The sequence below is a fragment of the Arsukibacterium sp. MJ3 genome, assembly GCF_000987765.1.
GTDB lineage: Bacteria > Pseudomonadota > Gammaproteobacteria > Enterobacterales > Alteromonadaceae > Alishewanella.
Window position 1 is genome coordinate 57,672 of the sequence record NZ_LAHP01000007.1, and the last position, 57,671, is coordinate 115,342.

Annotated in this window: 49 protein-coding genes and 4 tRNA genes (2 of these 53 cut by a window edge); 36 read left to right on the forward strand and 17 right to left on the reverse strand. The window is 44.3% G+C overall.

The genetic code is table 11. The features are described 5' to 3' along the window. The 7 genes from VT06_RS07080 to VT06_RS07110 form a co-directional block, all read left to right on the forward strand. A protein-coding gene (locus tag VT06_RS07080; RefSeq protein WP_046553687.1) for a DUF58 domain-containing protein crosses the window boundary here: on the forward strand, positions 1–134 show its final stretch. 814 nt of this gene lie to the left of the window's left edge; only the last 134 of its 948 coding nucleotides appear in the window; its start codon lies beyond the left edge, outside the window; the stop codon is at positions 132–134. Continuing rightward, positions 124–648: a DUF4381 domain-containing protein gene (locus VT06_RS07085; RefSeq protein WP_046553591.1), complete on the forward strand. Its 525-nt coding sequence runs from the start codon at positions 124–126 to the stop codon at positions 646–648. Before VT06_RS07080 ends, VT06_RS07085 begins: the two co-directional genes overlap by 11 nt. Next, positions 641–1,633 carry a VWA domain-containing protein gene (locus VT06_RS07090; protein WP_046553592.1) on the forward strand — a complete coding sequence of 331 codons (993 nt, stop codon included), beginning with the start codon at positions 641–643 and terminating at the stop codon, positions 1,631–1,633. The genes VT06_RS07085 and VT06_RS07090 overlap by 8 nt, the downstream gene beginning before the upstream one ends. After that, positions 1,617–3,452: a VWA domain-containing protein gene (locus VT06_RS07095; RefSeq protein WP_082122467.1), complete on the forward strand. Its 1,836-nt coding sequence runs from the start codon at positions 1,617–1,619 to the stop codon at positions 3,450–3,452. The genes VT06_RS07090 and VT06_RS07095 overlap by 17 nt, the downstream gene beginning before the upstream one ends. Continuing rightward, complete coding sequence (locus tag VT06_RS07100) at positions 3,446–5,122, forward strand: BatD family protein (RefSeq protein WP_046553593.1); 1,677 nt, start codon at positions 3,446–3,448, stop codon at positions 5,120–5,122. The genes VT06_RS07095 and VT06_RS07100 overlap by 7 nt, the downstream gene beginning before the upstream one ends. A 134-nt stretch (positions 5,123–5,256) precedes the next feature. Continuing rightward, positions 5,257–6,708 carry a sodium/proline symporter PutP gene (putP, locus tag VT06_RS07105; RefSeq protein WP_369796895.1) on the forward strand — a complete coding sequence of 484 codons (1,452 nt, stop codon included), beginning with the start codon at positions 5,257–5,259 and terminating at the stop codon, positions 6,706–6,708. Between the two features lie 110 nt (positions 6,709–6,818). After that, positions 6,819–8,039, forward strand: a complete 1,221-nt coding sequence (locus VT06_RS07110) for an EAL and HDOD domain-containing protein (RefSeq protein ID WP_046553595.1) — start codon at positions 6,819–6,821, stop codon at positions 8,037–8,039. Between the two features lie 33 nt (positions 8,040–8,072). Here the strand turns inward: VT06_RS07110 and VT06_RS07115 are convergent, their stop codons facing one another. Beyond that, the gene (locus tag VT06_RS07115; protein ID WP_046553596.1) at positions 8,073–8,384 is read right to left on the reverse strand and encodes a helix-hairpin-helix domain-containing protein; all 312 of its coding nucleotides are present in this window, start codon (positions 8,382–8,384) and stop codon (positions 8,073–8,075) included. 324 nt (positions 8,385–8,708) lie between these two features. Here VT06_RS07115 and VT06_RS07120 point away from each other — a divergent pair, with 324 nt between their 5' ends. The 5 genes from VT06_RS07120 to VT06_RS07140 all read left to right on the forward strand — a co-directional run bounded on the left by VT06_RS07120 (position 8,709) and on the right by VT06_RS07140 (position 12,359). Further along, a complete protein-coding gene (locus VT06_RS07120) occupies positions 8,709–8,966 on the forward strand; it encodes a PepSY domain-containing protein (protein WP_046553597.1) in 258 nt (85 codons plus the stop codon). Then, positions 8,966–9,643 carry a response regulator transcription factor gene (locus VT06_RS07125; protein WP_046553598.1) on the forward strand — a complete coding sequence of 226 codons (678 nt, stop codon included), beginning with the start codon at positions 8,966–8,968 and terminating at the stop codon, positions 9,641–9,643. The genes VT06_RS07120 and VT06_RS07125 overlap by 1 nt, the downstream gene beginning before the upstream one ends. A 2-nt stretch (positions 9,644–9,645) precedes the next feature. Beyond that, complete coding sequence (locus VT06_RS07130) at positions 9,646–10,956, forward strand: ATP-binding protein (protein ID WP_046553599.1); 1,311 nt, start codon at positions 9,646–9,648, stop codon at positions 10,954–10,956. Positions 10,957–11,046: 90 nt separating this feature from the next. Further along, positions 11,047–11,409, forward strand: coding sequence for a dihydroneopterin triphosphate 2'-epimerase (gene folX, locus VT06_RS07135; RefSeq protein ID WP_046553600.1), 363 nt, complete (start codon positions 11,047–11,049; stop codon positions 11,407–11,409). A gap of 59 nt (positions 11,410–11,468) precedes the next feature. Further along, a complete protein-coding gene (locus VT06_RS07140; protein WP_046553601.1) occupies positions 11,469–12,359 on the forward strand; it encodes a TIGR01777 family oxidoreductase in 891 nt (296 codons plus the stop codon). Positions 12,360–12,430: 71 nt separating this feature from the next. Here the strand turns inward: VT06_RS07140 and VT06_RS07145 are convergent, their stop codons facing one another. Together VT06_RS07145 and VT06_RS07150 are read right to left on the reverse strand one after the other, a co-directional pair. After that, positions 12,431–14,917, reverse strand: a complete 2,487-nt coding sequence (locus VT06_RS07145) for an ABC transporter permease (RefSeq protein ID WP_046553602.1) — start codon at positions 14,915–14,917, stop codon at positions 12,431–12,433. Beyond that, on the reverse strand, positions 14,907–15,623 hold the full coding sequence (locus VT06_RS07150; protein WP_046553603.1) for an ABC transporter ATP-binding protein: 717 nt from the start codon (positions 15,621–15,623) through the stop codon (positions 14,907–14,909). The genes VT06_RS07145 and VT06_RS07150 overlap by 11 nt, the downstream gene beginning before the upstream one ends. Between VT06_RS07150 and VT06_RS07155 the strand changes: the two genes are divergently transcribed. Continuing rightward, positions 15,622–16,212 (forward strand): arylesterase, encoded by a 591-nt coding sequence (locus VT06_RS07155; protein ID WP_046553604.1) that lies wholly within the window; start codon positions 15,622–15,624, stop codon positions 16,210–16,212. The genes VT06_RS07150 and VT06_RS07155 overlap by 2 nt on opposite strands. Before the next feature lie 99 nt (positions 16,213–16,311). Here VT06_RS07155 and VT06_RS07160 read toward each other — a convergent pair. From VT06_RS07160 to VT06_RS07175, 4 genes are all read right to left on the reverse strand, one after another. Next, positions 16,312–16,387, reverse strand: a tRNA-Glu gene (locus tag VT06_RS07160). A gap of 30 nt (positions 16,388–16,417) precedes the next feature. Then, positions 16,418–16,493, reverse strand: a tRNA-Glu gene (locus VT06_RS07165). Positions 16,494–16,523: 30 nt separating this feature from the next. Then, positions 16,524–16,599 (reverse strand) — tRNA-Glu (locus VT06_RS07170). A 13-nt stretch (positions 16,600–16,612) separates the two neighbouring features. Continuing rightward, positions 16,613–16,688 (reverse strand) — tRNA-Ala (locus VT06_RS07175). Positions 16,689–17,079: 391 nt separating this feature from the next. Between VT06_RS07175 and VT06_RS07180 the strand changes: the two genes are divergently transcribed. Continuing rightward, the gene (locus VT06_RS07180) at positions 17,080–18,078 is read left to right on the forward strand and encodes an XrtA/PEP-CTERM system-associated ATPase (protein WP_046553605.1); all 999 of its coding nucleotides are present in this window, start codon (positions 17,080–17,082) and stop codon (positions 18,076–18,078) included. A gap of 34 nt (positions 18,079–18,112) precedes the next feature. On the opposite strand, the gene VT06_RS07185 is transcribed toward VT06_RS07180, so the two are convergent. Genes VT06_RS07185 through VT06_RS07200 form a run of 4 tightly spaced genes read right to left on the reverse strand, consistent with a single transcriptional unit; the run spans position 18,113 to position 22,952 of the window. After that, positions 18,113–19,729, reverse strand: coding sequence for a hypothetical protein (locus VT06_RS07185; protein WP_046553689.1), 1,617 nt, complete (start codon positions 19,727–19,729; stop codon positions 18,113–18,115). Then, complete coding sequence (locus tag VT06_RS07190) at positions 19,704–20,678, reverse strand: XrtA-associated tyrosine autokinase (RefSeq protein ID WP_046553606.1); 975 nt, start codon at positions 20,676–20,678, stop codon at positions 19,704–19,706. The genes VT06_RS07185 and VT06_RS07190 overlap by 26 nt, the downstream gene beginning before the upstream one ends. Continuing rightward, entirely contained in the window at positions 20,675–22,270 is a 1,596-nt protein-coding gene (locus VT06_RS07195; protein WP_046553607.1) for an XrtA system polysaccharide chain length determinant, read from the reverse strand. Before VT06_RS07195 ends, VT06_RS07190 begins: the two co-directional genes overlap by 4 nt. Before the next feature lie 46 nt (positions 22,271–22,316). Further along, complete coding sequence (locus VT06_RS07200; RefSeq protein ID WP_046553608.1) at positions 22,317–22,952, reverse strand: XrtA/PEP-CTERM system exopolysaccharide export protein; 636 nt, start codon at positions 22,950–22,952, stop codon at positions 22,317–22,319. A gap of 182 nt (positions 22,953–23,134) precedes the next feature. Here VT06_RS07200 and VT06_RS07205 point away from each other — a divergent pair, with 182 nt between their 5' ends. From VT06_RS07205 to VT06_RS07285, 17 genes are all read left to right on the forward strand, one after another. After that, complete coding sequence (locus tag VT06_RS07205) at positions 23,135–24,544, forward strand: TIGR03013 family XrtA/PEP-CTERM system glycosyltransferase (protein ID WP_046553609.1); 1,410 nt, start codon at positions 23,135–23,137, stop codon at positions 24,542–24,544. A 5-nt stretch (positions 24,545–24,549) separates the two neighbouring features. Further along, entirely contained in the window at positions 24,550–25,401 is an 852-nt protein-coding gene (locus VT06_RS07210; RefSeq protein WP_046553610.1) for an XrtA system polysaccharide deacetylase, read from the forward strand. 8 nt (positions 25,402–25,409) lie between these two features. Then, positions 25,410–26,438, forward strand: a complete 1,029-nt coding sequence (locus tag VT06_RS07215) for a FemAB family XrtA/PEP-CTERM system-associated protein (RefSeq protein ID WP_046553611.1) — start codon at positions 25,410–25,412, stop codon at positions 26,436–26,438. 5 nt (positions 26,439–26,443) lie between these two features. Then, the gene (gene xrtA, locus VT06_RS07220) at positions 26,444–27,922 is read left to right on the forward strand and encodes an exosortase A (protein ID WP_046553612.1); all 1,479 of its coding nucleotides are present in this window, start codon (positions 26,444–26,446) and stop codon (positions 27,920–27,922) included. After that, positions 27,919–29,061, forward strand: a complete 1,143-nt coding sequence (locus tag VT06_RS07225; protein WP_046553613.1) for a TIGR03088 family PEP-CTERM/XrtA system glycosyltransferase — start codon at positions 27,919–27,921, stop codon at positions 29,059–29,061. The genes xrtA and VT06_RS07225 overlap by 4 nt, the downstream gene beginning before the upstream one ends. Positions 29,062–29,065: 4 nt before the next feature. Next, positions 29,066–30,964: an XrtA/PEP-CTERM system amidotransferase gene (locus tag VT06_RS07230; protein ID WP_046553614.1), complete on the forward strand. Its 1,899-nt coding sequence runs from the start codon at positions 29,066–29,068 to the stop codon at positions 30,962–30,964. 2 nt (positions 30,965–30,966) lie between these two features. Continuing rightward, entirely contained in the window at positions 30,967–32,886 is a 1,920-nt protein-coding gene (gene asnB, locus VT06_RS07235; RefSeq protein WP_046553615.1) for an asparagine synthase (glutamine-hydrolyzing), read from the forward strand. Then, on the forward strand, positions 32,883–34,106 hold the full coding sequence (locus VT06_RS07240; RefSeq protein WP_046553616.1) for a TIGR03087 family PEP-CTERM/XrtA system glycosyltransferase: 1,224 nt from the start codon (positions 32,883–32,885) through the stop codon (positions 34,104–34,106). The genes asnB and VT06_RS07240 overlap by 4 nt, the downstream gene beginning before the upstream one ends. After that, positions 34,107–35,423, forward strand: a complete 1,317-nt coding sequence (locus VT06_RS07245) for a nucleotide sugar dehydrogenase (protein WP_046553617.1) — start codon at positions 34,107–34,109, stop codon at positions 35,421–35,423. Then, positions 35,420–36,406, forward strand: a complete 987-nt coding sequence (locus VT06_RS18440; RefSeq protein WP_200897933.1) for a hypothetical protein — start codon at positions 35,420–35,422, stop codon at positions 36,404–36,406. The genes VT06_RS07245 and VT06_RS18440 overlap by 4 nt, the downstream gene beginning before the upstream one ends. 1 nt (position 36,407) lies before the next feature. Then, the gene (locus VT06_RS07255) at positions 36,408–37,631 is read left to right on the forward strand and encodes a TIGR04063 family PEP-CTERM/XrtA system glycosyltransferase (RefSeq protein WP_046553619.1); all 1,224 of its coding nucleotides are present in this window, start codon (positions 36,408–36,410) and stop codon (positions 37,629–37,631) included. Beyond that, positions 37,618–38,724, forward strand: coding sequence for a glycosyltransferase family 4 protein (locus tag VT06_RS07260; RefSeq protein WP_052750189.1), 1,107 nt, complete (start codon positions 37,618–37,620; stop codon positions 38,722–38,724). Before VT06_RS07255 ends, VT06_RS07260 begins: the two co-directional genes overlap by 14 nt. Continuing rightward, the gene (locus VT06_RS07265; protein WP_046553620.1) at positions 38,717–40,042 is read left to right on the forward strand and encodes a putative O-glycosylation ligase, exosortase A system-associated; all 1,326 of its coding nucleotides are present in this window, start codon (positions 38,717–38,719) and stop codon (positions 40,040–40,042) included. The genes VT06_RS07260 and VT06_RS07265 overlap by 8 nt, the downstream gene beginning before the upstream one ends. After that, positions 40,035–41,387 (forward strand): phenylacetate--CoA ligase family protein, encoded by a 1,353-nt coding sequence (locus VT06_RS07270; protein WP_046553621.1) that lies wholly within the window; start codon positions 40,035–40,037, stop codon positions 41,385–41,387. Before VT06_RS07265 ends, VT06_RS07270 begins: the two co-directional genes overlap by 8 nt. Then, positions 41,362–42,807 (forward strand): polysaccharide lyase, encoded by a 1,446-nt coding sequence (locus tag VT06_RS07275; RefSeq protein ID WP_046553622.1) that lies wholly within the window; start codon positions 41,362–41,364, stop codon positions 42,805–42,807. The genes VT06_RS07270 and VT06_RS07275 overlap by 26 nt, the downstream gene beginning before the upstream one ends. A 188-nt stretch (positions 42,808–42,995) precedes the next feature. After that, positions 42,996–44,438, forward strand: coding sequence for a lipopolysaccharide biosynthesis protein (locus tag VT06_RS07280; RefSeq protein ID WP_161795037.1), 1,443 nt, complete (start codon positions 42,996–42,998; stop codon positions 44,436–44,438). A gap of 29 nt (positions 44,439–44,467) precedes the next feature. After that, positions 44,468–45,490, forward strand: coding sequence for a polysaccharide deacetylase family protein (locus VT06_RS07285; RefSeq protein WP_046553624.1), 1,023 nt, complete (start codon positions 44,468–44,470; stop codon positions 45,488–45,490). Between the two features lie 85 nt (positions 45,491–45,575). On the opposite strand, the gene VT06_RS07290 is transcribed toward VT06_RS07285, so the two are convergent. The 6 genes from VT06_RS07290 to VT06_RS07315 all read right to left on the reverse strand — a co-directional run bounded on the left by VT06_RS07290 (position 45,576) and on the right by VT06_RS07315 (position 51,587). Next, the gene (locus VT06_RS07290; RefSeq protein ID WP_046553625.1) at positions 45,576–46,643 is read right to left on the reverse strand and encodes a sugar-transfer associated ATP-grasp domain-containing protein; all 1,068 of its coding nucleotides are present in this window, start codon (positions 46,641–46,643) and stop codon (positions 45,576–45,578) included. Between the two features lie 21 nt (positions 46,644–46,664). Then, on the reverse strand, positions 46,665–47,864 hold the full coding sequence (locus tag VT06_RS07295; RefSeq protein ID WP_046553626.1) for a hypothetical protein: 1,200 nt from the start codon (positions 47,862–47,864) through the stop codon (positions 46,665–46,667). Further along, positions 47,861–48,532: a hypothetical protein gene (locus tag VT06_RS07300; protein WP_152658991.1), complete on the reverse strand. Its 672-nt coding sequence runs from the start codon at positions 48,530–48,532 to the stop codon at positions 47,861–47,863. Before VT06_RS07300 ends, VT06_RS07295 begins: the two co-directional genes overlap by 4 nt. 50 nt (positions 48,533–48,582) lie before the next feature. Next, the gene (locus VT06_RS07305; protein ID WP_046553628.1) at positions 48,583–49,740 is read right to left on the reverse strand and encodes a sugar-transfer associated ATP-grasp domain-containing protein; all 1,158 of its coding nucleotides are present in this window, start codon (positions 49,738–49,740) and stop codon (positions 48,583–48,585) included. Positions 49,741–49,869: 129 nt separating this feature from the next. Further along, positions 49,870–50,589, reverse strand: coding sequence for a Stf0 family sulfotransferase (locus tag VT06_RS07310; protein WP_052750190.1), 720 nt, complete (start codon positions 50,587–50,589; stop codon positions 49,870–49,872). A gap of 296 nt (positions 50,590–50,885) precedes the next feature. Beyond that, positions 50,886–51,587, reverse strand: a complete 702-nt coding sequence (locus tag VT06_RS07315) for a tetratricopeptide repeat protein (RefSeq protein WP_161795038.1) — start codon at positions 51,585–51,587, stop codon at positions 50,886–50,888. Between the two features lie 111 nt (positions 51,588–51,698). Between VT06_RS07315 and VT06_RS07320 the strand changes: the two genes are divergently transcribed. From VT06_RS07320 to VT06_RS07345, 5 genes are all read left to right on the forward strand, one after another. Continuing rightward, positions 51,699–52,931, forward strand: coding sequence for a glycosyltransferase (locus tag VT06_RS07320; protein ID WP_052750191.1), 1,233 nt, complete (start codon positions 51,699–51,701; stop codon positions 52,929–52,931). Positions 52,932–52,955: 24 nt separating this feature from the next. Beyond that, complete coding sequence (locus VT06_RS07325) at positions 52,956–54,737, forward strand: asparagine synthetase B (protein WP_046553631.1); 1,782 nt, start codon at positions 52,956–52,958, stop codon at positions 54,735–54,737. Beyond that, the gene (locus tag VT06_RS07330; RefSeq protein WP_052750192.1) at positions 54,727–55,680 is read left to right on the forward strand and encodes a polysaccharide deacetylase family protein; all 954 of its coding nucleotides are present in this window, start codon (positions 54,727–54,729) and stop codon (positions 55,678–55,680) included. Before VT06_RS07325 ends, VT06_RS07330 begins: the two co-directional genes overlap by 11 nt. Positions 55,681–55,704: 24 nt before the next feature. Beyond that, positions 55,705–56,406, forward strand: a complete 702-nt coding sequence (locus tag VT06_RS07335) for a hypothetical protein (RefSeq protein ID WP_046553632.1) — start codon at positions 55,705–55,707, stop codon at positions 56,404–56,406. Between the two features lie 266 nt (positions 56,407–56,672). Next, on the forward strand, positions 56,673–57,671 hold the 5' portion of the coding sequence (locus tag VT06_RS07345; RefSeq protein WP_046553634.1) for a GNAT family N-acetyltransferase. Its footprint extends 75 nt past the window's final position; the window shows 999 of its 1,074 coding nt (coding positions 1–999); its start codon is at positions 56,673–56,675; the stop codon falls past the right edge of the window.

Sequence of the window (57,671 nt, forward strand, 5' to 3'; positions counted from 1 at the left end):
GTTATCAGCAACAGCAACTACAACTACAACTGCAGCGACAAACCAGTATGCAACAACTTGGTTGTAAGTGGCTGAACATTAGTGCCGCCGAACCGATTATTAGTCAATTAGAGCGAACGCACCATGAGCGTTGAATCAATAATGCCTACATCTGGCGCCGCTGAATCACCATTATTACAACAACTGGCCGATATTGCCGAGCCTGCTTATTTGTTGTCGTGGCAAATACCCGTTGGGGCCTATATCCTAATGTTGATGGCAATTGTGCTACTGGCGATTATCATAACCAAAATGATAAAACGCTGGTATTTTTTGGCCGCCAAACGCCAGGCTATATCATTGTTAACCCAGCTTGACCCTGCCGCCATTAGCCAGATAAACCAGCTGTTAAAACGCCTGGTGCAGCATTATGCGCCAAAGCACCCGGTATTAAGCAGCAACACCGATAGCTGGCAAACGTTTTTACAACAGCAGCTGCCAAACCAGCGCATTCCGGCGCTAAAAGCACTATTGTATCAACCCGTCACCACGCCCGAACAACAGCAACAGTTTTATCAGTTTGCTCAGTGTTGGCTTAAGCAGTGTCACCCAGCTGCCATAGCTAATTGGTTAACGCCACAGCTAAAACCGGAGGTTGCCGATGTTTGAACTGAGTTATCCCTGGTTGCTGTTATTAGCTGGCTTGCCGTTGTTATTTAAAAAACGCCAACAAGACAACGGTAGTGCGCTGAAACTGACCGCATTGGCAAATATTGCGGCCAAGCAGCAAAAACCGCGGCAAAGCTGGAAACGGCATATTGCCGCCTTACCACATACCGTTATTTGGCTATTACTGGTGTTGGCAGCTTGCCAACCCCGTTGGCTGGGCGAGCCTATCACCTTGCCACAAGAAGGCCGGGATCTGATGTTGGCGATTGATTTATCCGGTTCAATGGATATTAACGATATGCTGTTAGATAACCAGAGTATGAACCGGCTAACCGCAGTTAAACGGGTGGTAGGCGACTTTATTCTGCAACGAAAAGGTGACCGGCTGGGCCTTATATTGTTTGCCGATGCCGCCTATCAGCAAACTTCGTTAACCTATGATTTAGCCACAGTTCAAACCTTTTTAGATGACAGTCAGTTAAAACTGGTGGGCCAACGCACCGCTATTGGCGAGGCTATTGGCCTGGCAGTAAAACGCCTTAACACCTATGAAACCAGTAATAAAGTGCTTATTTTATTAAGCGACGGTGCTAATAACGCCGGCAATATTCAGCCATTGGAAGCCTTAGCGCTGGCCAAAGCCGCCGGGGTTAAAATTTACACCGTCGGGGTTGGTGCAGAGCAAATGGTGCAACAAACGGTATTTGGCCGGCGCACCATCAACCCGTCACAAGATTTAGACGAGCAGCTGCTACGCGATATCGCCCGCCAAACCGGTGGTGAATATTTTCGTGCCCGCAGCCTGCCTGAACTGGCGCAAATATACCGTCAGCTTGATCAACTTGAACCGATAGCCCGCGATAGCCTCACATTCCGGCCACAGCGCAGTTTACTGCACTGGCCACTGGCTTTGGCGTTGTTGCTATCATTTTATTTGGCGATACGTCGCATTAACTGGCGGAAACTCTATGAACCTGCTGGCTGACTTTCATTTACTGCGCCCCTGGTGGTTACTAGCACTTTTCCCGGCATTACTACTGTGGCTGTTATTACGACAGTATCGGCAACAAAGCGGGGCCTGGCAGCGTATTATTGCTCCGCACTTGCAACATTTGATGTTAAGTGGGCAATTATTGCTACAACGTAATCCGATAGCGCTACCGGTATTGCTGCTGTGCTGGTTGCTAAGCGTAGCGGCATTGGCCGGGCCCAGTTGGCAAAAACAGCCACAGCCGGCGTTTACCTCAAATAAAGCGACCGTTTTGCTGGTCGATATGTCGATATCGATGCGGGCAACCGATATGGCACCCGACAGGTTTAGCCAGCAACGCTTTAAGGTGTTAGATTTTATTAATGAATTAACTGAGGGCGAACTGGCGTTAATCAGTTTTGCCGGTGATGCCTTTGTTATCTCGCCACTTACGCCCGACTTTAATAACGTCAGGTTGTTGTTTAACGAATTAACACCTGAGCTTATGCCAGTGCAGGGCTCAAATATTGATGCGGCCTTGCAACAAGCCGACAATTTATTGCAGCAAGCCGGTCAAAGCCGGGGTAACGTGGTGCTGTTTACCGACGGTTTTGCTGCTGCAGATTACAACAACATTATGCAACGGCTAGACAACTGGCCACATCGTTTATCAATATTAAGTTTGGGCACCGAACAAGGTGCACCAGTGCAACTGATCAGCGGCGAGTTACTAAAAGATCAGCGCGGCGCCGTGGTTATCCCCAAGGTGCCGGTGTCACAACTCGCCGCCCTGGCACGCAAAGGTCGCGGCAGTTTTGCCAGCGCCACAACAGACAATAAAGATATCTCCCGGCTGCTCACAGATATAAACAGCCCATTTCAACAGCAAAATCAGCAAACCGAACAGTTCGCCGGTGATTTATGGCAAGACAATGCTATTTACCTAGTCTGGTTGCTATTACCACTGGCGCTTTACTTGGCAAAACGGGCACCGGTGCTGGTGTTATTGCCGCTGTGCTATATACCGGTTACAGAAGCCAGTGTTTGGCGCGATCTGTGGCAAACCCCTAAACAGCAAGCCATTGTTGATTATCAACAACAAGATTATCAGGGCGCACAGCAGAAATTCGCCGATCCGTTATGGCAGGGTAATGCTGCTTACCGGCTGCAGGATTATGCCCAAGCCGAACAGGCTTTTCGTCAGGCCGCTGAACAGCAACCCTCTGCTGACAGCTACGCGAATTTGGGTAACAGTTTAGCCATGCAACAACAATATGATGCAGCATTAGCCAGTTTTAACAACGCCTTAGCGCTTAACCCGCAACATAGCCAGGCGAAAAAAAATGCCGCGCTAATGGCGCAATTAAAGCAGCAGCAAGAGCAACAACAACAACAAGACAACGAGCAGCAAGCGGGTGAACAGCAAGACAGTACAGAACCGTCAGACAGTGAAAACGCATCGCAAAATGACGACGCTGAAAATGCTGAGAGCGGTGAAAGCGCTGAAAACAGTTCTGAGCAAAATTCCGACAGCAACTCACAAAAAGATGCTGAACAGCAAGCAGCAGAGCAACAGGCGCAGCAGCACGCTGAACAACAGGCCGCAGAAGCCGCAGAGGCAGAGCAGCAAACCGAGCCCGGCGCGGAAGAACCTCAACAACAGGCTATTCGCGAAGCCTGGCCCAATGCCAGTCAGGAAGAGCAACAACAATTAGATAATTTATTGCGCAAGGTGCAAGACGACCCGGGATTATTGCTGCGCAACAGAATGAATCTTGAATATCAAAAGCGCCGCCAATACGCTTTACCCAAAGGAGCAGCACAAGAATGGTAATTCGTAGTTTATTCTGGCTATGCTTATGGCTTAGCCTACCCGCTCTGGCCATTAGCCAGCTAGATGCGCGGCTGGATAAAAACCCGATAATGCTCGGTGAAAGCATTGTATTAGCAGTTAGCGCCGATAGCCGGCTGCCAGCCAATAGTCTTAATTTCAGAATATTGGATAATGATTTTACGGTAATGGTGCCGTCGGTTAACCAGAGTACCCGGGTGATCAATGGTGATGCCAGCCACAATACCAGCTGGACCGTCACCTTATTACCCAAAGCCAGCGGTACCTTTCGCATCCCGGCTTTTACCATTAATGGCGTTAGCAGTGCACCATTAACCCTTGAGGTATTGCCCGTGCAACAAGGCAGCACTGCGCTGCGCGATTTGTTTTTAGACAGTAATATCAGTACCGAACAAATGATGGTACAGCAAATGGTGTACTACAACGTTATCATCTATTTTAGTGGTGATATTCAGCGCGGTAGCTTGTCTGAACCGCAACTGGACGATGCGCTAATTCAACAGGTAGGCCAGGATCAGGAAGGCAGCGAACTTATTGACGGCGAGCGTTACCGCTCTATTACCCGCCGCTATGCCATTACGCCTCAGCGCAGCGGTAATTTCACCATTATCCCGCCCACGTTTAGTGGCGATATTATTGACCGTGACAATGCCCGGCAAAGTTACTTTGCTCGCAGCCGCGCCGTGGTACGTGAGGCGCCAGCAATAACAATAGACGTTACAGCCCAACCTACTGATTTTACCGGTAACTGGCTAGTAGCCGGTTTGGTTGCTTTAAATGAAGAATGGCAACCAGAGCTAGCAGAACTGCTGCAGGGCGAACCCATAACCCGGATTATTACCTTGTCTGCGGTAGATGTTGCCGCCAATCAGCTGCCTGATCTTGCCGTTACCGTGCCTGACGGCTTTAGAGTGTATCAAGAGCAACCGCAACGCCAGGGCGCCGAGCGCGCAGGCCGGCTGGTTGCGCAAAAAGTGATCACCAGTGCCATCATTGCCAACAGCGCTGGCGAATATCAATTACCTGAAATTAGTGTCCCCTGGTGGAATAGTCAAACCAATCGGTTGGAATATGCCGTGCTAGCAGGGCGTACTCTTAACATTAAAGCGGATCCTAACCGAAGGGCAGCCAGTCAGGCGTTAACTGAGCCGGCAATTACTTCATTGCCTGCGGCAGCACCCGCCCGGTTAGTATCTAGCTGGGCGTGGAGCCATACCAGCACCGCATTACTCAGTGGCTGGATGCTCACTCTGCTATTATTACTCTGGCAGTGGCAGCAACGTCGCCACGCTACTGTTAAGCACGCTTATAGCAACGATAATGCGAAGCACGCTACTACCGGCAGCGCCAATTTTGATAGCCGGGCGTTACGCACTGCCTGTCGGCAACATGATAAAACAGCCGCCCGCCGGCAATTGCTGTTATGGGCGCGGCAGCAGCAACAGCTAAACCATGGCTCACTCGACGCCCTTAGCCAGCACATTACTGCCGGACCACTGCGTGAGCAGTTGACGTTACTTAATGCCGCCTTATACAGTGATAGTGCGGTTAAATGGCAAGGTGATGCCCTGCTACAGGCCTGGTTAGCGTATCAGGCTAGTAGCAAAGCACCGGCGAACAACACTGCCCTGCCGCCACTTTACCCGCATTAAGATAGTTAAGCGCTTTACCGATACCATAAAGCGCTGGTAAGCCTGGGTTCATCTTGTTAGCATAAAAACAAATAATAAGGAGCTAGCTTTTGGAAATTGCAACTATTTTTGCCCTGGGTATTTATTTCGCCGCCATGATTGGTATAGGTTTGTATGCTTATCGCAACACTGATGAAAGCGTATCGGGATACATGTTAGGTGGCCGCAAATTAGGGCCAGGCGTTACCGCCCTATCTGCCGGTGCCTCTGATATGAGTGGCTGGATGTTAATGGGGTTGCCGGGTGCCATGTACCTCACCGGATTAAGCAGTGCCTGGATTGCCGTAGGGTTGTTAATTGGTGCTTATCTTAACTATATCGTGGTGGCCCCCAGATTGCGGGTGTATACCGAAGTTGCTAACGACGCCATCACCATTCCTGATTACTTTGAAAAACGCTTTGAAGACAACAGCCGGCTATTACGCGTGGTATCTTCAGTTGTTATTGTTATTTTCTTTACCCTTTATACCTCATCTGGTGTGGTAGGTGGCGGCAAACTGTTTGAAAGCTCGTTTAACCTAAGCTACGAACTGGGTCTTTATGTTACTGCCGGCGTGGTGGTTATCTACACCTTAATTGGTGGCTTTATGGCAGTCAGCATGACCGACTTCGTGCAGGGCTGTATTATGTTTGTCTCGTTAATACTGGTGCCGGTGGTGGCCCTGGACCACCTTGGTGGCTTTGGCGAAGTAAAACAGGTAGTGTCCAGCATTGACCCGCAATTAATTAACTGGGTTGGCGCCTCGTCATTTATCGCTATTGTCTCTGCCTTATCCTGGGGCCTGGGGTATTTCGGCCAACCGCATATTATTGTGCGGTTTATGGCTATTCGTTCAGTAAAAGACATTAAAGCCGCACGGCGTATTGGTATGAGCTGGATGCTGGTTACCATAGTGGGTGCACTAATGACGGGTTTTGTCGGCATTGCCTATGTTGCACAAACTAAAATGACCTTAGCCGATCCGGAAACTATCTTTATCGTGTTCTCGCAGTTTTTATTTCACCCCTTTATTGCCGGCTTTTTATTGGCGGCTATTTTAGCGGCAATTATGAGCACTATTTCATCACAATTGCTGGTTACCTCCAGCTCGCTGACTGAAGATTTTTATAAAACCTTCGTTAAACGCAATGCCAGCCAACGCGAGCTGGTATTAGTAGGCAGAATTTCGGTGTTAGCCGTAGCATTGGTCGCCATTGCGCTGGCATATGATCGCGACAGTTCAGTGTTGCAGCTGGTAAGTAACGCCTGGGCTGGTTTTGGTGCGGCTTTTGGTCCTCTTATTATTCTAAGCCTGTATTGGCCCCGCATGACCTTTGCCGGTGCTCTTAGCGGAATTGTTATTGGCGCTACTACCGTCTTAATCTGGATTTATGCGCCAATAACCATAAATGGTGCCAGCCTCAGCAGCACCGTTTATGAAATTATCCCGGGCTTTGTGCTTAGCACGCTAGCCATTGTTATTGTCAGTAAGTTTAGTAAGGACCCGGCACCCAGTGTGCTGGCCATGTTTAAAAAGATGCAACAGCAACTTAAAGCACAAAGTTAGCCGCCAGTACCTGGTTGGCCATAATCGCCCCGCAGCGCAATAAAATACTTTCGCGTTGCGGGGAAAGTTTGCTAAATTACCCTCAATAGTCCAAGTGAGATATCTGCATTATGTATTTCTACGCTGCTAGGCAACCCATCCTTGACCGGAATAAAGCGTTATATGGCTACGAGCTACTGTTTCGGGACGGTTTAAGTAATGTATTTCCGGAAATTGACGGCGATGAAGCCACCTCCAGAATGATTGAAGGTAGTCAGTTCAGCTTTGGTTTAGAAGATTTTCTTGGTGACAAGCCTGGTTTTATTAACTTTACGCTTGAAACCTTACTAAAAAAATACCCCAGTATGCTGCCAAAAGAGCAAGTGGTTATTGAGATCTTAGAAACAGTGCAGCCGGGTAAACGCTTATTAGCAGAATGTCAGCATTTAAAAGAGCAAGGCTACACTCTGGCACTGGACGACTATATTCATCAACCGGTCTGGCGCCACTTTTATCCGTTCATCGATATTATTAAAATTGATTTTCGTTCCACCGATATTGCCACCATCAAACTAGTGCAGCAGGCTATTGCCGACTTTCCTCATATAAAAATGTTAGCAGAAAAGGTTGAAACCAACGAAGAGTTCCAGCAAGCATTAGACATGGGTTTCTTTTACTTTCAGGGGTTCTTCTTCTCACAACCTGAACTGATGCAAACTAAAGCCTTGTCGCCAGCACAAATGACCTTAGCAGAACTGCTGTACGAAACGTCAAAAGCAGAGTTAGATTTGGTTAAAATCACTAATATTTTCCAACGTGACGTCAATTTATCTTACAAATTATTGCGTTACAGTAACTCTTCTGTTTTTAAGCGCCGCGCTGAAATAGAAACCATCAAACAAGCATTGGTGGTGTTAGGCCAGGTTGAATTAAAGAAATTTTTATCACTGTTATTTACCGCTCAAATTAGCAGTGACAAACCGGCTGAATTAATGCGCATGTCGATGACCCGTGCCCGCTTTGCCGAAGGCCTCGCCACTATTCACGGCAAAGTCGATACCGGCAAAGCTTTTCTTACCGGCTTAATGTCATTAATGGATGCTATTTTAGATGAATCTATTGCCAGTGTGATGGAAAAGCTGCCATTGGCAAAAGAAATTAAAGATGCACTGGTTGATCACACCGGCATTCTGGCCGACTATTTAACCTTAATAAAATATTACGAAACCGCACAATGGCAACAGGCTAATCAGGCAATTGAAAGCCTGGGTATCGACACCGATAAGGTACCCGACGCTTACCATAACGCCGTGCAATGGGCTAACGAGCAAATGAAAGCCTTAGGGGATTAATCCAAAGGCCTCACCTTTAACAGTGCCTGCCTGCTACTCAAATGTCAGGTACTGGGCAACTTTAGCAGCAAGTTTATCGCCAATGCCTTTTACCTCGGTCAATTGTTGCTGGCTTTTTATCGGGCCGTTAGTTTGTACATAACTCACAATGGCCTCTGCTTTGGCTTTGCCAATACCGGGTACGGCTTCCAGTTGTTCGGCACTGGCTTTATTAATATTTAATTTTTGTTGCTGCCGCGCGTTTACCGTTGCTTTATCTAGCGTTGCACCGGGTTTAGCCGCAAACGTCTGGTTAGCCGCTAAGGTTAGGCCGGTTAACAATATTGCTATCATCAAATTTTTCATAGTTTATTCCTTAAAGTAAATTAAGGTTGCCTCCCTGCAAAGTGAGTATTTGGTAAGCTTTAACCACTACTGCTGTTTAGATTGGCAAATTAACCAGTGGCCTGGCGCAAACTCCAGAGATGCAACATTTTTATACCAATCAACTTTAAAATAGATTAATTATTTACTTTTGCAATAATTATTTAACGTAATTGAAAATTTATTGCTCATTAAGGTTCAGCGACAATTAAGGCTATGCAGCCTAGTCTATGCCTCAGTGCTGCAACAAGTTGATTGCTGCAAAGAATAGAGTTCGGTAACATACTGAAAAACGTGGAGAGATGCATGCTTCGATTAATGCGAATGTTTTTGCTGTTGTTTGCGATGATGCTTGCGCCCAATGCCGTAGCGTTAACTAACCAACAACCTGAAGTCAGTAAAGAACAAGCCACCGAGCTGGCACAACAACGCTTTCCAGGCAAAATATTAAAAGTACAGGCTGAAAGCAGCCAATATCGCGTTCGGTTGATGCAAGAAAATGGCAGAGTCGTTACTGTGCTGGTCAACAATCGCACTGGCCAGGTTAAAAGGGATAACAAGTAATGCGAGTATTAGTGGTTGAAGATGAAACATTGTTAGCCGAGCAGATTAAACAACAGTTACTGCAGCAACAATTTAGTGTTGATATTGCGCATGACGGCGACGATGGCTGGTTTAAATTAGCAGAATACCCTTACGATCTGGCGCTGATTGATCTGGGCCTGCCGAAAATGGACGGCTTAACCCTGATCCGTAAAGCCAGACAGCAAGACATTAAAACGCCGATTATTATTTTAACTGCCCGCGGTAGCTGGCAGGAAAAAGTAGAAGGCCTTGATGCCGGAGCCGATGATTACTTAACTAAACCTTTTCATGGTGAAGAGTTACTGGCTCGTTGTAATGCCTTAATACGCCGCGCTGCTGGCCAACCCGACCCTACCCTCAGTGCTGGCCCGGTATCGTTGAATAGCCGAACCCAGCAAGTCTGGCTTAATGACACTGAAGTTAGCCTTACCGCTTACGAATATAAAGTACTCGAGTACTTTATGATGAACCCCTGCAAGGTAATTTCTAAAACTGAGCTTACTGAGCACATTTACGATCAAGACTTTGATTTAGACAGCAACGTCATCGAAGTATTTGTATTACGCCTGCGTAAAAAACTCGATCCCGACGGTGATTTAAAACCCATTGAAACACTGCGTGGCCGGGGTTATCGCTTTAACCTGACTATCAGCTAGCAATGATGCTATCACTAAAGGTTCGACAAGGCCTGGTTAGCATAATGTTATTATTGCTGTTGCTGCCCAGCTCGTTTGTAGCTATTGATCAGGCATTTTTTACTCAGCTATTAACCAGTGCCGAGCAAAAGCTTGAAGTACATATGTACGCTATTTTGTCTGATTTAAAAATTAATGATGAAAAAGTAGAATTAAATAACAATACGTTATCGCCAGATTTTTTTCGGCCAGACTCTGGTTTAAGTGCTTATATTACCAAAACAGATGCGGTGATGTGGCAATCAGATTCGTCTATAAGCCAGTACTTTACCCCGCCTGGCACCAACTTGGTACCCGGCCAGCATGCGTTTTATGAATACAACGATGGCAACCAGCAATATTGGTTATTAAGCATTGCCTTGTTGTTTGATTCTGGCGAACAAATCCGCCCGCTTACCATTCATATTGTGCAAACCAATGCGATGTTAACAGCGCCTTATCTAACGTTTCGTAACACCTTACTGCGTTGGTTTATCTGGATTGGCGCCGGCCTGGTGCTTTTTAGCATCTTGGCGTACTACTGGACGACCAAGCCACTAAGTAAGTTAGATCAGGAAATTCGCAAACTCGAAGGCGGTGAGCAAGATCACCTCAGTGGTAATTACCCTGCTGAGCTAACCAACATTAAAGAAGACTTAAATTTACTGCTGGCGCAACAAAACCGTCAAAAGCAACGCTACCGTAATCATTTAAGTGATCTGGCGCATGCCCTGAAAACCCCGGTTGCCGTGCTAAATACCTCAGCGCTTAGCCAACAACCTGAATTAAAAGAGCAACTGGATCGCATAAGCGCCATGATCGACCATCAGCTGAAAAGAGCCAGCAGTTCGGGTCAGGATATCTGGAAAAAACAATTTGAAATTCTGCCGCATGTCGAAAAACTCTCTAATGCGCTGCAGAAAATTTACCGCAACAAAGATTTAATTATTCAGGTAGATTGCGCTACTAATGCCATGTTCCGCGGCGATGAAACCGATTTAATGGAAATACTGGGTAATTTACTCGATAACGCCTGTAAAGCATGTCAGCATCAGGTTAAGCTTACCGTAACGCAATACCCGCTAAATATCATTGTTGACGATGACGGCCCCGGTATTGCCATAGACGCCCGTAAAAAATTATTTAAGCGCGGCACCCGGCTCGACACCTATAAAGACGGTCATGGCGTGGGGTTGTCGATAGTAGCCGAGCTGGTCACATCCTATTCAGGCGGTTTACAAATAACCGACAGTCCGTTAGGCGGTGCCAGATTTGAACTGTTATTTCCAGAATAACCACCTAAAACGTAAGCAATACCCGATAACAACTGATCGTCCCGCCTTGCACCGACGTAATTCCAGCAAATACTACGAGGAACCTCCACAATGGAACTAAACCTGGCGACAATAAAAATCAAAAACCTGCGCTTACGCACCTTTATCGGCATTAAAGATGATGAAGTGAATAATAAGCAGGATGTCATTATCAACGCTCGAATTCAATACAGCGCCAATAATGCCGCCAACAGTGATGACATGAATAACGCACTAAATTACCGCACTATCACCAAACAAATTATCGAATTGGTAGAAATGAACCGCTTTAGCTTATTAGAAAAACTTACCGCCGATGTATTGGCCTTAGCCAGTGCGCATCCTGCGGTTAAATTTGCTGAAGTAGAAATTGATAAGCCATATGCACTGCGGTTTGCTGACTCGGTATCGCTAACCTTATCGGTAAATAAATAATAAAGCAGCCGTTAAGCGCTATACTTAACAACGTTATTTCATTTTAAAAGAGGCAAGCCATGCGTATTTTAGTCACCGGCGGTACCGGCTTAATTGGTTCTGCACTGCTTAAATATTGGCATGGCCAGCACCAAATAACGGTGTTAACCCGCGCTGCAGTAGCAAAGTTACCGAAAAAGTCTGATATTACCTATGTAAACAGTTTAAAACAGGTCGATTTTAACCAGCTCGATGCCGTAATTAACCTGGCAGGCGAGCCCATTGCCAACAAGCGTTGGACCGACGCGCAAAAACAACGTATTTGTAATAGCCGCTGGCATATTACTGAACAACTTAGTGAACACATACAGGCAGCCAGTACGCCGCCAGCCTGCCTGATAAGCGGCTCTGCAGTCGGTTTTTATGGCCGGCAAGGTGCAGAATTTATTACGGAAGAATACCGTGCATTTTATCCTGAATTTAGTCATGACATTTGCGCCCGCTGGGAAAACCTTGCCATGCGCGCTGACAGCGAAAAAACCCGGGTTTGTCTGCTGCGTACCGGCATAGTGTTATCTGCCAAGGGCGGCGCATTAGCTAAAATGTTGCCGGCATTTCGTTTTGGTTTAGGCGGCCCATTGGGCAATGGCGAGCAATATATGTCATGGATCCATATTAATGACATGGTAAAGCTCATCGACTTTTTATTACAGTCACCCACTCTGCAAGGGCCTTTCAATGCCGTAGCACCAAAGGCCGTTACCAATCAGCAGTTCAGTCAGGATTTAGCAAAACGTTTAAAACGGCCAGCTAAATTTACTATGCCGGCGTTTATGCTACGGCTGTTATTTGGTGAAATGGCAGATTTACTGCTATATGGCCAACGTGTTGTGCCACAACAAGCAGTAGACGCCGGCTTTAAATTTCAGTTTGCTAATCTGCCAGCGGCGCTGGCAGATTTAGAATTATAAACCATTACCCTATTTTTATCCGCTAATACGGTTAACCTGAAACAGCGTTAACCGGTAATGGCTGCAAGCTGTTAACTCTGGATAACGCGCCTTATTAATACTGCGCCGGGTATTTGCAGCAGGCGTCGTAATTGCCACCAGCCCAGCAAACTTACCAGTACTATGCCAATAAACGGCCCCAGCCACCAAAGCGCAACGTTAAACTGAAACGGCATATCAAATACCCGCTGTTGCAGCACCATTAGCAATATCTCTGCCAAAACAGTCGCAAACAGCCCGGCTAACGCGCCTAAAAACGCGAATTCAAGCAACAGCGCATTGCGTAAAAATGCATATTTGGCCCCCAGCGTTCGCAATATCGCTAGCTCCTGCTCACGCTGCTCTAATGTAGCCTGCACCTGAGCGACCAACACCAATGCTGCCGCCAGCGCGATAATTAACAAGATAAAACTCAATGCTACCGTCACCTGCGCAATAATATCGTCTATTTGCTTAATTATCGCATCAACGCTTATCACGGTAACCGTTGGCATTTGCCGAGCCAATTGGTTTATCAGGTTGCCACTGCCGGCTTCCAGATAAAATGCCGTAATATAGGTAGCCGGAAACGTAGCCAACACATCCGGACTAAGGATCATATAAAAGTTTGGCTGCAAGCTATTCCAGTCTACCGTGCGAATACTGCTAATGGTGGCGTTAAGTTGTTGGCCGCCAATAGAAAAATCTAAGGTATCACCCAGGCTTAACTGTAAACGCTCGGCAATTTCCTGCTCTACCGACACTTCAGCCAGCGTGTTTTCGCTAAACCAGGCACCACTGATTATTTTATTATTAGCCGGCAAGCTGGCTAACCAGGTTAAGTTAAGCTCGCGCCCTACCCCAACCCGCTGATCGCTACGATCTTCTTTTGAGGCTTCAAGTTGCAGTTGCTCATTATTAATCGACACTAAGCGGCCCCGAACTACCGGATAAAAGGGTTCAGGTTGTAAGTTATTCTCAGTGGTAAAAGCACTGACCTTAGCGCGCTGCTCAGCACTTACATTCACTAAAAAGTGGTTTGGCGCGCCATCAGGTATTTGTTGTTGCCACTGGCCAATCAGTTCGGCACGTAAAAAATATAATAATAGGGTTAGAAAAATAGCCAGGCTAAAGGTAATAAGCTGAAAGCTGTTAGCCCACAGCCGGCGGCGTAAATTGGCAAGTGCCAACCGGCCAGCACTGCTTTGGCCGGCTGCAACCGGTTTAGCCAGCTTAACCATCGCGGCGGCAAAACCAAGTAATATTGCCGCAAATACCGCACAAAGCAAAAACAACCCTACGCTAATCAGTAACTCGCCGCTAAATAACCACATTAAGCCCCAAATAGCCACCGCGCCAAATAGCACCTGTAACTTATCCAGTGTCATTATCGCAGCCGGTTGTTTCAGTACTTCTATTGCCGGCGTTTTAGCCAGTTGCCATAATGGCCGGGCAGCAAATAACAATGCACAAATAAAACAGGTTAAGGTGCCCAACAGCAGTGGCCTGACACTAAAAGCGGTGCGGTAATCACTAATATAATGGCTTATGCCCTGTTCCGCGGCAAAAATAGCTAACTGCCCCCCCATTAATCCCAGCAGCAAACTAAACACCACTACCAGCATTAAATGACTACAGTATATCAACCTGGCCCTTGCTGTAGTGGCGCCTAAGGCCTTAATAATCGCTACCGCCTGAGTATGACGCTGACTATAACGGCTGGCTGCCACCGCAGCTGCACAAGCCGCTAATACAATACCCAATAAGCCTGCCAGTAATAAAAAACGCTCTGCCCGCTCCAGCGCACCGCCAATAGCCGACTCGCGGTCAAGGTTACGCCAGCGCTGATGCACACTTAACATCGGTTCAAGCTGCTGGGTCAACAAATCCAGCGCTGTAACGCTGCCCGCAAATAAATAACGGTAACTTATTCTGCTACCCGGTTGCACAATATTAGTTGCCGGAACGTCGGCCAAATGCATAATCACTCGTGGTGAGCCACCAAACACGCTTAGTGGCGCATCAGGCTCGTTCACAATAACCCCTGCTACCACTAACCGTGCAGTGCCCAGCTCAATGCTATCACCCGGTTTTACTTGTAATAAATCTAGTAATCTGGCTTCAAACCATACCTTGCCGGGTGTTAACTGTCCGGCAGGGCCGCTGGTAATGCTGGCAGAGCGGTGTAATACCAACTCGCCCCGCAGCGGATAGCTATCGCTTACCGCTTTTATGGTCGCAAGCTGCATTTGCTCGCCAGCGAACAACATAGAGTCAAATTGCATTTGCTTGGCAGTAGCCACACCATTGCTTGCCGCCAGTGTCAAAATGTCTTCGGCAAATGGTTGGCTAGACCCTAGCACCCGATCAGCCGCAATAAACTGCGCACTGCGTTGTTGTAAGGCACTTTTCACACTTTGCGTAATGCCACTTAAACTTACCACTGAGCCCACCGCTAAAAACAACGCAAAGGCAATAACCCATAACTCACCGCGTTTTAATTCACGCCAAAACAGGCGCCATGCAATACTAGCCCACATTAGCAGGCTCCTCAGTTACTGCCGGGCTTTCAATAAAAGATCCAGAACGCATTTGATACTGGCGTTGACAACGCGCCGCTAATTCAGGGCTGTGGGTAACCAACACCAGGGTGGTACCCTGGCGATCGTTTAGCTCGAATAATAAATCTTCAACTATTTTACCGGTTACCGCATCCAGGTTAGCAGAAGGTTCGTCTGCAAACAGAATAGCCGGATCGGTTATAAAGGCTCTGGCTATAGCTACCCGCTGCTGCTCGCCACCAGATAACTGTGACGGATAAAAATCGGCGCGGGCACTTAGCCCAACCTGCTCTAATAATGCTAAGCCACGTTGTCTGGCTTTACGATCACCGGCCAGCTCGGCCGGTAACGTAACATTTTCCAGCGCGGTTAAGCTGGGAAGTAATAAAAATGACTGAAACACAAAACCTACGTCGTTGGCCCGAATACCAGCCCGCTCGTCCTCCGACATCTTATGCAGCGGCTGACCGTCCATAAACACCTCACCGTCGCTGGGGGTATCTAAGCCTGCCAGCAAGCTCAGCAAGGTTGACTTACCAGAACCCGAGGCACCAACAATCGCTATTGTCTCTGCCCGATTGATTGTCAGGTTAATATCATGCAGGATAGTCAGTGATCCCTCCGGAACCTTGACACGTTTGCTAAGGTTTGTGGCTTTAATATGTAATGTAGGTACTGTATTCATGCGCATCATCTTATTGTTATTAATCGGTTTAATCAGCCACGTGAGTTACGCTGAAAAATTACTTATCTTAGGTGATAGCTTAAGTGCCGCTTACGGTATGCAACAGCAGCAAGGATGGCCAGCTTTATTGCAACAAAAAACCGAGTGGCAGCTTATCAATGCCAGTATTAGCGGTGAAACAACAGCCGGTGGCCTGGCCAGATTGCCTGCCTTATTAACCGAGCATAAACCCGATATAGTCATGATTGAACTGGGCGGCAACGACGGCTTGCGCGGCTTTTCAGTTGAGCTTATCCAATCAAACTTAGGTAAAATTATTACCCTGGTGCAGCAGCATAAGTCGCAGCCAATATTAATGCAAATACGGATCCCGCCAAATTATGGACCACGTTACGTTAGGCAATTTACCGCAGTATATCCTGAGCTGGCAGAAAAACACGATATAACCCTGTGGCCATTTTTTATGGACAGCATTGCAATTAATAATGATTTAATGATGGCAGACGGAATTCATCCAAATGTGGCAGCGCAACCGGTGATCACCGAGTTTATGGCAGAGTTATTATTGCAACTGGAGAAAAACAAATAAAAGATGGGGTTACCGCCGTGCAAATGATTAGGCGCGGTGTCTCGGCACCGCCATCACGGCGATTTAACAATAAAATATTTTAGAAATTCTTAATAAGGATGGCGTCCCCTAGGGGATTCGAACCCCTGTTACCGCCGTGAAAGGGCGGTGTCCTAGGCCTCTAGACGAAGGGGACATAACAGTACAACTAAAACAGATACTAAAGTGGCGTCCCCTAGGGGATTCGAACCCCTGTTACCGCCGTGAAAGGGCGGTGTCCTAGGCCTCTAGACGAAGGGGACGCAATATTTAGCAAATTGTGCAGATTTAAATGGCGTCCCCTAGGGGATTCGAACCCCTGTTACCGCCGTGAAAGGGCGGTGTCCTAGGCCTCTAGACGAAGGGGACGCACTGGAAATCTTGGTGGAGCTAAGCGGGATCGAACCGCTGACCTCTTGCATGCCATGCAAGCGCTCTCCCAGCTGAGCTATAGCCCCACACTTTCAAACTCTTCATACTCTTCATACTCTTCATACTCAACAATATCGTCTTAACGTTATCGCTGAACACGGGGCGCATTCTAGGGTGACACCGTAAATGTGTCAACAGTTTTTTATAGCCAACTTTTCGTTCGACTATTTTTTAAACTACCAAACCAAAATTCCTGCCAAAGCAACGCCACAGTACTGATTTTCATGCCACTTTCGCTGTTTAAATAACCAGGAAATATTAACTTAAACCGCATGGCTAATTGCCAAAAACCAGGCATGGTTATCGTCTTTAAGCACGAAGTTGTATACAATGCAGGCAAGGTACATCAGCGTTACCGTAATTAGGGTGTAAGCCTACGGCATAAAACCTAATTAACGAATTAATAAGGACATTACCATGTACGAATCCTATTATGGTTTAAAAGAACGACCGTTTCAGCTTACCCCTAACCCCAATTGGTTTTTTGCCAGCAAGCTGCACAAGCGGGCCCTCGCCTATCTACAATATGGCTTAACCCAGGGCGAAGGCTTTATTGTTATTACCGGTGATGTCGGTACCGGTAAAACCACCATCGCCAATCAGCTGTTAAATCAGTTAAACCAAGATGAAATTATCGCCAAGCAAATTGTTACCTCCAAGCTAGAACCTGACGATCTGATTAGAATGATCGCCTCATCTTTTAATCTGGTCGTTACTGAACATAACAAGGCCAGTTATCTAGAAGCAATATACAGCTATTTAAAGCGTCTGCATGCACAGCACCGGCGGGCACTGCTGTTAGTAGACGAAGCACAAAACTTACCACTAGAGTCGATTGAAGAGCTTAGAATGCTGTCTAATTTTCAAATTAACGGCAAGCCGCTACTGCAAAGCTTCTTACTTGGCCAAAACGAGCTAAACCCCATTATTCAGGCACCGAATATGGAACAGTTTCGGCAGCGCATTATCGCCTCATCGCATTTAACCGCGCTGCAAACGGACGAAACCCGGGCCTATATCGAATTTCGGCTAAACCAGGCGGGTGCAAAAGCCAATTTAATTAGCGAGCCATGCTACGCCCATATTCAACAATTTAGCCGCGGTATTCCGCGTAAAATAAACTTGCTGATGGACAGAGTCATGTTGTTTGGCTATCTGGAAGACCTAACCATTATTGAAGAGCATAACGTACAAGCAGTAATTGCTGAATTATCGCAAGAAGTGGCTAACCAACCCCTGGTGCAAGCTACTGCGCCTACTCAACAACAAACCGCGACAGAACAGCCTGCCATGTTAAATGCGTTAAACACTATGCTAGACAGTTCATTAGAGCAGAAAGTGAAACTGGCCAGAGAACTCGACCAGTTAATTAAAAAACAAAAACAATTACTGGATGCACAGCATAAAAACGACTAACTCACACCACTAAAGCAATAGGCTCGGCTAACCATTAAAAGTTATACACATAGGTTAGCCAAACCCGGTTTTCGCTGCCGCTAAAACTATCAATACTAGAGTTGCGCTCAGTGCGGCGCAACGATACCGACATAACCGCCTGCTCTGACAAAGTAGTATTGTAACCAACCGTCAGCAATATATTGTCATCTTTACGATCAGCTACCGAATAGTCAATTTGATAATAGCGCAAAGTAGTGTTAATACTGCTGCGTTCAGACAAACGCCACCCAAGCAGCGTACTAACACTGTTCGCTGTTTGTTGATCGTTGCGTTCTACATATTCGGTGTCAGTAGTATTTAGCACTACATTAAGGTTAAAACGGCGTTTCGAATAGCCTATGGCTAAACTGGCTGAGCGTCGCAATACCAGTTCCTGATCAAGTTCTACTCCCACATCAAAAACCTGCTGATAAGACTCACCTGGTAAAGGCGTATAGCTGGCATTAGGTGGTCGGTAACAATCAGAAAATTCAACCGCGGGCTCAGGACAAACAAAAATACCTAAATCAATCAATTCACGGTCTAAAGTGGTTTGCGTTTCTACAGAATCAGTGGCAGATAAGCGCATGGTAACGGCGCGCACATTATACTGCCCGGCTACATTAGCCGTACGGCCAAAATAACGGCGATCATAAGAGCCCTCCAGTAACGTTCGCCGGCTAGGTGCTAAATAAAATTCAGTGGCCCAATAGGTATTTTCTTCATCTTCTTCATCTAAACGTTCGGTGGTAGAACTGTTATATGACACGTTAATCCGCGATACCCGGCCTAATTTAAGTTCAATACCCGCACCATAGGCATAAAAGGTATTTTTATAAAAGCTGTTGTTGTCGGTATACTCGTAAATACCCCGGCCTATTAACGACAGGCGCGAAGATAACGGCATACCCAATAACAGTCTGGCGGCGTTGCTTTCATAGTCATTAAAAGTTTGCCGTTTGTTTTTATTATAAACGCCCTCTAATCGCCAAAAAGTGGTGCTAGAGCGATCGCGGCTAGCCAGCAATACATTCGCTTGGTAATTATCATTATCAAATGCTGGCAAACCATCATCAATATCAGGGCGGTCAAATTCACTATGGTTATACTGCAACCGCATTGCGGTAATAATATCGCTATTTAACGCGTTGTTAAAACTCAAAAAACTGCCATAAGAGGTCGATTCGCTCAGTTCACCGCCGGCGGTAATTTTATCGTTAAAAATACCGCTTCGCGTATTGCGTACCTGATAACTGTTTCGGGCATTCACGCCCCACTTTACCCGCTCATCAAATAATTTCAGCACATTGATAAAATTAAATTCATCATAGCTTCTGGCTTTACGTTGGCTATCTTTGTAAAAAAGCGATTCATGCTGCCAACTAAAGCGAGTTTGCAACGTTTTTGACAGTAATGAAAAATCAATTGAAGGCGATATAGCAATAGCCAGGCCGTCATCGGTGCCTGGGCGATTAAATTCTTTAATCTGATACGCGTAGCTGCTAGTGGTTAACTGTGGTGTTACCCGGGTTTCAGCCGCCAGCGCTGGTAGCGCCAGAAGCACCGTTAATAGCAGTCCCGTGCGTGGTACCTGATAGCGCAGCTTAACTTGCGCCATAGTAGTAGCCATAACCATAGCCTTTGCCTTGGTTGCGATGCGCTTTATTAATTAAAAAGCCTATTGCCATGTCTTTTGGCAATAATGAGACAGATTGTTCTATTTCGGCCAAACGGGTGCGGTTCTCTTCAACCACTACTACCGCCTGGCCACACATTGCCGCCATAACCGCCGTTTCATTAACGCCTAGCAACGGTGGCGCATCAAAAATAACAATCCGATCTGAGTAACGGGTAGCAAATTCATTAACCAGCTGCATCATGCGCTCACTGGCTAGCAGCTCAGTCGACAAATGATGCGGAGAGCCAGCCGTAATAATCTTCAATCGTTCAACGTTGGTGCTTAATAAGATATCCCGCACGGTAACATTTGAAGACTGTAAATAATCGGTCAAGCCAAGGCTATGGCTAATATTAAGGGTTTTACTAACGTTAGGTCTTAACACATCAGCATCAACCAGCAACACAGTCTTGTCTTGCTCCAGCGCAATACTTAGTGCCAAATTAATAGCAGAAAACGTTTTACCTTCACCAGGCCTAGAGCTACTAACCAGAATCAAATTAGGGTGGTTCAGCGTTTTACTTAACGGACCAAAGGCATTATTAATCAGCTTACGCTTAATTACCCGGTACTCTTCATTAATCAGCCGGCGCTCACTTGATAAAGCAACAAAATTCTTTTTTTCCAACAGCGCTAAATCCAGATGCACCGTATGGTTGGAAGCATCGTTATTGGTTGTCTCATAATCCGGCTGCTCTTTTCGCTGTCTGGCGTTATGCCGCACAATGCTATCATTAGCATTAACCGGCGCCCCAGCGCTGTCAGTGTGTTCTGATGCAAGCACAGACTCTTCATCAAGGGCACTATTTGTTTTACGATCATCGGCTACTCTAGCGGTATTGTCTGTTTTAGAACCGCTATCACGACTTAGCTTACTAACTGCTTTTTCAATAGTACTCATCGGATTATCCTCAACAACAACTCTGCTGATCGGCCAAACAGCATCTCATTACTCAGCAAAGCCAGATAACACAACAATAGCGCCCCACTTAACGCGGTAAAATACACGAAATGAAGCCTTACCTGCTTTAATATTGCCGCCTTTTCGGTATGCGATACCACACCAAACACCGGAAAGTCGGAAATGCTCTGTAGCTGTGACGCTCGGGATAACACCGGTGAAATTAAGCTGCGTAAAAATGCCATCCCAATACCTGCTGCTACCCCAACCAACAATACCAGGGTATATAACATGCCACGCTGAGGACCAGACGGCGTTAATGGTACACGCGGCGGCTCAATAATATTAAATTGTACATCTTGCTCGGTCGCTTCAGCCCGGCGTGACAATTCGGCCTGTTCCCGTTTTCCCAGCAAGGCTTCATATTTAGATTGCGTGATCTCGTAATCACGGTTCAGTCCGGTAAACTCGGCTTCAATTTCAGGAATTAAATTTAGCTTACTTTCCAGTTCAATTACCTTATTGTCAAAAGCCTGAACCCGCACCCGTGTTGACGCCACCTCAGTTTCAAGCCGGGCTACGTTAATTCTTAACTCCTGATATACCGGGCTCTGATTATAATTGCCACCTGTGCGGCCCTCAGGTGCGCTGTTGGCCACCAACTGCAACTCTTCGTCGCGCTGACTGTTTAAACGATCCAGTAAACGTTGGGTTTCCATCACATCAGGATGATTATCAGTAAAGCGAATAAGTAAACTATCTAACTGGGCGGAAAGGCCGCGGATCCGTTCATCATATTGCGTTGCCACACCACCACTGCCACCACCGGCAAATGGCATTACACCAAATACCGGCTCTTCACCTGCCAGCTGGCCTCGGGCGCTAGCCAAACGAGTTTCCTGCTCAAGCAGCTCCAAGCGGGCCGCTTCAAGTTTTTGCTTTTCCAGCCTTAGCTGACCATAAAAATCGTTTTCGTTACCCTGCAATGTGGCCATGCGGTTTTTCTTAAAATCAGATAAGCGTAATTCCGACTGAATTAACCTGTTTTCAAACTCGGTAATTTCGCGATTAAGAAATACCTCTGCCGCTTGCGAGTCTGCCCGGCTAGAGCCTAAACGGTTTTCAACAAAGGTATTCAGTGTTTCCTGCACCACTCTTAACGCCCGCTGTGGCACCGGATTACTGTAGGCAATAACATAAATATTTTCTCTGCCCGAAGCCGAAATTTTAATATCACGTTGCAAAGAGTCGATAAGCTTTTCAAACTGTTTATCATCTTTTGCCTGAATATCTAAATCGGTTGCCCGGGCAATTTTTTCCAGATTCGGCCGGCTTAATAACGTTCTGGCCATTAATTTAATTTCTTCATCGGTATTGCTTCTAAGCGCAAGCCCGCGCAATAACGGCTCTAAAAAGGTGCGGGTTTCAACAAAAAGCTTGGCTTCAGCTTCATAAGTGGGAGGCAAACTATACACATAAAACCAACCGGCCGGACACAGCAGCCAGGCAGAAATAACAATATAACGTCTGCGCAGCCAAATGCCCTGTAAGTAGGTATGAACTAACTCTATCGCCTGATGCAACTCTTTCATCTATCCTCCGTGAACAACATATCCATTACGGCCTGTTTAATAAAGGTTAAAACCAGGCTTCTGGTATAATCACGATATCCCCTGGCAACATATCAACATTTGCACTGATAATGCCTTCGCGGATTAAATCGTCCAATCGCAAACTGTAAGTCACCTGCCCGCCACTACTGGTTCTCACCAGTTTTGCAGCGTTACCATCAGCAAATTCAGTTAAACCACCCACGGCTATCATCAGGTCAAGTACGGTCATGTACTCGCGATAACTAATTGCCTGAGGGTTAGTTGCTTCACCAATTACCCTAACTTGCTCGCTGTAAGGGCCAACAAAATTAGTAACCGATACTGTAACCACCGGATCACGAATATATTTGCCCAATATTTGTTCCATATCACGGGCAACCTGCGTAGGTGTTTTGCCACTAACCGGCACATCTTCAACCAAAGAGGTTGAAATTTTACCATCCGGTCTAACAATAAAGCTGCCTGACAACTCGGGGTTACGCCAGACAAAAATACTTAAGCTGTCATTTGGACCAACCAAATATTGATAGTTAGAGACCGAAGTCGTCAAAGATTGTTGTACGGTGGCACTAGGAAGTTGGCGGGTATAGGAACATGCCGTTAAAGTACTTAGTGAAAATAATAACACTACCAGTACCGCTAAGAGTCGGTTTGCAATCATAAAAACGCGTCCTTTTGTTTGCTGCGAGCATAATATAACGCAAAATTTTACTATTGTACGGGTTTTTTTGAAAATTAAATTTATACATTATTCTAGAATTAACAAGCTATATAAGCTAAATTAGTGTTCTGCGTGTAACTTTTGGAAGCGTTGCACAGTAACAAACGCACAAGGAAGTCGTAATGGCTAACTATCGCCGACACGGAAAAAGCACCATCGCTGACAAGCTGTTTCTAATAAGCGAAGTTTCGTTACTCTGTTTGTCCAGCCTGCTCGCCAGTCATATTTACAATAATTTCCATCCTCATATATCGTTAGACTACCGGATTATCAACGCTATAGTGTTTGCTGCAGCGGTTATGCTGTGCGCGCTTTCAGTTGGTCTGTACGATCAAAAACTGCGCGAAAAACAGGGTGGTATTATTAAGCGTGTGGTTATTACCCTGTTGTTTAGTGCCATTTTGTTAGAAGCAGTTATTTTTAATCTGTTTCCGTTTTTACACATTAGCAGCCATTATTTACTTGGCACCTCACTTATTGCGCTATTAAGTTTATCTAGCTTCAGAACGCTGTTTCATTACTACGATATTACCAAGCTCAGCAGACGGCGGGTGTTAATTCTTGGTGCTGGCGAGCGCGCTTTAATTATTGAGCGCAGAATGCGCCGCAATGTCGACAAGCGGTTTATCGAGTTAGTTGGTTTTGCTTATATTGACGGCGACAAGCCGTCCAACATTCCGACAGATAAAATTGTCAATTTTGATTACAAACAAAACCTGTTTCAATATGTAGTCGATAACAGCATTGACCAGTTAGTTATCGCCTGTGACGAGCGACGTAACATGTTACCGGTAGACCATTTATTTAAATGCAAAAGCAGTGGCATAGAAGTTATTGAAATACTTGATTTTATTGAACAAGAAACCGGGCAAATCGCTGTTAATCTTATTTATCCCAGTTGGGTAATTTATGGCAATGGTTTTCATATAAACCGCCGCTTTAAAACCAGCCTTGATTACAAACTAAACTTAGTGCTTGCCGTATTAATGTTGCTGGTAACCTGGCCAATAATGCTGGTTACTGCCTTGCTTATTTACCTTGAAGATGGCCGTAAAACCGGCGCACCCATATTTTATGGTCAGGTACGGGTTGGTATTGACGGGAAATTGTTTACTATTTTAAAGTTTCGCAGCATGGGACAAAATGCCGAAGCAAACGGGGCACAATACGCCACAATAGACGACCAGCGGGTTACTAAAATTGGTAAATACCTGCGTAAATACCGCATTGATGAATTACCCCAGCTGTTAAATGTTATGAAAGGCGAAATGGGCTTTGTTGGGCCACGGCCAGAGCGGCCGGAATTTGTTTGTGAGCTGGAAAAAGATATTCCGTATTACAGCCAACGCCATAACGTTAGACCAGGCTTAACCGGCTGGGCGCAATTAAAATATCCCTATGGCGCCACAGCAGAAGATTCGTTAGAAAAACTGAAGTTTGATCTTTACTACATCAAGCACCGCAGCTTATTGCTGGATTTAGTTATTTTAGTCCGCACAGTTGAAATTGTGTTATTTGGTAAAGGACGCTAATAAAAATGAACAAACGTAGTGCTGTATTCAGCGCCCTAACAGTAGATGTTGAAGATTACTTTCATGTTGCCGCATTTGAACGCAATATTGCACCAAAAGAGTGGGATAACATTCCGGCTCGGGTTGAAAACAATACGGTGCAGTTACTGGATTTATTCGATAAGCACCAAGCCAAGGCCACATTTTTTATGTTGGGTTGGGTAGCCGAGCGCTTTCCTGGTTTGGTTAGAGAAATTCATCAGCGCGGCCATGAAGTGGCCAGCCACGGTTATAACCATAGCAAAGCAACCAGCCAAAGCCCTGAAGAGTTTTTTCAGGATGTCAGCCGGGCCAAAAGCCTGCTGGAAGATTTAACCGGCGTTGCCGTAAACGGTTATCGCGCGCCCAGTTTCTCCATTGGCAAACAAAATGAATGGGCTTTTTCAGCTTTGAAAAAAGCGGGTTATCATTACAGCTCTAGCACTTACCCGGTTAAGCACGATTTATACGGCACACCCGATTGGCCACAGCAACCCTACTTTCGAAGTGAAGGTATCTGGGAATGCCCCATGCCGGTGCTTACCATGCTGGGCCGGCAATTGCCTATTGCTGGCGGCGGCTATTTTAGGTTACTACCCTACTGGTTAACCCGTCGGCTTATTTCCCGCTATGTCAGTGAAAAAGACATTCCTTATATGTTCTACTGTCATCCGTGGGAAATTGATCCGCTGCAACCGCGTATAGCCGATGCGCCTTTAAAGTCACGGTTTCGACATTATGTTAATTTAAGCAAAATGGAAGCAAAAATTGGTAGTTTACTGCAGGATTTTAATTGGCGTTCAGTAAACGAAGTGTACCAGCCTTATTTTAGCCGCTAAGGATTAGCATGTATCAGGTATTAAGCTTAGCGCTGGCTGATCAGCGCAGTGCAGACTGGGATCAATTTGTTAAAAATAGCCCCGACGCCAGTTTTTTTCATTTAGCTGGCTGGCAACAGGTGTTGGCCGACTTAGGCCACCAAGGGCATTATCTTTACGCTACACTACACCAGCAAATTGTTGGCGTATTGCCTTTAGCCAGAGTAAAAAGCCGCCTGTTTGGTGACGCTCTGGTGTCTACTCCATTTTGTGTATACGGTGGCGCTTTAGGCTCTGACGACGTTAAACGACACCTAGAACAACATGCAATTACCCTAGCAACTGAATTAGCGGTCGACTATCTGGAACTGCGCTATCGGCTGCCACAACATAATCAGCTTACTACCCGCATTCAGCATGCTACTTTCCACTGGCCGTTAGCTGAAGATGATGCGGCTATTTTAGCCAGCATTAAAAAGAAACAACGCGCGGTGATCAGGCAGTCTCTAGCCCAGCCGCTACGTTATACGCTTGACACTTCGCTGACAGATTTTTATCACACTTACTCTGAAAGCGTTCGCAATCTTGGCACGCCAGTGTTTAGTAAAGCTTTTTTCCAATCAATATTAAAAGTGTTTGCCGCCAATACCGACATTCTTACCGTGCATAACAATAATAAAGCCGTATCCAGCGTACTGAGTTTTTACTTTAACAATCAGGTTTTACCCTATTACGGCGGCGGTATCAGCGAAGCGCGTGAGTTAAAAAGTAATGACTATATGTACTATCAGCTTATGTGCCATGCCAGTAGCAATAAAGCCTGCAATAGCTTCGATTTTGGCCGCAGCAAACTAGACTCCGGCGCGTATCATTACAAAAAACACTGGGGCATGCAGCCAGAAGAGTTGCACTATCAATATCAGTTAATTACGGCTAAAGCGTTACCAAACTTAAGCCCTAATAATCCTAAATATCAGTTATTTATAAAGCTTTGGCAAAAACTGCCTTTGGGCGTTAGCCAATGGCTGGGGCCTAAAATTTCACGGTATTTGGGGTAACTAATATGGCTAATGTAAAATCTTATCTGCTGGCCATTAGCGCCTTATTACTGTTCTGGCTGCTAAGCTTTGCCGATACTATCTGGTCAATGATCGCCATCTGGCTAAGGTCTGATACCTACGCCCACGGCATTTTAATCTTTCCAATCAGCCTGTATTTAATCTGGCGTAAACGCCAGCACATTGCCGCTACAACATTAACACCTGGCTATGCAGCATTGCCGCTGTTGTTTGGCTTGGTGCTGGCGTGGTATTTTGCCAATGCCGTAGCGGTAAATGTGGTAAGCCAACTTGCTGTGGTACTTATGCTACCGGTTTTAGTGTGGTTAAGCTGCGGCTGGTCAATGCTAAAATTATTACGTTTTCCGTTAGCTTACCTGCTTTTTGCGGTGCCCATGGGTGAGAACCTGGTACCGTTACTGCAAAATATTACCGCAGATATTACCGTTATCGCCTTGCAATTTACTCAAATACCGGTTTATCGCGATGGCTTATATTTGGCCACCCCCACCGGGCTATTTTTAGTAGCCGAGGCCTGCTCTGGTATCCGCTATTTAATTGCCTCAGTTGCGCTTGGCACCTTGTATGCTTACCTAACTTATACCAGTCGCCTAAAACAACTTATTTTTTGTCTTGCCGCCATCATTATCCCTGTTATAGCCAATGGTATTCGTGCTTACGGCATAGTGTTAATAGCATCATTAACCGATATGAAACACGCTGTCGGGGTTGACCATTTAATTTATGGCTGGTTATTCTTTGGCTTTATTATTTTTATTATGTTTTATATTGGTGGTTTTTTTGCAGACAAGCCAACCGCACCAGCCGCAGCCGGCAGTGCAGTAATAACACGGCAATCGGCCCCAGCCTTAGTGCTCGGCATTAGCATAATGCTGCTGCCTCTACTGGTTAATCTGCTGCTACCGCCATTAGCCCAGCAACCGCTTTACAATGTTAATCAACTTAAGCAAAGCCTTACCCCGGTTACCGAATCTGTTTCCCTGCCGCAATTTACCGACAGCTCTGTGCAGCTGGCCGGCGTTTGGCAACGTCAGCAACAAAACATCTGGTTCTATGCCGCCTTTTATCAGCATACTAATGACAAAAAACTGGTTAGCTGGCATAACCAGCCTTATCAAACAGCGCACTGGACCACCGCCAATAACCAACGGCAAACTTTGCAGTTTACTAATCGCGCTTTAACCATACAAGAAGTTGACTTGCGGGCGGCTAACGGGCAAAAAAGATTACTGTGGTACTGGTACGGCAGTGGCGATTTTTTATCAGCCGATCCTTACCTGATCACGGCTATGCAGGCACTGGGCAAAGTATTACATTTTAGCCAGCATGGCAGTTTTTATGCCATAAGCGTTTATTACGATGATGATCTGCCCGAAGCGCGGCGTTTATTACAAGCCGAACTACAGCAGCGTTGGCCACTTATTGTTGGCGCAAATTCTGCTGGTGTGGTGCAAAGCCCATGACCGTGCATATTTGTCATCTGCTCTGGAGCTTTCGCACAGGCGGCCTGGAAAATGGCGTGGTTAACCTGATTAATCAACTTGATGCTGACCAGTTTCGCCACAGTATTATTTGCCTGACAGATTACGACGCCGCTTTTTTTGCCCGCATACAATGCCCCGGCGTGAAAATTTATAGCCTGAATAAACGCCCGGGTCATGACATAAGCTCGTTTTGGCGCTGTCTGCGCTTATTACGCCAATTACAACCCAACATTTGCCACAGCCGTAATATAGCCGCAATGGAGTACCAGCTAGCAGCACTACTGGCACGGGTACCACAGCGGGTTCATGGTGAGCATGGCTGGGATTTAACCGATCTGGCCGGTCAAAATAAAAAATACGTTCTGTTAAAACGTCTGTTAAAACCGTTTATTCATCGCTATATTGCCTTATCAAAAGAAGCCGGTAATTATTTACAGCATAGTGTTGGCGTGCCCGCAGCAAAACTCAGCTTAATTTGTAATGGGGTGAATACCGAACGTTTTACACCAGGCAAACGGATAGACAGCGCCTTGCCGAGCCACCTGACAAACAGCAATAACATTATTTTTGGTAGTGTTGGCAGAATAGCTGACGTTAAAAACCAGCAATTGCTGGTAACCGCTTATATCGAGTTATGTCAGCAGCAGCCGGCGTTTCGGGATAACAGCGCCCTGGTAATTATTGGCGACGGCAGTAGCCGCGAAAAGTTACAGCAACAATTAACGGCAGCCAAGCTGGCTGAACAATGCTGGTTACCTGGCGATCGCAGCGATATTGCCACCATATTACCGGGGTTATCGGTATTTGTGCTGCCCTCACTGGCTGAAGGTATTTCCAATACTATTCTCGAAGCCATGGCCTGTGGCCTGCCGGTTATTGCCAGCAATGTCGGTGGTAACCCAGAACTGGTCAGCGTTGGTCATACCGGCTGGCTGTTTAGCAGTAATGATAAAACAGCATTAATGCAGCTTATGCTGCAATGTCAGCAAGCTCCGCAGCAGTTACAGCAAATGGGTAGCAATGCCAGAGCAGCAGCAGAGCAACAATTTAGTCTGGATACCATGATTACTGCCTATCGGCATCTGTATCTTGACGTAAATAAACAACAGGAAGGTTGAACAAATGTGCGGTATCGCCGGAATTTTACAGCTAAACAACACAAGCCAGGTTAATCAAAGCGTATTAAAAATGATGAACACGTTGCAGTCCCACCGTGGTCCGGACGATGACGGCTATCATTTTGAAGCGGGTATTGGTCTGGCACATAGACGACTGTCTATCATTGATATTGCTGGTAGTCATCAGCCATTATTTAATGAAACGGGTGATGTCGCTGTGGTTTTTAACGGTGAAATTTACAATTTTGCAGAGTTAACAACAGAGCTCAAAGCACGGGGTCATATCTTTTCTACGCACGGTGATACCGAAACCATCGTCCACGCCTGGGAAGAATGGGGAGTAGACTGTGTTCAGCATTTCCGCGGCATGTTTGCGTTTGCTATCTGGGATAGAAACAAACAACAACTGTTTTTGGCCCGTGACAGAATGGGCATTAAGCCATTATTTTATAGCCTGCTTCCGAGCGGCGAATTGCTATTTGGTTCAGAATTAAAAGTACTTACTGCCCACCCTGAGTTTGATAAAAGCTTGTATTACCAAGGTATTGAAGATTACTTCACCTTTGGATATATTCCAGAACCTCGCAGCATTTATGCCAATACATACAAGCTAAATCCTGGTCACTATTTGTTAATAGATAAAACTCAACCAGCCAACTTGCAGCAAACACAGTATTGGGATATTGATTTTAGTCAGGCCGTATTGACTGAACAACAGGTAAAAGCTGAGTTACTGGAACGTTTAAAAGAAGCGGTCGATATTAGAATGATTGCAGAAGTACCGCTCGGCGCTTTTTTATCCGGTGGTGTGGATTCCAGTGCCATAGTCGCTCTGATGGCGCAATTACAGCAAGACAAAGCAGTAAACACCTGCTCCATTGGTTTTGACGACCAACAATTTGATGAAAGTGACTATGCCAGTCAGGTTGCCAATCAATACCAAACTAATCATCACAGCGGTATGGTTGATCGTAACGATTTTAGTCTGATTGATAAATTAGCAGCTTTATACGATGAGCCTTATGCCGATAGTTCCGCAATGCCGACCTATCGGGTATGCCAATTAGCCAGAAAGCATGTCACCGTTGCCTTGTCAGGTGATGGTGGTGATGAGCTATTTGGCGGCTATCGTCGCTATCGTTATCAGTTACATGAAGACAAAATGCGCGGTTTTATGCCACAGGCAATACGACAGCCGTTATTTGGAACCCTCGGTAAAGTTTATCCAAAATTAGACTGGGCCCCCCGTTTTTTAAGGGCAAAAACCACCTTCCAATCATTAGCAATGAATGCCGTTTCTGGCTACTGTAACACCATGTCTATTATGCGGGCCGATGCCAGAGCCGCGTTATTTTCGCCAAAACTTAAACAACAGCTGGCAGGTTATCAATCAGTAGAAGTATTTAAACGACATGCAGACAATGCCAATACTGATGATCCACTAAAACTGGTGCAATATCTGGATATGAAAACCTATTTGGTCGGTGATATTTTAACCAAAGTAGACAGAGCTAGTATGGCGCATTCATTAGAAGTAAGAGTGCCGCTGCTCGACCACAAATATGTGGAATGGGCTAGCCGGATCCCAAGTAGCATGAACATTAGCGCCAATGAAGGTAAAGCGGCTTTTAAGCAGTCACTGGAGTCACACTTACCACATGATATTTTATACCGTAAAAAAATGGGCTTTGCCGTGCCGCTGGCCAGCTGGTTTCGTGGCCCGTTAAAGCAAACACTGCAGCAGGCATTAAACTCAGAAGCGCTGGCCGATTCAGGATTATTTAACCAGCATTACATTCAACAATTGTATCAGCAACATATTAGCGGTAAGCGTGACCATAGTTCTGCACTATGGACTTTACTGATGTTTTCTCAGTTTTATCGTCAGCAGTTGGGTCAATAATTATGTGTGGCATACATGGTGTTGTGGCACTGCAACGTCCAAAACAATTTCCTGAGCAGTGGCTTGATTTAATGGGCGATGTCACCGCGCATCGTGGCCCGGATGATAGTGGCACTTACCTTGCTGATAACATTGCCCTTGGCATGCGCAGGCTGTCAGTAATTGATATAGCGGGTGGACAACAACCCATTAGTAATGAGGATGGCAGCCTGGTATTGGTATGCAACGGTGAGATCTATAATTACCGTGAGCTACGCGCCCAACTAGCAGATAACTATAACTTTAAAACTCAATCAGATGTTGAAGTTATTCTGGCATTATATCAGCAGTATGGTGTTGACTGCCTTAGTCATTTAAACGGTATGTTTGCTTTTGCACTGTGGGATAAAAACCGCCAGCAATTATTAATTGCACGCGATAGACTTGGTATTAAACCATTATATCTATGTCAGCATGATGGTTTCCTGGCTTTTTCTACAGAGAGTAAAGCTATTTTGGCACTACCGGGTATTAATGCTGAAGTTTGCCCTGAAGCATTAGAGCAATATCTGCAGTTAGGCTATGTACCAGCACCCTATTCTATGTTCAAAGGCATTCAAAAACTGGAAGTTGCCAGCTATTTACTGATTAACGACAAAGGTATCCAGCAGCAGCAATACTGGCAACCTGACTTTACCCAGGCCGAACAGCTTAGCGAGCAGAATTGGACAAGACAAATACGCACTCAGCTTGAGAGCTCCGTCGCTATGCAAATGGTCAGCGACGTGCCGATTGGTGCTTTTTTATCTGGTGGTGTTGACTCCAGCGCCATAGTGGCCTTAATGTCAAAACACAGCAAAGGGCCAGTACAAACCTATGCCATTGGTTTTGATACCGGCGATGCCGGCAACTTTTATAATGAGCTACCCTATGCCCGTGCCGTTGCAGAGCAATTTGGCACTGAGCACCGGGAAATACTGGTTAAACCCGATGTGGTTAGCCTGTTACCTAAATTACTCTGGCATATGGACGAACCAATTGCCGATAGTGCCTTTATTACCACTTATTTGGTGTCAGAATTCGCCCATAAAGAGGTAACCGTCATTTTATCCGGTGTTGGCGGTGATGAACTATTCGGTGGCTATCGCCGTTACCTTGGTGAGCACTACTTACAAAAATACCGGCGTCTACCAACCTGGTTACGGCAGAAATTATTAGTGCCCCTGGCGGGCAAACTGCCCAGTGATCGTCATTCTCGCTTGCTCAACACGCTAAGGTTAACCAAAGCTTTTATTCAATCAGCAGAACTTGATGATGCCGAACGCTACCAGCGCTATATGCAGGTATTCAGCCAGCAACAAACCGGGCAATTACTTTATAGCAACATATCACAGAACATCATAAAACAGCGTTACCAAAACAGTCACGCCAGCGAAGGCTTATGGCGTATGTTTGACACCGATCGGCAAAGCCAACTGCCCGATGATCTTTTACTGCTCACTGACAAAATGACCATGGCTACTTCGCTGGAATGTCGGGTACCGTTTTTGGATCACAAACTGGTTGAACTGGCAGTAAAAATCCCACAAAGTCTCACCATGAAGAACGGCCGATTAAAACATCTGCTAAAAGAGTCTCTTAGCGATATTCTGCCCGCCAGCATCCTCGACCGACCGAAACGGGGCTTTGGTGCACCACTGGGTGCCTGGTTAAAGCAGGAATTAGCGGCAATGTTGCGGTTATTTGTTAATCGCGAAACCGTTGAGCAACGTGGTTTACTGAACTGGGCAATTATTGAACAAACGCTTAGTCAGCATTTTAGCCAACAGGAAGATCATACCGATCACTTGTTAGCACTAATGAACCTGGAGATCTGGTGTCGCCTGTATTTAGATAAACAGAGCGCCGAACACATTTCAGAGACAATCAGGACGTCGTTATGAAAATATTATATGTTTGTCACCGTTTTCCCTTTCCGCCTAAACGTGGCGGGAAAATCCGCCCGTTTAATATGATTCGTCATTTCAACCAGCAAGGTCACCAGGTTTATGTGGCATCGTTAGCCCGCAATCCGGCAGAAGCAGCAGAAGGTGAAGGAATTAAAGAGCATTGTCATCACTATTATGCGGCAGTAGTGAAAGAACCGGTGCAATTTGCCCGCATGATCTTGCGCCTGCCATTAATTACGCCATCATCAATGGGCTATTTCTATAGCCAGGATCTTCACAATCACATTCAAAGCCTGCTAGCAGAGCATAAATTTGATCTGATTTTTGTGCATTGCTCTTCAGTAGCGCAGTATGTTGCTAATGTTACCGGCGTTCCAAAATTGCTCGATTTCGGTGATATGGACTCGCAGAAATGGCTGACCTATCGAGCTTTTAAGCCCTTTCCGCTCAGTTTGGGATATTACTTAGAAGGCAAAAAAATGCTACATGCTGAAAAGCGTTTGGCGCACAGTTTTGACCTATGTAGCTGCACCACTAAAGCGGAACTGGCCACCTTAGAAAGCTACAATACCGGGGTACCTTCTGCCTGGTTTCCGAACGGAGTAGACACCGATTACTTCACCCCTGGCACGGCACCTTACGAGCAGCACAGTATTTCTTTTATTGGCCGAATGGATTACTACCCAAATCAAGAAGCCATGCTGCAATTTTGCCAGCAAACTCTGCCATTAATCCGTGAACAAATACCGGATGTAAAACTGTATATTGTTGGCGCTGAGCCTACCCCGGCTATTAAGGCATTGGCTAATTTACCTGGCGTAATTGTCACTGGATCAGTACCTGATGTCAGGCCATATATTGTTAATACTGCAGCAATGGTAGCACCACTGAATATTGCCAGAGGAACGCAAAACAAAATTTTAGAAGCCATGGCCATGGCAGTACCTGTAGTTAGCAGCAGTCAAGCGGCAGGCGGGATTGATGCTGTTGCCAATCAGCATTTTTTAATTGCCGACACCCCAACAGAATATGCCAGTTCGTTAGTAAAGTTGATGCGCGATCAAACATATCGCCAACAATTAGCAGATGCTGGCCGACAACGAATGCTTACCCATCATCAATGGCATTTATCAATGCAACAGTTAGACATTATCGTGCGAAAATGTATAAACTTACATCAGGAAAAGCAGCTGACACAAAGGGAAGTGCAATAAATGAATATTAGTATTTTTGGTTTAGGTTATGTGGGTGCCGTATCCCTGGCTTGTCTCGCTAGAGATGGTAATCAAGTTATCGGCGTCGATATTGATCAGGTAAAACTGGATTTAATAAAAAGTGGTCAGTCCCCCGTTATCGAAGAAGGTATGTCTGAATTAATGGCAACCATGGCTGCCAGCGGCCGGGTAAGTGTTACACAAGACATGCAGCATGCTATCGATAACAGCGAAGTGTCTTTTATCTGTGTTGGTACACCTTCGCAAACTAACGGCAGTCAGGATCAAACTGCGGTATTACGTTTAGCCGAGCAACTTGGTAAAGCACTGGCAGGCAAAACCAGCCGCCACACTATTGTTTTTCGCTCGACCCTGTTACCAGGCACGGTAGAAGGTAGCTTAAAAAGCCTGTTAGAACAATATTCTGGTAAGCAGGATGGCATCGATTTTGATATCTGTTTTCAACCAGAGTTTTTGCGCGAGGGCAGTTCAATAAAAGATTACGACAACCCGCCTTTTACTATAGTTGGTGCGAATAACGAAGCGGCTCATCTGCAAATGCAACGGCTATTTGGTCATTTACCAGGACAATATCACCGTACCGATGTTAAAACTGCAGAAACGCTAAAGTATTTCTGTAATATTTTTCATGCCTTAAAAATTACTTTTGCTAATGAAGTAGCAAGGCTATGCGAAGGCCTGTCAGTCGACCCATTTAAAGTAATGGATTTAATTTGTGCCGATAAACAACTAAATATCTCAGCCGCTTATTTAAAACCTGGCTTTGCCTTTGGTGGCTCCTGCTTACCAAAAGACTTAAGGGCAATGCAATATGTCGCCAAACAAGCAGATATTGAAATTCCGATGTTGTCGCAGGTGTTAGCATCAAATCAAATACATTTTCAGCAAGCGGGTAAGAAAATTCTTGCTCTTGGTATAAGGGATATCGGCTTAGTCGGCCTTAGCTTTAAGTCTGGTACCGACGACTTGCGCGAAAGCCCACTGGTTGATTTAGCAGAGTACCTAATTGGTAAAGGCATGCAGTTAAGTATTTTTGATCCTGAAGTCAATTTATCTAGGCTGCTTGGTGCCAACAAACGTTTTATTGAAGAGTCAATACCACACATTGGTCAGTTAATGACCAACGACATCGATCAATTGCTGGCAAATAATAAAGTTATTGTACTTGGCTTAAATGACAAACACATTATTGAACAGGTATTGGCTGGCCTAACCTCAGAACATACCCTTATTGATTTGGTTCATTTAAAACAAGCCGCAGAGGTATCAGGCCGTTATATCGGGTTATGCTGGTGAACAGGTTAGTAAGTTGGCACAGTTGCCTGCTGCTAATAGCCATGATGATATTGCCACTATTGCTATTAATTGCGAAATTCCACAGTGGTACTGAGTTGGTGCGGCTACGCAATGCTATGGTGTTTAATGTGATAAGCATTGAACAAAGCCAGTGGCCTGGTGATAACTACCCCACAAATTTCCGACAAGAGTCAGCCCCACTGCCTGCGGCCATTAGTAAGGTTATTATTACACCACAAGCCAATGCACAGCCATTAGCTACGATGTTGCAGCAAGCCGCTGTATTAAACCTGGATCAGCGCCGCCTTGGTGGCGCTATTCAGGCCGATATCAGCACCACCTTAGCGCAAATTCAACAACAACGCGGTTACTGCGCCGACTATACCGAAGTAATTAATGTGTTTGGCCATGCGCTAAACATACCCGTCAGGGAGTGGGCGCTGGCGTTTGATGGTTTTGGTGGACATGGCCATGCCATAAACGAAATATGGGACCAGCACACTCAGCGCTGGCTTATGTTAGATGTTTTTAATGGCTTTTATCCGGTGGATCAGCAACAACAGCCAATGTCGGTACTAGAATTTAAACAGCAACTTATTGTCGACAGAACCAAAATAAATCTGACCAGATTATCAGATAAAGCCTTTGGCTTTAAAGACGACGCCCAAGCGCTGGATTATTATTACAATGGCCGGCATCAGTTTTATCTTTGGTGGGCCAATGACAACATTAGCTACGACAGGCAGCCACTAATTAAGCTGGCAGCCACCCTATCGCCGCACCTCGAACAAATGGTCGCCATTCTTATTGGGCAGTTCCCACAACTAATGGCAATAGCAGAACCTGATAACTTGCATATGATAAACACCATGCAACGTCTAAAGATAATGCTGTGGTTTTTATTTTTTTATCAGGTGTTGCTGTTTATCATGTTACTGGCAATGTTAATCACTTTAATTATTCGTCGACGCTCAAGGACTTAGCATGGCTGAACAAGGACCGTTACAAGTATTACATGTGTTTGATCACTCGGTGCCACTACACAGCGGATATGCTTTTCGCAGCCTGGCTATTTTGCAGCAGCAACAGCAATTAAATATTACTACCCGCCAGCTAACCAGCAGCAAACATTATTTAGCCGGCCCCAACCCGGAGCAGGTAGCCGGTTTAACCTTCTACCGAACTAAGCCAGGTTGGCTGGCAAAACTGCCAGTGTTAAATCAGCTGGACGTGATGCGCCAGCTAGAGCAACAGCTTACTAGTATGGTGAAGCAGCAAAGGCCCGATATTATTCATGCGCACTCCCCTTCTCTTAATGCGCTGGCTGCTGCCAGAGTAGCCAAACGGTTTAATATTCCGCTGGTCTACGAAATGCGCGCATCTTGGGAAGACGCTGCCGTAAGTCATGGCAGTTGTAAAGAAGGTGATTTACGTTACAAAATAGGCCAATGGCTGGAGAAAAAGGCGCTGCGTAGTGCTGATTATGTAGTAACCATCTGCCAGGGGCTTGCTACGCAAATAGCGCAATGGGGCGTGAATAAAGCGCGCATTGCTATCGTTGCTAATGCTGTTGATATTAGCGCCTTTAGTCCGGTAACCGCTAAAGACCCGCAATTAGAAGCCAGTTTAAAGCTTCAGGGGAAAACCGTATTGGGCTTTCTTGGCTCATTTTATCGCTACGAGGGGCTGCATATTCTGCTGGATGCTTTTGCAAAATTACTACCACAGCACCCAAATTTACGGCTATTACTGGTGGGCGGTGGTTTGCAGGAAGCCGCCCTTAAAGCGCAGGCCACAGCATTAAATATTAATAGTGCGGTTATTTTCACTGGCCGGGTTGAACATAATACCATCAGCCGCTATTACAGCTTGGTCGATATGTTTGTTTACCCTCGCCAGGCTATCAGGCTTACCGAAATGGTCACGCCACTAAAGCCATTAGAGGCCATGGCACAACAAGGTTTAGTGGTTGCCTCAGACATTGGCGGGCATCGCGAGCTTATTCGTCACAACGACACCGGAATTTTATTCGAGCCAGACAACCCAGATCAGTTGGCGGTAGTGCTGGCACAATTGCTTACTAACCGTGATGACTGGCCCAGAATAAAACAAAATGGCCGTAACTTTGTCGCTGCAGAGCGCACCTGGCAACATACTGTTGCGGCTATAATGCCGGTTTATCAGCAGGTGCTTAGTGCTAAAAAATAATCACCTGCCTCAACGCATTAACGTTACCCTGGTTGGGCCAATTCCACCACCAGCTGGTGGCATGGCAATGCAAACGGCACAATTATTACAGTTACTAAACAATTCAGAGCAGGTTAATGCCAGTTTAGTCGCGGTAAACCCTGCTTATAACCCACAGTGGGTTGGTAAAATACCGCTGGTGCGCGCACTATTTCGTTTAATTCCTTACTTTTGGCAATTGCATAAAGCGTTTAAACACACTGACGTAGTCCACCTCATGGCAAATTCTGGCTGGGCCTGGCATTTATTTGCAGCACCGGCTATCTGGCTGGCGCATTGGCATAAAGTGCCGGTTATTGTTAACTATCGCGGCGGTCTGGCAGCAAATTTTTTAAAAACACAACACCGTTGGGTGTTGCCAACGCTAAAAAAAGCAGCAGTTATTGTCACCCCAAGCGCATTTTTGCAAACCGTTTTTCAGCAATACCAGCTTAGCTGTCATATCATTCCCAACATTGTCGATACTGGTATTTTTTATGGCAAACTTAAGACCAGCTTAGCATTAGCACCCCATCTGGTGGTTACCCGTAATTTAGAAGCTATTTACGACGTTGCTACCGCCATCCGGGCCTTTGCGCTTATTATTAGCCAATTGCCACAAGCCCGGCTGACTATTGCCGGCAGTGGGCCAGAATATGCAACGCTGCTGGCTTTAGTTGCTCAGTTGCAGCTAGCCGATAGCGTCAGTTTTTGTGGCCAGCTCAACCGGACCGAAATGGCTAAGTTGTATGCCAGCGCTGACATCATGCTTAACCCCAGCACTGCCGACAACATGCCAAACTCACTGCTGGAGGCAATGGCCGCGCAGGTGTTAATAGTCTCAACAAATGTCGGCGGTATTCCTTATATGGTTAAAGACCAACATGATGCCTTATTAGTGCCGGTGGCTGCAGAGCAAGAAATGGCGGCAGCCGTTATGTCCTTGGTAAAACAGCCACAACTCACCGAAAAATTAGCAGGCGCAGCCCGGCAAAAAGTGAATCAGTATTTACCAGCCGAAGTAATACCAAACTGGTTGCAGTTATACCAAGAATGTGGACATATCAATGCGTGACATAGTCATTTTTCTGCTTATTGTCGGCAGTATTCCGTTTATTTTACGCCGACCTTTTATTGGTGTGTTGGTATGGTGCTGGATAAGTTACATGGTACCGCACCGCATGGGCTGGGGTTTTATACAAACTCTGCCAGTAGCGGCCATCATTGGCATGGTACTCTTGGTAAGTTATTTATTTAGTAAAGAGCCAAAGCGTATTCCATTTAGCAGCCCTATCATATTTTTACTACTGTTCAATATCTGGATGTTTATCACCTTTATAATGAACGTGAAAGACGCTTATGCCATTTCGCAATTCGAAAAAATCATGACAATCCAGTTTTTTACACTGGTTATTTTAGCATTACTGACCAGCCGGCAGCGGATTGAACAGGCATTGTGGGTAGTGGCGTTAAGCATTACTTTTTATGGTGTTAAAGGCGGCATTTATACCATTATGACTGCCGGCGGCGGCCGGGTTTGGGGACCCACTGGCGGTTTCTTTTTTGGCAACAACGAATTAGCATTGACCCTGCTAATCATAATACCCATCTTATTTTACTTACGTTATTTGGTACCCGCTAACCAGCGCTGGCTAAAGTTAGGCTTTTTGGCCGCCATGGGTTTATGCGTATTAGCAGCGTTGGGAACTCAAAGCCGAGGCGGGCTGGTAGCCTGTGTTTGTGTTGGCTTTTTTCTCTGGTTAAAAGGCCCGAATAAACTGGCAATCGCGCTAGCCATTATACTAGCGACACCGGTGGTGTATCAGTTTATGCCCGATCGCTGGCATGACAGAATGGAAACCATTATCGAACCCGATCGGGAAAGTTACGACACATCAGTACAAGGCCGCTTTAATTCTTGGGAAATGGCCTTTAATATGGCAAAACACCGACCATTTGGCGGTGGTTTAAATGGTTTTAAGCGGGAGCATTTTTATCTTTATGCTCCCGAACCAAACCGTATACATGATTCACACAGCATTTATTTTCAGATTATGGGCCATCATGGTTTTATTGGCTTTTTCCTCTGGCTGGCTATTTATTTTAGCAGTTGGCGAAGCGCTAAGCATACTATTACGCTAAGTGGTAAACGCGAAGATTTGCAATGGGCGGCATTACTGGCAAAAATGCTGCAGTGCAGTTTAATTGCCTATGCTACTGGCGGTGCCTTTTTAGGTTTAGCCTACTTCGATTTACCCTATCACTTGGTTATTACAATAGTCGCGTTACAGTTGGTGGTAAAAAAACAGCTGGCCGCCGAAAAACGGCAGCAAAGCAGTGCCCGCACCAATTCGGCTATTATTAAAGTGCAACTAGGGGGCAACTATGACTAACGTATATACCAAACTGATTAGTAACATATTATTCCCGCTGCATGAGCGTTTAAAAAGCCATACTACGTATAACATGTTAGCCCGGCTGGAAAAAAGCCAATGGTTAAGCCCCGAGCAGATAAACACCATACAACAGCAACGACTGCAGGTGTTTGTTGCTAACATTAGCCAGCATTCACCGTATTACCAACAACTTTTTGCCGCGAATAATCTAAAAGCCAGTGATATTACTACCGCTGCCGACTTAGCTAAATTACCCTTTCTAACTAAACAGCGCATTACCGATAATCAGCAGACACTGTGTAGCCAACCGCAAGAACAGCTGCAGCGCTACAATACCGGGGGCTCCAGTGGCGTGCCGCTTATTTTTTATATGGGTAAAGCACGGGTAAGCCACGACGTTGCTGCCAAATTACGGGCAACCCGCTGGTGGGATGTAGATATTGGCGACCCAGAAGTAGTGCTATGGGGCTCACCGATAGAGCTGGGAAAACAAGACCGCTTTAAAAAAATTCGTGACGGCTTATTTCGCTCATATTTGCTACCTGCCTTTGAATTTACCCCGGCCCATATCGACGCATACCTGCGGCAGCTGCAACAGTTAAAGCCAAAAATGCTGTTCGGTTACCCGTCGGTTATTCATCAGTTAGCGCTGGCGGCTGAAGCCCGGCAGCTTAACCTTAGCCAGCTGGCCGTTAAAGTGGTTTTTGTTACCTCTGAAATGTTATTTGCACATCAGCGTGCCGTTATTGAGCGGGTATTTCAGTGCCCGGTTGCCAATGGTTATGGCGCCCGTGATGCCGGCTTTATTGCCCATCAATGCCCTGCCGGCAGTTTACACATTAGTGCTGAAGATATTATTGTCGAAATTATTGGCGACGATGATAAAGTCGTGCCGCTTGGCGAAAGTGGCGAAATTGTTATTACTCACCTGCAAACCCAGGCATTTCCTTTTGTAAGGTACCGTACCGGTGATATCGGCCAACTTGCGACTGAACCCTGCAGCTGCGGTCGTGGCTTACCGGTGTTAGCGCAAGTTAATGGCCGCACCACTGACTTTATGCTAACCACTGCTGGTGACAAACTGCATGCCTTGGCACTTATTTATGTACTGCGTGACCTAACTGAAATCAAACAATTTAAAATTATCCAGCATGCATTAACCGAGGTAGAAGTTCAGCTCGTCACTGGCGCACCGCTGAGCAGCGAACTTACACAGTATATTATTAAGCAGTTTCAGCAACGCCTTGGAAACGACTGCACTATCACCCTGCAGCATCTGGCCAATATCGCCAGCCTGCCAAATGGAAAACATCGTTATGTGGAATCTAAACTGGCGCATTAACCTTAGCTACCTGACAGCAATATGCCTGCTATTGCCAGGCAATGTATTGGCGGCCCCGTTAACGCAAGACAATATTATTGCCATCGACTGGCATGAGGGTAATAAACAATTTGAAGGTGCTAGTCGAAGTTATAGCTATGCTGCAGCTTATATCAGCTGGCCGTCGGAGCAAATGGGCGCCTGGGTTGATTCCAATATGTTATTTCTAGGTAAGCACCCATTTGCACGCCAGCAAATCAATCATGTGCAAAAGAATCAGCTTGTGAACTGGCAGGTAACTACCTTGGTAAAAAGTATAGCTGGTTCTGGGCAACCGACTATAGACATACTGCTGCAGGGTATTGAGAGCACAGGAACCACTAATTTTCATAGTAAAGAGTCTGATAATAATAAAGCACCAACTTTAATCATTACCACGTCAGCCGGAAACACTCTAAAAACGATTGCATTAATGGATAGTTTTCTGGACAGCAGCACGGTTCGTTCTTTAGGCGAAAGTAAAAACCTTAAAGTAGGTTCTCAAAATGTTGGCCTATTGCGTTTCGATATGCCAAAGCTGGCGTTAAATGAACACATCGAGGCAGCTGAATTACAACTTATTGTCAAAAAACAATATGGGGCCAGCGATATTGGTGTGTTTTGGCTGGCGCAGCAACGACAACCCGTCAGCGTGTTAACCGATTTTACCGATAAAAAAATTATATTCACTGAAGATTTTTCCAGTCGCAACTGGGAAGACAAATGGAGCATTCTGGACCGGCGCAGCCGGGTTGAACGGGTAGCAGCCCCCAACCGACCAGAAGATTACGCCCTTAAAGTTGAATTTAACCCAGAGCAAAACCTGGCATTAAACCTGGTATTACTACTTAAATCACTGTTAGCCGAAGAGCCTGAGGCGCTGTATTTTCAATATGATTTATTTTTAGCCGATAACTGGCGGGCCACCAAAGGCGGTGGTAAGTTTCCTGGCTTAGCCGGCACTTACAATAGAGCTGGCTGGGGTGGCCGCTCAGCCGATGGTACTAACGGTTGGTCGGCCCGCGGCCAATTTGGTGATACTGTAAGCAGCGACGATAAATTTAATAATTCTACCCCACTGGGTTTCTATAGCTATTACCCCGATAACGGCCAAAACCATGGTGCTACCATGTATTGGAATTTGAGTCGCGACCCGATAGCCCCTGGCAAATGGTATCGGATAACCCAGTATGTCAAACTTAATACACCGACTAAGCAAGATGGCGTGCTTAAAGCCTGGATAAATCAGCAACAGGTGTTCGAGCAAACCAATATCCGCTTTCGCGATACCGACCAGCTAAAAATAGAACGGCTATGGCTAAACTTCTACCATGGCGGTACCGCCAAACCTATTAAGCAAATGGAGCTGTATATTGACAATATTATCCTCGCCACAGAATAGCGCTTGGCAATGTGTTTGTTTTTACTAAGTTAGCGCTGGCTGCTGGCTATTTTAACCGTTTATTGATATAAAACGTTTTGTAATTACCCTCGTTAAAATGGACTTTAGTAATGCCCTCCTCGCCCGGACAGGAAAGCCAAGAGCAACATAAACAGAACCAAAATAAAGTCTATTCTGGTTCTGTTTTTATGCTAATTACCCGCCTAAGTATTAAATCAATTGGTATTGTTAGCTCACTGTTTTTAGCCCGCTTACTTACCCCGGAAGACTTTGGCGTAGTCGCCATTACCGTGGCAATTTACGCTTTTATAGAGCTATTTGGTGCCTTAGCGCTGGGTACCGCCTTAATTCAGCAAAAAACCAATACTCTCGATGACTATAACAGCGCCTGGACTTTTAATGTGCTGTTTGGTTTTGTTGCAGCAATAAGCCTGGCATTAATTGCGCCGCTGGTGGCGAGCTTTTATGCCGACCCACGGCTGCAGAGTGTACTTTATGTGCTGGCTTTTGTTAGTGTGCTGTCGGGTTTTCACAATATCAGTGTTATCGATTTTCATCGTAACCTTAATTTTCGTAAAGTACTGCAACTGCAATTGGTGCCAAAAATAATTAGTTTTGGGGTAACGTTAGCGTTGGCTTTTACCCTTAGAAATTACTGGGCACTGGTGTTTGGGGTACTCTCTAACCAACTGGTAGTAATGGTATATAGCTATATTATGCATCCGTTTCGGCCACGTGTGTGTTTTAGATCATTTAACAAATTGTTTAAGTTTTCTCGTTGGTTACTATTAAATAACATTGTAAATTTTATTAACGATAAAGTCAGCCAATTGGTCGTCGGCAAGGCACTATCACCCGCATCGCTTGGCTTATTGTCAATGAGTAAAGAAATTGGCCAGTTACCTAGCAGCCATATTGCAGTGCCTATCAATGTAGCGACTTTCCCAGTTTACTCGCGTTTTCAAGATAACCCAGTTGAACTAAGAAAAGCATACTTAAATACCGCTGCCTTAACCGCCAGCCTAACCATTCCTACTTCAATTGGCATTGCCATGGTTGCACCATTACTGGTGCCGGTGTTACTAGGCCAGCAATGGTTAAGCATGATACCTCTATTGCAACTACTGGCGCTGTCTAATATGTTTTTTAGTATTACCTCAAATAATAGCTATGTGTATTTAGCCGCTGGTAAGCCGCATATTTCCTTTATTATTAACTTCAGTAGGTTACTGGTATTTTTTGCCTTGTTTATTCCGCTGCTGCAATACCATGGTTTAATTGGTATTGGCGAGGCCAGGCTAGGCTCCACTTTGTTAATGGTATTAATTGTACAAGCGGCAGTTATGCGTTTTTTAAAATTACCAGTAATCGCTCTATTAACTGCTTTTATTCGCCCTGTGTCAGCAGGCTTACTAATGGCGCTAGCAGTGTGGACAGTGCAAATAACCACAAATTTATCTATCCCGCTGCTACAGCTTTTGCTGGAAACCCTGACCGGCGTAATCAGTTACGGCATGGTTACCCTAGTTATCTGGCACCTGCAGGGCTATCCTGAGGGCTTTGAGCATAATATTTTTAGCCGGTTGAATGTAAAAGGATTTCCGCCAGCTACCACTGGCCCACTACCCTAATCAATATAGTTATATAAAAGACAGCAACTATGAAAAAAACCTTTATTTTATTACTATTAAAATGGCTAGGAATGTTCTGGCTTGCAAAAAAGATTACCACCAAGCGTCCGCGAATATTGTGTTATCACGGAATATCAGTTGATGATGAGCACCTATTTTCACCTGGGGTATTTATGCGCAGCAGCACCTTTGCCAGGCGTATGACACTAGTTGCTAAATGGGGTTACCAGCCGGTATCACTAGACGAGCTATACCGGCAACAGCAAACGGGGCAGTACCTAAATGATACTTTAGTGATCACTATCGATGATGGCTGGGCGGCAATTGAGCAAGGCATCTTGCCATCTCTGAGGAAACATAATTTTAAAGCAACCTTGTATTTATGTACTTATTTTGTTGAAAATCAGCGGCCGGTATTTAATCTGGCTGTCTGTTATTTATTTTGGAAACATAGGACTCCTTTCATCCTTACTGAAAATAGTAGCTTAACGCCCTACACAGCGGAAACGCAATTAGATATTGAGAATCTGCTAAGTCTTTCAGTAAAGCTAGGGGCATCCTACGAGCAAGCTATACTTCAGGAACTAGCTGACTGCTTTGGTGAAGATCTTAGCCAGTGGCAGCAAAATGGTAAATTAATGTTTCTTGCGCCTGAAAAAGTAACTGCTCTGGCCGCAGAGGGTTTATCGATTGAACTTCATACTCATCGTCATAGATTTTGTAAAATAAATTTAGCCAATACAGAGTCAGAGTTAATACATAACAAGCAATATATTGCTAAGCTTACGGGTAAACAGGCTCGGCACTTCTGCTTCCCTAGTGGTAGATATCGACCCGAACAAGTCAAACTATTAGCAGATATGGAAATAAAAACTGCAACTACTACTGAAAATAGTCTAGTAAATATAAAAAAGGAATTACTTACGTTGCCAAGATTAGTTGATAACGATAATATTAGCGAGCTGGAGTTTGAGGCTGAGCTAACAGGCTTAATGACGCTGCTACGACTGGGCACTAGTTTTTTAAAACCAGATAATACGTTAAACCAATAATATATTAGGTGCCTTCCAAAATTAGCCTAAAATTAATTGGTTTTGGTTATTTTCTACTTTTTAGCTTTCGTATCAACACTAATACTTAATCTATAAAAATCGAATTGTTTTTGCCAAAGTCACCAAATTTAAGTGGATCCCAGCGCGAGTTACCCTCGATAATTTGAATGCCATCTGTCGTCACTGCGATATCCCAGCCGATAGAGCGTAATGGCAAAAACTTTAGTGCAGTAGCTTTTGCTATTTCAGACATTTCATCCCATAAAGGAACCAAAGCGCCTTCTAACACTGCGCCTGTATCTGGGTGCTGTGAAATATGAACGGGGCCATCTGAGGTCAGTAAAATAGGCTGCTTTAATTTTCCCGTCGACAGATCAATTGAGCAAAGCAAATTACCGGTTAGCCCGCTTTTATGATTATCCACCCTATTACTGCCAACGATTGGTTTAAAGTAAGCTCTAATTATTTTTACATTATTCTTACTGTCGATATAAGTAATAACTCTGAACGTTTGCAACCCTCGTTTAGGATTAATCTGCATAATACCCGGGTGATTTTTTAAACAGTGCTGTACCACAAATGAATTAAATTTAGGATGGCTATTCAGAGTATTAAAAAGTTTTTCCCCGGAGAACTTCAGCGTTTTATCAACAAAGTAGATACCATCACCATAAACCCCCAGGCTGGCTTTAATTACAAACTCCTCAGGACAATGGTTCTCAAAAAAATCAGCCCACTCAGCCTTACCAGCCAGCGCATGCTTACCCCACTGCACCCCCGGAGCATTTTTAAAAAAAAACCCAAGCAGTTTTGGCACCGGAATATTCATATGCATACAATAGGAATAAAACAATGCTTTATCTTCCGTAATAACCTGAAAAGACGGAGGGTTAAGCACTTGCTGTCGGCTTGTCATATAACTTTTACTGACGTAAGAATCAGAAATATTACCTTGATGATCAAGAAGATTGAGCTTTATCACTTCATCGGGAAGAAAACCATGCTCCCGGTACAGCTGATAATACTGAAAAAGCCGACTGAAATAACCAGAATAGCGGTTGGTTTTCGAGCTTAATGAGGCTTGGTGGGCAAACTGAATAAGCATTAATTTCCATTTTAATGTTTTGGTTAACTGATCTGTAAATTCAAGCACGATGGTCACTCCTTGTGTTTTTCAACGTTGAAAAATATTTTTAAATTCACTGCCAATATATCTAATAAAATTTTTTAAATATAAAGCCCGATCTCCCGGAAACCAGAAATCACTGTGAATATTCGGGTTTAAACCCCGCGCAAAAAACATTAAAAAGCTTCGCGCCTTGGCAGAATAGTTTACATCTTTCCTGCGCCACTCATTCACCAAATGCGCAACTTCACCAGGCCAGGTATCACGGCAAACCACATTTAGCTTTGGCTTATTCTCAAAATTCGATTTACCGTCTAAAAACCACTGAGCTTGCATTAGTGGGTAATCCATCCCTGCCCATAAATCAAGATGCAGGTATTGCCAATACCGAAAGTTAATTTCTATTAAATTAAAAGTTTTTGTCTGCTCATCATACCGGTACTCTCCCATGGCACAGCCCTGCCAGTTTAAATAGGAAAGTCGTTTTATCGTATCCTCTGCAACCTCCGGCAACCAACAACTTTCCCGCAAAGACATGGTGCCCCGGCTATGTGGCAGTGGATGGCAATCGCGAACGCAAGACACTGCCAACGCTTTACCATTGTCCATAAACACTGACACACCAATTTGAAAGCCACTGCATGCCTCCTGAACCAGCGCATATTCCCAGTTCGTTGACATTAAGGTGAGCGCTGCAAAGGCTTCTTCGCTTGTTTCAGTAAATAGAAATGAGCAGGCTGATTCAGCTCCACATGTTCGAAGTTTTTCAGCTTTTATGTAATATCCCGTTTTTGAGCCAGGTAACACGTCTGGATCAAAAGGTTCAGTTAAATTTACTACCGAAGATCGGGGATGATTTTTCATAAGGCCAAATTTTGAATCTGCATTAATAAATTTATTCACAACCGTTGTCTTACTAAAGCAGTCAAAGACAGTTTCTTCATCTGTACCAACGGGAAGTAAAGGTTTAAATTCATTAAATACCGGCTTTAAAGCCCATAAAATTCCAGAAGTTGGAACAATCATTTGTATATTGTGGCGAGCAATATAATCTCTCATCCATTCAATAAAGGTTGAATCATCATATGAGGGATACACTACAGAGTGATCTGCAAATTTTGATTTCAGGCCTAATGCATTATAGTCTGAAGATCCAGCATGCACCTCGTAACCGGCACGACCTAAAGATCTTATCGCAGCAATACAGGCGCGGGCATGCGCATCAGGTACAAATACAGGTATTTTCATTCGATTAACTCTAATCGCCAACTAGCTGGCTCACCTTCAACAGCCACCAACTTATAATTCGGATGAAGCTCAAAAACGTTTTTAGTGACATTACCAAAAAGGCAGCTTCGCTCTAAACGAGCAACACTATGCAGGCCTGAAGCTATTTGACCTTTATGCGCAGCTCTGTTGTCGGATCTTACAGCACCAACATAAAGTCTGGTGTTGGTACTTTCGAACAGATAATTAGAAACAAACTTTTTGCCAAGTTGGTAGATGCCTTTGCCCCGGTGCTGAGGATGAATATAAGCCGAATACTGGGTAGCAGTATTTGCCGGATACACTACCTTAATGCCAACATCACTAAACAAGCTTTGTTTCGAATTCAAACCAAAAAAGTTTACAAAAGCCAGTTGGTTATTAAGCACCAGCGTGACACAGTTTTCACCGTTTCGCTCCTTCTCGCTCATTATTTTTAAAAAATTCTGTTTGTTGTGCCAACTTTCTGTCTCTTCGAAAAACGCCATGTCCTGCCACTGATTAATTTTAAACGGCAGGCTTGTTTCAAATGGCCGGCAGGAATCTTTTGTCATTGCCAGTAAATAGAAAGAGGCACTGCTTGCCAGCCAACGTGAAATATCGTTGTTTTTAAAGTGGAATAAAAACCACTCTGACGAATATTTTATCAAGATATGAGTTCCCAACCTTTGCTCAGACCACCCAAAAAAATAACACAAAATCAACTTAGTATGAATCGTGCAAAAGGGCTACCTTTTTGTAATGCTGCGATTTCTTTCATCACCTTTTTAAGCTCTTGATCGATCAGCCCTTTACCATGCAACTGCAGTATATTAGTGCCACCCAAATCATTAAGCTCAAGGAATATAGCGCCTTGCTCGCTAATTATGAGGTCCCAATGCATTGCCCTCATATCATTTATCATTGAAGATGCTCTAAGCACTTCCGCTTTAACCTGCTGCCATAATGGCAGGATAAAACCACTGAAATCATTCCCCGATAATGGATGTTTCTGGTGGAGCTTAGTAGTTGGCCAATAATTATTAACAGCATCACTCACTTTCCCTGTATTCGGATCAACCATCGATAACATATTACCATGCTTGCCTTTGCTAAAATTATCGCTAAAGTTGTTCGATGTAATAATTTTCCAGGTTACTCGGTGAATATAAGGTCCCGCACCAGTGTTAAGAACTAATATACGTAAACCCGATGGAGTGCTAGTTTGGGTAAAGTCAGTAATAGCAGTGTGCTGGACCACAGGGCGCTGCAATAAAACACCGGCTTTTGGCTGATATCGGTGTGAGACAGCCAGGTCAATAGTTTTGCTAATAAAATCACCAAAGCTTATTAAGTCACCACATTTATCAATAACATAATTGCAGTTCTTATCTACGCCAGCAATATAAAAAGCACCTTGCCCTAAAGAGCCTTTAACGGGTTTTACAAAAATTGGCCCTTTTTCACTTTGCAGATACGCTTTAAGCTGTGACATATCGGTGAGGTGGTTTTTTACAAAGCTTGGAACTATACCCGTTGGCTTATAAATTGCCAAAATTTCCGTAGTGCGAATATTGTAAGCATTACATAACACTGCAAATAGTAATTTGTCCCATGCAGGCGCGACAGCATTACGCGGATTCAAACTGCGGTTAAAAGCTTCTTGTGCACCTTCACCAACCAATTCATAGTAGAACGAGGAACCTCGCGCAGAATTGTATACCTGATAATTATAATAATCAAAAATATTACAGGTGGGGTTCAGGCGATAAAGGACTACCACGTCAAGTAGCTGTGCAATATAACCTCGGTTCTTTTCCTGCTTTACAAAATACGCGTTCGAAAAAGCCAACTTAATCTTGCTAAAAAATTTAGTCATCTTGCAGTACCTCCAGCCTAAGTGAATTAATAAACTATTTTTTACATCTAGGAAATTTCAGAGTAAAGAGTGACAACTACCTTGAAAAACACCGGATTCAAAATTCACTTTAAAGAAGAATCTAGCAACTTACTGCATTCTGTTTTTCAGTATTTCCAAAAGCCTATTAACGCTTTGTTTCACAAAACTTTTCCTAGCAAACATTTTGATATCGATTAGCTCAGCAGATTTGTTAAAGTCAGAAACATACCTTACTAACCATTCTTTATTAATGCTGTTACTTTGTTTCTTTGTTACAGGAAGTGAAGGTATATCAGAGGTATTAATATCAACACCTGTAAAGTTTGCTATTTTTTCAATGCTCTGCACTATGTTATTTCGTACATCATCAAAATTAAACTCTAAATAGTTACTTTTGCTGGCCGCTAAACTATACCGCCAGGATGAATTGTCCAGAATCGTCTCACGCAGACAGCTATAAATATGTTTAAAGCTATAGACCGGATTTTCATTCACAGATTTTTGACCAGAAATCCAAACGCCTGTTTGACTCGCGATGGATAGAGAAACAGCTTGTTTTAATACGTATTCTCTTGATAAGAGTAGGAAGTATGCATTGGGAAATAGCTCAGTTAATTTACTAAATCCACCAAAAATGTATATATGAGAATAATGGATTTTTATTGCAAAAACACCATTTGGAGACGGTCTTCTTTTCTCAATCTCTTTAATTACGTCTTTTAAATTATCAATATGCAACCGTTTCTTCCACTCAGCTAAATTAGCAGGGTTAGCATATTCTAACGGGAATCCGAAGCTGCCGGTGTTATGTAAAGCATGCCCCAACATATGGCTTCAGCATCTCGCTGTCGAAGCAATTATTAATGTCTTTACTGGCTGCTCTAACGTAGGAAAATCATGACTTTCTGAAAACTGGTCTTCATATAAAAACATTCGAACATCCTTTGTTATTAAAAGTGCTAACATTGAGAAAATTTTAAATTAAATTCATTTCAAAAATTCGAATAGACTGTATGGGTTGGCCATATTAAAAGTATGCTGCAAGCACCAATACTCAACTAGCAATCATGTAGACAATTTAAATAAATCGTTTAGTATGCTAAATCTTGACAGGCTTGTGATGCTTATTCAGAAAGTTTAAAACCAACCGCCAAAAGCTTATTTTTCAACCCCGGTAATGGATAACCAGACGAATAGGCTTTTTCAGCTACTAACAGTGCTTCCTCGTACTGCTTAAGATCTACCAACAATAAGCCAAAGTTGTAATTAAGCTCGGCATAATCAGGGGCTAGCTCTAAAGCTTGCTGATATTGGTTAAGGGACGCATCTAACCCGCCGGTAAGATGCAAATGCATTGCATAAAGCATTCTTGCCGTTACATCTTTTGGGCTGAAATAAATTGCTCTGTTGAAATAACAATGCGCGGTATAAAATTTATCACGCTCTTGAAGCTTAACTTTTTCACGACGCTGATATTTTGCCATAGCTGCCAAGGCACGATGATGATTTGGAATAGCTCTGAGGGTATAGTCGATATCGCCCATAATTGAGCCTGTGCTTCCTCTGATTAATCGTTCAACATCTGTGGTGAAATGCGCACGAAGCACTATCGGCAATTTTGCAGCATCAGAAGGCTTTATAGCGTCATATGGGCCATAAGGGTTGGTTAAAGGCTGTCCAGGCTCAATACCACAGTTAAAGTTGTTACGCGGAGCAGCATTACTGAAAAAAGCAGAAAAAATTAATACCACAGCAAGCGTAATAGATCGATACGACATAGTGTAATCCTTTACTAAAGCGAGCAGACTTTTGCAAATTTCTAACAAAATCTAGTCTAGCTCATTAATTATGCAAGTCAATGACACATACGCAACAGTTGCATTAACCTTGGCAAAACGTTTAAATACTCATATTCGATGCGCGAACAGGGAAAGTTTGTGAAAAAACACATTTTATATATTGCATTCCATTTTCCACCGATACAGATAAGTAGTGGTGTGCACCGTACATTGGCGTTTACCCGTTATTTTGCTGAACAAGGTGATGATGTTGCAGTTCTGACAGTCTCTACTAAAGCGTATAAACAATCAGATGATAAAAATTTATCTTTGATACCCTCGGCGATAAAGGTAATACGCTGCTTTGCCAGAGATACTGCTTTCCATTTTTCGTTTAAAAATAAATATTTTAGCTGGATGGCTTTACCTGACCGCTGGCAAAGCTGGATTTTAGGCGGCGTTTTTCGTGGGCTTTTGCAAATCAGAAAACAGCGACCCGATGTATTGATCAGCACCTATCCCATCGCGTCTGCCCATTTCATTGCATATTTTTTATATAAGCTTACCGGTGTGCCTTGGATTGCAGATTTTCGTGACCCAATGCTGCAAGATGACTACCCATCAAACCCAAGGTTACGAAAGCTGTTTAGTTGGATAGAAAAAAAGGCAGCAAAGCATTGTAAGCACATAATATTCACCAGCCCTGGAGCACTTCAGCTATATAAACAGCGCTATCCTGAAGTAGCTGAAAATGTATGGCAAGTATTACCCAATGGCTACGACGAAACGTTATTTGCTATGGCAAATAATGTTCAACCAGTAAAAACAGATACCAGGGTAAAATTATTACATAGCGGCACTATTTACCCTTCTGAACGTGACCCTGTGCCTTTTTTCAATGCTATCGCAACATTGAAAAAACATCATTCTCAATTGAGCAAAAAACTGCATGTTGTGCTGCGTAACACAGGCCACGATGCATTGTTTAAACCAATGCTGCAACAGCTGGCAATAGAAGATGTTATAACACTAGCACCCGCGTTAAACTATGTAGAGGCATTAGAAGAAATGCTTTCTGCAGATGCATTACTACTAATGCAGGCGAGTAATTGTAATTACCAAACGCCCGCCAAGGCATATGAATACATTCGGGCAAAAAAGCCTATTTTGGCTCTGACAGATGCCGCTGGCGATACAGCACACTTAATAATGCAATCGCGTGTGGCAGAATTGGCAGCATTAGACGACACTACAAAGATAAGCATTGCTATTAGCAATTTATTAGACAATCTAAAGAACAGCCAATATAGGTATTTATCCAATGAGAAAATTATTACCTTCTCACGAACACATCAGGCAGAACGATTTAGGCAATTAATATTACAGTTGTAAACGAAAGGGTTTAAAAGGATTTTTATGGCGTGGCAATATACTATTCAGGACACTGATAACAAATCGAAAGTTTGTTTACAGCAAAGTCACAACTCAGATATGCGTATAGTCTTGGCAGGAACTAACAAGCCAATTATTGCAGAAAACCAACATGCAATTGCTATAGTATTTGGCCGCCTCCGCCCTTACAACCAAGATTATCTTTTAGATAATTCAGCTAAGTGGTTGCTAGATTTATACCAGAACACACCAACTGACTTATGCGCTCATATCGCTGGTTTTTTTCTGCTTATTATTGCTGACAAAACCGATGGCACTATCCGTATTATCAATGACCATGTTGGCAGCATACCCTGCTATATCGACCAGCGTGACAGCGCGGTATTACGTATAAGTGATAATATGCCTGCGCTTCAAGCAGCGGCTGGCAATGCAGAAATAGATAAGCAAGCTCTTTTTAACTACCTGTTTTTTCATTGCATTCCCTCACCAGTAAGTATTTATAAAGGCGTTAGCAAGCTGGAACCTGGCGTTATTGCTACGTTAAGTAACAATAATACTTGGCAGCAACATACCTATTATCAACCTACTTTTACTACATCAGAGCTGCCAGCAGATAAACTAATGGCACAGTGTAAAACGCTTATTTCTGAAGCAGTGCGGCGAAATATCAGCGACGATTGTGTTGCGTTTCTTAGTGGCGGCCTCGACAGCTCTACTGTTGCTGGTATGCTGGCAAAACATAGCGCAAATAACAAAGCAAAAACTTACTCTATTGGCTTTGAAGCCAAAGGTTATGACGAAACAGAGTATGCGTTAATAACCGCAAAACATTTTGGCACTGAGCATAAAGTGCACTATTTACAACCAGAAGAAATAACCGAGCATTTTAGCCATGTTGCGGCGGCTTTTAATGAGCCGTTTGGCAACTCGTCAGCGCTAGCTGCTTTCGTTTGTGCCAAAGTAGCTGCCGCTGATGGTATAAAAGTAATACTAGCGGGTGATGGCGGCGACGAAATTTTTGCCGGTAATGAGCGTTATATAAAACAAAAAACCTTTGAGCATTATGCCGCCCTACCCGGTTTGGCCCGCGCCAGCCTCGATTTATGTTTTTATAATGGCTTAGCGGCAAAACTGCCGGGGGTAAAAAAGGCCTACAGTTATATTAACCAGGCCAAAGTGCCGCTGCCTGACCGCTTAGATAGTTACAACTTTTTAAACCGCTTTAATTTAACCGAAATGCTTAACGCGGCCTTATTAGAGCAAGTTGATACCAACCAACCTGCACAGCAAAAGCGTGATCGCTACAATGCCTGTTTATCTAGTGATGCTGTAGATAAAATGATGTACCTGGACTGGAAGTTTACCCTGGCCGACAATGACTTGGTTAAAGTAAACCAAACCTGTCAACTCGCTGGTGTAGAAGTGCGCTTTCCGCTATTTGAAAAAGAGCTGGTCGATTTTAGTTGTACTATACCGGCTTCGCTGAAAGCACCTGGCCAGCAGCTGCGCGATTTTTATAAGCGTAGTTTTAAAGGCTTCTTGCCAGATGAAACGCTGGCTAAAAGCAAACACGGTTTTGGCTTGCCCTTTGGCGTATGGATGAAACAACAACCTAAACTGCAGCAAATTACCGCTGACAGCTTGGCCAGTTTAAAACAGCGCAATATAATAAAAAGCAGTTTTATTGAGCAAGCGCTTGCCACCTACCAGCAAGGCCATTCTGGTTACTATGGTGAACTGGTGTGGATAATGGTAACGCTGGAACTGTGGCTACAACAGCATGAGGCAAGCTATGTTACTTAAACCGTTGCATAAGCTATTGCATAAGTTACTGCAAACCGCAGGTAAAGTAGTTGGCCGTAATACGCTAAGCATTCTAATTTACCACCAAGTGTTAGCAACTGCCGACCCCATGCGCCCTAGCGAACCTACTGCTGAAGTTTTCGATTGGCATATGCGGCTATTACGCGACTATTTTACGCCGTTATCACTGGATGAAGCACTGGCGCATTTACAAAAAAACACCCTGCCAGCTAACGCCGTTTGCGTAACCTTTGATGATGGCTACCTAAATAACCTAACAGTAGCGCAACCTATATTGGCAAAATACAACATTCCGGCTACCGTTTATATTGCTACCGCGTTTAGCAATGGCAACAATATGTGGAACGACCGGGTTATGCATTTATTTGCTGACAAGCAACGCCAGCAGCTTAGTTTACAAGGCGCGCAAATAACCCTTGGTGATTGGCAACAGCGAAGAGCGCTAGCACATGAATGGCTGATGAAACTGAAATATTTGCCAATTAGCCCGCGCTTAGCGGAGGTAGATAAGCTATATCAGGAAAATAATGCCAGTGAGCAAGTGCCATTAATGATGTCACCCGTTCAAATAAAGCAGCTAGCCGCTGCAGGTATCAGCATTGGCGCCCACACGGTTAACCACCCTATTTTAAAAGTATTGCCAGCAGCGGAACAACAAACTGAAATAGTACAAAGTAAACAGCAATTAGAACAATGGTGCGGGCAGCCGGTTAACCATTTTGCTTATCCGAATGGCGCTTTTGGCCGTGATTTTGATGAAACTGCGCTAAATATTGTCGAGCAAGCAGGCTTTAGCTCAGCCGTGACGACTAACGGTGGCGTATCTACTAGTAACAGCTCGCCATTTAAACTCAGGCGTTTTACACCTTGGGATAAAAGCGTTTTAAAGTTTCATGCACGCCTGCTTAACACTATGCGCTAGGCGCAAACAATTAGGTTAACTAAAATGTTGGCACAATTAAAACAAACTTATCGCGAACTTGGGGCAGTTGACACAATGCTTTACATTGTAGATAAGGTATTAGTGAAGCTTACTTTTAACCGAATAGTGATCCATAAATACTATATTACCCGCCAACCAATAACAGACATTACCAATGTGCCGGTTACTAAAGCATTGGATGTTAAAATTAGACAATTAACCAAGGATGACCCTGCGCTAAAAACCATGGATAGGCCAATGACAACCTTACAACAACGTTATCAGCGTGGGGGGCTTTGTGTGGCAGCCTTTAAAAAAGGCCAGTTTGCCGGTAATTTATGGCTTAATTTTGATCAGTATCAGGAAGATGAAGTGAGATGCCGTTATATCTTGCATCCTACGGGCTACACAGCCTGGGATTATGATGTATTTGTTATGCCAAAATTTCGTTTTAACTATGTTTTTGCTAAACTGTGGGATCACGCCAATTTATTATTATATAAACGCAGCATTCGTTATGTTTATAGCAGAATTAATTACTATAATATTGGCTCACTGCAATCACATAAGCGACTAGGCAGCCGCATATATGGCACCGTTTTTTTTATAAATATTGGCACTTTCCAACTAATCTTTAGTCGACATTTCCGACCTTATTTTAAGTTGAGTATTCGAGATACCGACTTTCCTGAATTGTACATAGGTAACGATAATAAAAATGACTAGTCCAGAACTTATTAGAATGCTTAGTGTAACCCGCAGTAGAATATATAAGTTCCAATATGTAATTACTAATACAGCGGATTTAAAGATAAAGCAGTGTTTTAGCAATTCGTTAATTAATCGCTGTTGTAAGACTATTTCTGAAAACACTTTATTCTCAGTTAAATGTACTGCTTACAGTGAAGATATTACAGCCCACCAGTTAAAAATAGCTATTGCTCCCTTAAAATTTCATTCACAGTTCATATTTAAAGGTACTAATTATTAATATGCCTAAAAGTTTTAACTGGCAAGTTCAACCATTAAATATAGTAGATCCGACATTCATCGCTGATTGGGATTTTTTAAGCAATAAATACCATTCTAAAAACCAATTGTTAGGTAGTGAGTTTATTAATTCATTGTTAACTTATTTTGGTGATGTACCATTATTTGCAGTAAGAGCCGTGAAGCAAGGTGAGACCCACTGTCTGATGCTATTAAGGCGAAGGAATAAATTTATTTGGGAGCTTTTTAAACCCAGCCAGGCTCAGGTTGGTCTTTTACTAATAAACCCAGGTTTTAAACCTGATTTGAAAGCGTTATTACGCGCTTTGCCCGGTATTGCTGCAAGATTAGATTTTCTTAGCCTCGACCCAGCCGAACATAGTGCTCTACTTAATACCCTAAAAGACAATCAATTAGTACTTTACGCTACCAATATGCAAATCAAACTAGAAAGTGAATTTGACAGCTATTGGCGATTACGCTCGAAGAATTTACGCAAAAATATGTCACGTTATGAAAATCGACTGCAACGGGAAAATATTGAATTAGACTTTCGTCAAATAACAAGTCCACTACAAGTTTTATCTGCTGTGGATCGTTACGGCATGCTGGAATCTAAAGGCTGGAAGGGTAAATTGGTTACTGCACTACATCCAAGCAATCAACAAGGTGAGTTTTATCGCAATTTTTTGTATGAATTAGCCCAACAAAATAACGCTGTTGTTTACGAATACTATATTAAGGATCGCCTTGTAGCGTCAAGGTTATGCTGTATCAAAAGCGACATGTTGATAATTCTTAAAACTACCTTTGATGAAAATTTCAAGGCTTTTTCTTTGGGTCGTCTATTACTTAAACAGATTCTGAGTACGCTCTTTGAAAAAAATATATTAAAAATTGTCGACTTTTATACCAATGCATCTCCAGAACAACTTGAGTGGTCTACAGAACAAAGAAGTATGTTTAATGCCAGTATGTATTCAGCAAGCTTGCTTGGCAAA

Coding starts and splice junctions, on each gene's coding strand:
- VT06_RS07305 (WP_046553628.1), bottom strand. CDS start 49,740: ATGACTAAATTTTTTAGCAAGATTAAGTTGGCTTTTTCGAACGCGTAT.
- asnB (WP_046553615.1), top strand. CDS start 30,967: ATGTGTGGCATACATGGTGTTGTGGCACTGCAACGTCCAAAACAATTT.
- VT06_RS07295 (WP_046553626.1), bottom strand. CDS start 47,864: ATGAAAATACCTGTATTTGTACCTGATGCGCATGCCCGCGCCTGTATT.
- VT06_RS07270 (WP_046553621.1), top strand. CDS start 40,035: ATGACTAACGTATATACCAAACTGATTAGTAACATATTATTCCCGCTG.
- VT06_RS07215 (WP_046553611.1), top strand. CDS start 25,410: ATGTATCAGGTATTAAGCTTAGCGCTGGCTGATCAGCGCAGTGCAGAC.
- VT06_RS07255 (WP_046553619.1), top strand. CDS start 36,408: ATGGCTGAACAAGGACCGTTACAAGTATTACATGTGTTTGATCACTCG.
- VT06_RS07180 (WP_046553605.1), top strand. CDS start 17,080: ATGTACGAATCCTATTATGGTTTAAAAGAACGACCGTTTCAGCTTACC.
- VT06_RS07335 (WP_046553632.1), top strand. CDS start 55,705: ATGTTGGCACAATTAAAACAAACTTATCGCGAACTTGGGGCAGTTGAC.
- VT06_RS07325 (WP_046553631.1), top strand. CDS start 52,956: ATGGCGTGGCAATATACTATTCAGGACACTGATAACAAATCGAAAGTT.
- VT06_RS07095 (WP_082122467.1), top strand. CDS start 1,617: ATGAACCTGCTGGCTGACTTTCATTTACTGCGCCCCTGGTGGTTACTA.
- VT06_RS07110 (WP_046553595.1), top strand. CDS start 6,819: ATGTATTTCTACGCTGCTAGGCAACCCATCCTTGACCGGAATAAAGCG.
- VT06_RS07140 (WP_046553601.1), top strand. CDS start 11,469: ATGCGTATTTTAGTCACCGGCGGTACCGGCTTAATTGGTTCTGCACTG.
- VT06_RS07200 (WP_046553608.1), bottom strand. CDS start 22,952: ATGATTGCAAACCGACTCTTAGCGGTACTGGTAGTGTTATTATTTTCA.
- VT06_RS07265 (WP_046553620.1), top strand. CDS start 38,717: ATGCGTGACATAGTCATTTTTCTGCTTATTGTCGGCAGTATTCCGTTT.
- VT06_RS07125 (WP_046553598.1), top strand. CDS start 8,966: ATGCGAGTATTAGTGGTTGAAGATGAAACATTGTTAGCCGAGCAGATT.
- VT06_RS07210 (WP_046553610.1), top strand. CDS start 24,550: ATGAACAAACGTAGTGCTGTATTCAGCGCCCTAACAGTAGATGTTGAA.
- VT06_RS07240 (WP_046553616.1), top strand. CDS start 32,883: ATGAAAATATTATATGTTTGTCACCGTTTTCCCTTTCCGCCTAAACGT.
- VT06_RS07115 (WP_046553596.1), bottom strand. CDS start 8,384: ATGAAAAATTTGATGATAGCAATATTGTTAACCGGCCTAACCTTAGCG.
- VT06_RS07230 (WP_046553614.1), top strand. CDS start 29,066: ATGTGCGGTATCGCCGGAATTTTACAGCTAAACAACACAAGCCAGGTT.
- VT06_RS07225 (WP_046553613.1), top strand. CDS start 27,919: ATGACCGTGCATATTTGTCATCTGCTCTGGAGCTTTCGCACAGGCGGC.
- VT06_RS07310 (WP_052750190.1), bottom strand. CDS start 50,589: ATGTTGGGGCATGCTTTACATAACACCGGCAGCTTCGGATTCCCGTTA.
- VT06_RS07190 (WP_046553606.1), bottom strand. CDS start 20,678: ATGAGTACTATTGAAAAAGCAGTTAGTAAGCTAAGTCGTGATAGCGGT.
- VT06_RS07130 (WP_046553599.1), top strand. CDS start 9,646: ATGATGCTATCACTAAAGGTTCGACAAGGCCTGGTTAGCATAATGTTA.
- VT06_RS07205 (WP_046553609.1), top strand. CDS start 23,135: ATGGCTAACTATCGCCGACACGGAAAAAGCACCATCGCTGACAAGCTG.
- VT06_RS07195 (WP_046553607.1), bottom strand. CDS start 22,270: ATGAAAGAGTTGCATCAGGCGATAGAGTTAGTTCATACCTACTTACAG.
- VT06_RS07150 (WP_046553603.1), bottom strand. CDS start 15,623: ATGAATACAGTACCTACATTACATATTAAAGCCACAAACCTTAGCAAA.
- VT06_RS07280 (WP_161795037.1), top strand. CDS start 42,996: ATGCTAATTACCCGCCTAAGTATTAAATCAATTGGTATTGTTAGCTCA.
- VT06_RS07120 (WP_046553597.1), top strand. CDS start 8,709: ATGCTTCGATTAATGCGAATGTTTTTGCTGTTGTTTGCGATGATGCTT.
- VT06_RS07275 (WP_046553622.1), top strand. CDS start 41,362: ATGTGGAATCTAAACTGGCGCATTAACCTTAGCTACCTGACAGCAATA.
- VT06_RS07285 (WP_046553624.1), top strand. CDS start 44,468: ATGAAAAAAACCTTTATTTTATTACTATTAAAATGGCTAGGAATGTTC.
- folX (WP_046553600.1), top strand. CDS start 11,047: ATGGAACTAAACCTGGCGACAATAAAAATCAAAAACCTGCGCTTACGC.
- VT06_RS07330 (WP_052750192.1), top strand. CDS start 54,727: ATGTTACTTAAACCGTTGCATAAGCTATTGCATAAGTTACTGCAAACC.
- VT06_RS07085 (WP_046553591.1), top strand. CDS start 124: ATGAGCGTTGAATCAATAATGCCTACATCTGGCGCCGCTGAATCACCA.
- VT06_RS07185 (WP_046553689.1), bottom strand. CDS start 19,729: ATGGCTACTACTATGGCGCAAGTTAAGCTGCGCTATCAGGTACCACGC.
- putP (WP_369796895.1), top strand. CDS start 5,257: ATGATTGGTATAGGTTTGTATGCTTATCGCAACACTGATGAAAGCGTA.
- xrtA (WP_046553612.1), top strand. CDS start 26,444: ATGGCTAATGTAAAATCTTATCTGCTGGCCATTAGCGCCTTATTACTG.
- VT06_RS07145 (WP_046553602.1), bottom strand. CDS start 14,917: ATGTGGGCTAGTATTGCATGGCGCCTGTTTTGGCGTGAATTAAAACGC.
- VT06_RS07155 (WP_046553604.1), top strand. CDS start 15,622: ATGCGCATCATCTTATTGTTATTAATCGGTTTAATCAGCCACGTGAGT.
- VT06_RS07100 (WP_046553593.1), top strand. CDS start 3,446: ATGGTAATTCGTAGTTTATTCTGGCTATGCTTATGGCTTAGCCTACCC.
- VT06_RS07090 (WP_046553592.1), top strand. CDS start 641: ATGTTTGAACTGAGTTATCCCTGGTTGCTGTTATTAGCTGGCTTGCCG.
- VT06_RS07245 (WP_046553617.1), top strand. CDS start 34,107: ATGAATATTAGTATTTTTGGTTTAGGTTATGTGGGTGCCGTATCCCTG.